The sequence below is a fragment of the Cuspidothrix issatschenkoi CHARLIE-1 genome, from assembly GCF_002934005.1.
Taxonomy (GTDB): Bacteria; Cyanobacteriota; Cyanobacteriia; order Cyanobacteriales; family Nostocaceae; genus Cuspidothrix; species Cuspidothrix issatschenkoi.
Map to the genome: position 1 here is coordinate 1 of NZ_PGEM01000004.1, position 57,671 is coordinate 57,671.

Consider the following 57,671-nt stretch of genomic DNA (forward strand, 5'->3'; position numbering starts at 1 on the left):
CATAACAAGTACGGTAGAACCGAACTAATTAGCTTTGCCTAAAGCAATAGATATTGAACCACCCACAATTAAAAAAGCACCAATAATCCCTATTAAAGAAATATTTTCTGGAGGAATAAGATGGGGAAAAATCCCTGATATAATCCACACGGCAATTAAGGTAATAATTGGTGCTAAAGCTAATACAGCACTTACCTTTGATGCTGGCCAATGTTGTAAAGATTCCGCAAAAGCACCATAAGCAATGACTGTATTGAAAGCACAAAATAGCAAACTGGTAAAATGGAAACTGTCAATAGTAAAAATTGTCTTAATTGTTGCTAAAGGTGTAAATAATAAAGCACAGCCTCCGTAAATAATCAACATGATGTTTTCGGAGGTTAAAGATTGTAATAGTTGCTTTTGGGATAAGGCATAAGTTGCCCACGATATTGAGCCTAAAACAATTAAACCACTACCTAGTAAATACTGCCCTTGTGCTATAATTAAATTATCTAATTGGGCGTGAAAAAATAATGCAAAACCCAATGTTAGTACAGCTACACCTAGCCATTGAGATAATGTATAGCGTTCGCGAAAAATGACTAATCCACCGCAGCTTAATAACACACCAGCCAGTTGAATTATAACTTGAGCATTAGCCGCAGCCGTCAATTTTAAACCCTGCATAAACAGAAAATAATTACTAGCCAAACCAAGGGTAGCAAATAGTAATAATTGCCAATTACTAGCGCGTAATTGTGCCAATGTTGGTAATTTTTGCTGAAAAAACAAATAAATTGCTAGTAAAATAAAGGAGATAAAAAAGCGAAACCAAACAACAGTATAAACATCTAATGTTTGTAGTATAATTGTCAAGGCTAGGGGTAAAATTCCCCATAAAAAAACCGTTACTGATGATAAACCTAGCCCTAACTGCCAACGCCCGGAACTTTGATGCATTTTTAATAAAAACTAAAGGGAACAAATCATTGCTGCATAACGACTTACTAGGAATACTTAATTACTTCTGACTGTTGGCTATAAGTCCGGGTAATATGAATAGGACTTACGCAACTAGCACAAGTGAACAGTCATTACCTAAATATTTAATATTTGCGGGTTAGGAATGCCTGTTGATACAACAGTTGTGGAAGGAGTGGGCGGTTCTCCTAAAATGATTATGGAACAAGTGAGTTGTCTGGCTAATTGGGTGGTAATATCATGGGTAACTAATCCTTCCGATGTGGTGCGATTACGTATATAGGGAAAAATGACTAAATCATACAGTCGAGAAGCTTGTAAAATAGCTAAGGCAGTATTTTCATGAATCATAATTTGTACTTCCGGTGGGTTGGAGAAATTTAATTGTGATAACCATTGGCAAAGATGCGATCGCCTGGTACTAATTTGATCAGCATTACTATTTGCCATTCTTCTGGCTTCATTAATACACACATTTAACAAAGTGACTTGAGCTTGATTGACATTGGCCAGCATTTGGGCAAATTTAACTACCTCTATACTGGGTTCTAGAAGGTTTTCAATGGGTACAAGAATACGTTGAATTCTTTTTGGCGATTCTAACAATCTCGCTACTACGACTGGACAATGGGCAGACCAAAGAACATTATCAATAACATTACCAAATAATCTCGCTCTTAAACCGTGGCGTTTACCCCAACCCATGATAATTAAATTGGCTTGTTGTTCCCGTGCCGCGCGACTAATGGCAGGTGCAAAAGCATCATCAATTCGTAATAATGGTTCTGCGGTTGCACCCAAGACTTGAGATTGTTTAATAGCTTTTGCAAGTAAACATTGACTATGTTGATAAGCTTTTTCTAGTCTCTCATTGTACATTTGGGTGGTAGCATGAGCGATCGCTAAAGGGATAATTTTTCCCTGAGACTGACTGACTAATAAAGCGGCCATCTCAACTAAATACTGTTGAGTTTGGGGATTATAAACAGGAACAACAATCTTAAAATCTCCCAATTTTGAATGTTTTTCTCGCTCAGATAAATCAAGATTTACACCTTGATTAACTACAATAGAAGTCAATCTTCCTGCTAAATGTCGGGTTAACCAAAGACCGAAAACAGATGTGATCAGAGTTAACATAATAATATTACTAAACATAGCAGGGGAAAATAACCCAGCCCGATATCCCGTTAAAGTAATTGGTAACGTTATTCCTCCTAATGGGATAGACAATGACCATACAGTTAGGGTTTCTGACCATTGGTACTGATATAAAAATTTCATGAGTAAGGCGACAATTAATTTAGAAGCGATCGCCTCCAAAAATATCAATCCTAATAATTCAAGATTTTCGTGTTCCAGTAACGCATATATATCCAACATTCCCCCTAAATTCACAAAGAAAATGGGAATAAATAGCACACTACCGATAAATACCAATTTTTCTTTTACAGGACTGGCTTTCACCACATCATTAACTGCTAAACCTGCTAAAAATACACCGACAATTTTTTCTATTCCCATCAATTGGGCAACTATACCAGAGACAAATACAGCCAGTAGGACAAACAAAAACTGATAATTTTCTTTTTCTCCTACCCTGTGAAAAAATTCCTTACCTAACCAATCTATACCAACTAAAATTACCATAATATAGATGATGATCCGTAGCAATATAGTCATTAGTTGAACGGAATTCATCACCTGACTAGAAAAATTAACTGTACTTAAAGATAAAATTACCAATACAGCTATATTGGTAACTAAAGTAGCTGCCATTGTCACATTGACAGATGAATTATTAATTACCCCCAAGCGGCTGATCATGGGATATGCTAAGGGACTATAAGCAGCAAGTAACGCCCCAACTAATACAGAATAATGTCCAGACCAACCGAAAATTTCGCCCCAGAATATTCCTAAACACAGAAATAAACTGATAGTTAAACCACTAAAAATCAAAGCTGGAATTTTCTGATGTTGGAAAACCGAGAAATCAAACTCCAGTCCAGCAATAAACATTAAATAAGCTAGACCAATCTCCGCACCAAGATTAATCATTGGTAACGAGGACGGTAATAAGTGCCACCCCCATGAACCAAGGATGACCCCAGCCCCAACCAAGCCCACAAATGCCGGCAATCTCAGGCTTTCAAAGAGAATCGGTACAACTAAAATCACTAATAGTAAAATAGCCAAAGTAATAATTGATTCTAGAAAGATAGTTTTGTGAACTACCCACACTGACTTGGAGTACCAAGTACAGTGTTGGCTTCTGTACTCACGGGGGAGTGCCGCAACTTAGACTTTCGCCCAAGTTTTGGTCTTATCTCCCCTCCTACAGCACCAGACGGCTGAACCTTCCGCCTTTATCCCTTCGACTTCGCTCAGGGCAAGCATTCTGATACCCTCTGTCCTAATATTTATCGCTGCATTTCCATCTCTATCATGATGAGTACCACAATGAGGACAAGTCCATTCACGGACATCCAATGGCATATCACCAATTTGATAAAAACAATTAGAACAGAGTTGAGAACTGGGAAACCATCTATCAATCTCTACCAACTTTCCACCTTTGCGTTCTAGCTTATAGGCTAAAAAATTAGTAAATGTTCCCCATCCTGCATCAGACTTGGCAAGGTGCTTAGGGTTATCGTACTTAGAAACTTTTTCACCATCAGTAACAACAGCAAAATGTTTTAATCCTAAGTCAATACCATAAATCTTCCCTTGGGAAATAGTTTGATTTTTCCTTGTGTTCGGCAGAGTTGAAACACCTTCTACTTCCGTCGGGATAGATGCAAAATATTTACCTGATGGTGTTTTACTAATAGTGACAGTCTTAATTTTCCCCTCAATTGGTCTATGTATTTTGGCTTTAACTATCCCAATATTGCCAGGAAGTTTAACATTACCATCTACAACCTTGACGTTTTGAGGATACTGAATAGACTGTTTTCCATGTTTAGATTTGAACTTAGGAAACCCCGCACGTTTATCAAAAAAGTTTTTATACGCTGTAGTTAAATTTAGTGTTGCAGCCTGTAAAACTTGGCTATAGCAATCACCTAACCAAATAGTATCTTCTGCTTTTTTGAGAAGAGGAAGAAATGCGTTGAGTGCAGCACGGCTAAGTCCTTTACCCGTCTCTTTATAAGTCTCAATTGACTTATTTAGAGCATAATTCCACCACCATCTAGCACATCCAAAAGCTTGCGCTAGTTGTGTTTCTTGCTCTTTAGATGGGTATATACGAACTTGAACAGCCTTGTGTAGCACTCAAATCACCTCCTTGATAAATTTATTTTAGCATGATATATTATTTTTGACAAGGGCGTAATACATAATATTAGAAAAACCTCAAATGTTCTTTGCTCTTACTCGGCTATGCCTCGTATTGATTGAGAACGATTTCGGTTTTTCCCGCCTTATATCCCGCCACTGATTAGGAGTACCAAATTCAGTGGGGGACTTACGGCGTAGTAGTTAAAAATAAAACTCTTGTGGGGTGGGCAGGATGCCCGCCATCATAGTACATACTATTTTACCACCAAAGCCGTCCTACAAGGACGGGTAACTTTAAACCCATGTTTCCGTAGTAGGACTTAGGCAAGATATACAACAGAACTCAGGAGTTAGAAGTAAAACTAGCTTTGTGTATAGGTTTCAATTTAGATTCTGTACCTCATGGATCTGCAATCTCCTGTAACTGAAACTCTGATGATTTCCTAAGGGTAATTCATGAATTACCCTCACTTTCGTTCTGTTTTGCGTAAGTTCTGGGTAGTTCTTAATGGTTCATTGTTTTGGTGTAGGTGTAGCTGTAGGTGTGGCTGTAGGTGTGGCTGTAGGTGTAGCTGTAGGTGTGACTGTAGGTTTAGCTGTAGGTGTAGCTGTGGGTTTAGGACTAGGCTTAGTTACTGGTTTAGTAATGATGTTTTTAACTTCTTCATTTAGTTTTTGACGAAGTTTTAAGTTAGCAATACCAGTTTCTGGCATCTGATGTTTTTTCTGATACTCCTTAACTACCTCTTCCATCCGAGAACTGTAAAATTGATCGCCGGGAAGTGCTGGCTTTGGCTTGAGTGCAGTATTCAAATTACTTTGCAGAATTTGCACAATCATAGCAGCGTGTTCTTGGGTTTGTGGGCCAGCTTTGCCATCTACTTTGAGTTTGTAACCTGTCTGAAATTCAGTAATTGCCTTTTTAGCTTCCTCATCAGTGAGAGGATCTTTTGTTACCTTGATGGTATAGCCTAAACCCCGCAATACAGAACGAAATTCCTCAGGCTGATAGTTACGCTGACGGGCAGCAAGACCTATATCAGAACTAACAACACTCACTGCCACTAAACAGCTTAAAGCGATACTGACTTTAGATTTATCGAAACTACACCACATCATAGAAACTCCTATTGATCAAAATTCAGCAACATAACAGAATCATAATAGGATTTATGCCAGTGTCACCGGGAATTTTAGATTTTAGATTAGACATCTGGTAAAAATTATCGTACGGACAATTCATGAATTGTCCCTAGAAGGGTTTGGTGGTTATGCACATTTAATTACCACCAGATATCCATTCTAGATTTTAGATTAAAAAAAGGGAACTTTTTCCCCCTGACTTATCCCAAGGACAATTTTAAACACAAATCTACTTACACTTTAGGGTGGAGTCAATCCAATGACCCCACGTTAATCTACTGTGTGCAAATTTCATGTTTATTTGTAACTGCCCAGTGAAATACAATTAATTATTCTATTGCGTAGTATTACGTAGAAAATTCCAGAAATATAAGAGAACAGAAGGCATATAAATAAAAATAATAGCATCGAAAACATTGACAATTATGAGCTATTTTAGGTTTTCCAGCACCTATAAGGAAATTTCATGGTTAATTAGTTAAATTCGGTACAATCTCGGTTTAATATTGAATCGCTAATTGTATATTTTAATTCTAGAAGCGTTGTTTAATCAAATACGAAGCGCACTTAATATAAGTTAACCAAAAAGATCATTCAAAAATAAGGTTTTGCCAATTTCTGACTCAAAATTCAGGAAACTGATCTTACCTCTGTTACAAAGCAATTACAAACCTAATCTACCTATTGAAAATTCACAATCTTATGTCTACAACTACTACCACCGAGCTAAAACACGAAATTTCAAAGTTATTGCGGGATTACCAGCTATCCCGATCTGAAAAAATTCGTAATCAACTGGTACAACTAAATTTTGGTTTGGTGAGAAAGGAAGCTCACTATTGGATTCATCAATGCCGTGAAAGCTATGAGGATCTACTTCAAATAGGCTGTATGGGTTTAATTAGGGCTATTGAGAAGTTTGAACTATCCAAAGGAAATGCTTTTAGTTCCTATGCGATGCCCTATATTCGTGGTGAGATTCAACACTATTTGCGAGATAAAGGTGTAACCATCAGAATACCAAGACGTTGGTTAGCGCTGCAACAACAAGCTGTAGGCATTTCCCGTTCCCTCCGCGAGCAATATGATCGCCAACCTACAGATAGAGAATTAGCTGCTGGATTAGAAATTTCTCTGAGTGAATGGCAAGAAATTAAATTAGCATGGATTAACCGCGCCCCTTTGAGTCTGGATGTACCTATCCAAGACGGAGAAGAAGGTGCTACTTGTTTAGCTGAATTAGTTCCAGATCAAAACTATCGTAGTTTCCAACTAGCACAAGAAGACCAAATTCGCTTGCAACAAGCTTTAGTTCAACTAGAACAAAGAACTCGTGAAGTTGTAGAGTGCGTATTTTTGCAAGATTTAACCCAAAAACAAGTCGCAGAATATTTAGGAATTAGTGTAGTGACAGTTTCCAGACGAGTAAAAAAGGGATTGGACTTGTTAAAAAATATCATGAGCGTATCCGAAGATTAGTATAGCGGTATGCACTTGAATGAAATACAGAATTTACCTAAAAAACTATACACCAAAGAACTTTCAACTCTGTTCCCAGTTAAGAGTTCCCTGTTCCCTGCTATATCAATATTTTAGGTTGCCAGTATTAAACTTCCGAAATATCAAAATTTAGGTTATAAAGAGAACAGACTAAGCCTGTGATTTCAAACATGGCACTGTCAACAACCGTACTTTTATAAACAAGCTTTCCTATAGCTTTTGAGAGCAGCTAATGGGTAAAAATCTACGTATTATAGCCGGAGCTATTTTAACAACTTTGGTAATCACTGGATGTACATCCGGCGAATCGCCAACAGCTAGTAATACTGCAACTCCTAGTTTGCAACCAACACCCCAGCAGACAGGAAAGCCACAATCTTTTAATGATCCTGTAGTATCTGCTACACTAGCACCACAACCTCCTGCGGCTGGTTTGATTCAACCAACTAACAGCCAAGAGCGTTTAATTGTGCTTCAAAAAGGGCGCACAGATCCCTTTGGACAACTTATTGAACCAATGGGACAAACAAATATTAAACAACCCTTGGACAAAATAAAAGTTCCTCAATTGCCTCCCTTACCTATTACACTTCAACCGCAGGTAAAAGATCCCCTGGGGATTAAACCATCAGCAAATCCATTACCGAAAAACACACTTCAAATAGCAAAAGTACCCAAAATACAGTCTGTAGTACCCAAGATTTTACCGCAAACTCTTTCCTCTCCCAAACTGAAAAACGTATTACCACCTCCACCCCAACCAGAAGCAGCTAAAGCTGTGATTGTCAGTGGGGTTGTTTTAATTGGTAAAGTCCCCCAGGCAATTATAAAAGTCCCAGAAGAATCAACTAGCAGATATGTACAGCCAGGACAAAGATTGGTGGATGGGGTTTTAGTCAAAAGAATTGAAATGACTCAAAGTGGTAATCCTACAGTCATTTTGGAACAATACGGAATTGAAGTCGCTAAACAAGTAGGAGAACAACCTGCTACTAAAGAAGGCCAACCATCAGCTACACTTTCGGTAAATGAAACTAATTCTATGGGAGCTTCATAGATATGGAGACTCAGGAGCAAATAGAATTTCCTAGTGTGCCTTTGGCTGTATATCGAGAGATAGCCGCACATCTACGTCAATTGTTAGGGGTAGAAGTGGGATTAATACCCCAAACATCCTCAGAATTTGATTACAACCAAAGCCAAATTGCTGGCTTGTCGATTTCTTGGCAATCTCATCCTGACGAAAAAACCAGGGAAACGTTTAACCAGATAGTTGCTTATTATCGAAACCGTTATATTCTGGGATAACAAAGCAAAATAGGGGGATTCTCCTCCCCTCTCCTAATTTGTTATTCTTTTAGGAATTTTCCTTATAAATAAAGCGAGTTCGACGAAAATAATTTAACCCCTCTGGTAAACCTCTCCCCGCAACGGGGAGAGGCTTAAAATCCTAATTTTTTATTAGTAATGAGAGGTTACAATGCCCCTCTCCGCGTCGGAGAGAGGCTGGGGTGAGGTTCATCGAACTCAGGTTAAAATATATATTTAATGTGACACTTGCGTAAGTCCTATAGCTGCTATTTGGTTTAAGCGTTACTGATAATGAAAAACTGGCAATTTCTGATACAGAGACAGGGAGATCATACTTGGCGAACTTTAGAGTCGTCAAATTTAAAACTTTTTGCGGGTAATTATCGAGTTCTGGCTCGGTCTAATCTAAGTAATACGGACGTAGAAGTACGACTTACTCATGTATCTACCCAGGAAACTCCGCCTAAACGACGTATTCTCAAACGATTACGTCGCACTAATGCGGAGGGATTGATGGCGGTAATTCCTTTTACCCATTTTAAACCAGGGATTTGGGAGTTACGATGTTCTGGAGATGTCATGTCAGATATGCTGGGTCAATCTTGGCAACATACTCTAACTATCGAAGTATTACCCCCGGAAACTACTCCACAGCCACCAAATAAAGTCAGTGAACCATCTGATCTGCCGTCACAGATTGATACTGAAGTCAATATAGTGATGAATCATGGGACTCCCATCTGGCTGAAGGGAGAAACAACAGAGCAGATTTTAGAAAACTTATTAGATTTAGCTTTATCTAAGGATGAACCCTTAATAGATATAGATGAGGAAACCATTGAGAATGCGCCCACCTTACCGCCACCTCTCCCACTGAATTTAAGTTTAGAGGAAGATACTTATGTAGCTCGGTGGGGAGAAAATTTAAGTATTCATGGCTATGTAGAAACAAATGAAATCGAAAATCTGGATCATGAAAAATTTTCTCTGGAGGCTATGAGTTACTTAGGAATAGAAATTTCTTTGCGATCGCCTTTAGAGTCAAAAATCCTTAAAAAAATCCAGCATCCCTTAAAAAAGGACAGTTTACCTTTGCCCTTTAGCAGCCTAATTGATATTCCTTCTGAGTGTGAATCTAAGTTACTTTTAGCAGATATTAACTTATACGGTAAATTAGTTGATGTTGGTCAAGTGATGCTGTTAGCTAGTCATACCTTCACAATTACAGCAGATGTCACTGAATTATTAGCCATACAAACTTCCTCATCAGATTCTCATCGCTTTGGACAGGAAACTAAGCCACCAAAGCCACCAAAACCGGTAGTTAATGTGGGATTAGAACTTTTTAATTTAGCTAAAACTCCTAAACTCGCTCAATTTCATGTTCTCAAACCATCATCAAATCAACCTTTACCGCCTCAAATTAAACCCCAGTCAACCTGGGGACGTATTTCCCCACAACTGCCAATTTTACCCAACCACCCCCCAGCTAAGATTAATTCTGATCCGGCAAAAATTGCGGCAGATAGAATCTCAGCTACTCCACCCATTGATTTGAAAAAACTCCTAATTAAACCGATTAACAAAACTTTTCCCTACTTAAAACGGTTAAAAGCAACAATAAGTCAGGAGGAAATAGTTAATCACAATTTAGATCATCAAAACTTACCAGTTTTAGCCCAATCTCCAGAGTTACCCAGCTTAGTTTCCTTATCAGCAACAACACCAGAATTACCCATAGATGATCCCCAAGAAATTTATGATTCCCCCATAGCTGAAACAACCTATGCAGAATTAATAGCAGAGATTGTGGCAAGTGTAACTCAAATTGAACCATTGGTGGTAGTTAATACTGAGGAAAATGTTCTCAATGAAGTATTAGAGACAGTTGGAACTGAAATTGACTCTCCTATTGTGCAAAAATCGACGGAAATTCAAGGATATGTGTTTAGTCCAGATGTTACTCCAACATCTCCAGATCAGGATATACAAGAAAATGATCCGTTTGGAGATGGCCAAATAGATATGGAGCAAAATTTTGCCGATGAGGATATTCCGCTAAAAGTTGATGAATTGAAAATAGTAAATTCACCCTATCCCATTGAACCTCTGTGGATATCTCAAGAAATTGTGATAGATGATTTAGTGATGGAAGTGAATACCAATGATATCAGTGATCAACCTGTAGAAAATACACCTTTATCTGAAGATGAAACTCCGGCTGATGTGGCTGGGATGATGATTAATTCTTTGCCAAGTCCCCAATTGTTTTTACCAGATGGTGAACTTGTGGCAGGTACATCTGTAGCTGTCCGTTTGGAATTACCGGAAGTTCTATCTTCTGTGGCGGTGAAATTATGGGTTGAAGATTACCAAACCCGCAGTTTACTAGATGGTCCCCATATTCTGTCTGATTTGCGTTCTAATGCCTGGGGAGCATGGGAAACGACTATTTCCTTAAAAATTCCCTTTGGCTGCTTGGAAATCCGTTTGGCAGCGATTACAATAAATCAGTCTACCCAGCAGGAAAGCAATAGAGTTGCAGTTATCAAAACAGTCATTCCCCCTGATTTACCGACTATAGAACTGGATGACATTTTGGGAATTTGATAAGCTGTGTTAAAAATCTTAAGAATTTACCCAATTGGGTAGAATTTTGCAGTAAGCTCCTAAATGAATTGTAGTAAGACTTTACAGGACTTATTTTATGTCAGGTTCATTTTTGCCTACTGTTTTCGCTTACTCTTCCTTTTTGCCTTCTATCTTTGTTCCCCTGACTGGCTTGGTTTTACCAGCCGTAATTTTCGCATTTTTGTTTTCCTACATTGAAAGCGAAGATATTGCTTAATTAGGCTATGGGTAATTAGTTAACTCTTTTTTGCACCAATTACCTATTGAGATACAAACAAAACCGCCTATCTGAATCAGGTAGGCGGTTTTACAGAAGTTTTCATGTCTTTAGACCACAGTAAGGGCGAAGCATTCGGATGATAGTCCTGGGTAAAAACCGATAATTAATTGTCCGAATGCTTCGCCCCTACATTGTTTCAGGAATCTTAAATCGAAGAACCAAGTCCCGCGTAAGCACCATAAAAGAAAATACCAACTACAGTGATTACACCCAAACCTGCAATTGTAGCTACAACCCACAAGGGAATTCTTCCACTTCCAGACACAGTTTTGTCCTCGCTTAAAAATAAATTAACACATTCGTCAGTTGTCAGTTGTTAGTTGTCAGTTGAAGATTTTTTTCTCACCTTTCAACTGTTACCTAACTAGCAACTGACCTTAAAAACACCAGTTAGTTAAAGAAGTAACTGGAAAAGAGAATGCCTAGAACGAAGATCAAGAGTAGTCCTAGGTAAAGAGAGGTACGGTTTAATTCAACCGGTTGTTGATTAGGATTAGGCGTTCTTTCCATGATTAAGTCCTAGCGTTGAATAAACTGCATTGAGGCGATCGCGCCCAAAAAGAATACAGTAGGGACAGCTAAGGTATGAACCGCGATCCATCTGACTGTAAAAATGGGATAGGTAACTGGTTGATTAATGTTATTACCGCTAGTCATGATGTCAAATTATTTTCCAATAAATGTTTTTACTTGGTTTTTTGCGTCAAAACGATTGCTAACAATTGGCACTTCTTGACGAACTTGAGTAAAATACTCATTAGGACGGGGTGTGCCAAATACATCATAAGCTAAACCAGTACTGACAAATAACCAACCTGCAACAAATAATGCGGGGATGGTGATGCTGTGAATTACCCAGTAACGAATACTGGTAACAATGTCAGAAAACGGACGTTCTCCAGTGGTACCTGCCATTTATTTGACTACCTTATCAAAAACTATGATTGAGTTTATTATCCTACAAAGTTTAGAAAGAGTTACAACTTGCAACTTTCTTCTCATAATACATCCATGATTGGGTGTAATTACGCCTCTTTTGATGGATCTGCTGCTTCTGCCTTGGGGTTATATTTTAGCAAAACGCCGCGATCGCCAATAATAAAACCTTGTTCCGGGTTCAAAAACACGATTTTATACAAATTAGCCGCAACTGATTCCACATCACGGTCTTTTTCCCAAGTTTTGCCACCATCAGTGCTGCGAAGTAAATTACCGCTACCACCACTCACCCAAATTTCATCAGGTGTGCGATAGGCTAAATCCAGTAAACCCCAACTAGTGGATAATTCTGGATATTTTACCTCTAGCCATGCTTCTGGTTGGGCGGGATCACTAAACTGAACTTGGCCACCCCGTGCTAATAACCACATTTGTCCATCGTTAGTAAAACCCATATTTTCTAAACGTCGGGAACTGTTACGGTTATGTGGTTCCCAAGCATTTTCACCAGGTTTCCAAGTGGAGTAAAAACTACCCTTAGCAGAAACAGCGATATATTTACCATCCGGCGATCGCTCCAAGTTGCGAACCACACCAACGGCTGCTTCTAAACTAGCTTTCCAGTTTTGACCACCATCACTAGTTTGATAAATTGCGCCTACATCGGTGGCCATTTCGGCTGTATTTGGACTAATGGCTGTAATGGCAATTGGATTACCAGGTAGCTTTTCGCTTAAAGCAATCCTAGACCAAGACCGTCCTTCATCAGTAGTATGAAGTAGTAAAGAAGGTTCTCCTACAATCCAACCTTCTTGACCAGAAAAACTGACCGAGTTAAAACGGTATCTGGGATCATCCAATTCTAATTTTAGCGGCTGCCAAGTCTCACCACCATCATTAGTTTCTAAGAGAGTGGCATTACTACCCACCAAATAACCATGTTGGGAATTACCAGCAAAGCCAATATCTAGCAATTTTGCGTCTGTTGGTACATTAATTACCTGCCAGGGATTGTAGCTAATAGAAGGAACACTGCTACACCCTATACAAGCTATAACTACTATTAATGCGGCAAAAAATCCTTGCCACTTTTTTACAATTGAGTGCATCAGTATTACTGAGGTTTTCCTAAAATTTGGTAGATTTTCGTCGAATTGCCGTAAATGAAAGATAGCTGTTTTTACTGTAGTCCGTAGAGACTAATAAAAAACAAGAATCCCAGGGCTAAAGCCCCAAAAATCAAAATGTTCTTTTGCGTAGGTGTGAGCGTATTAACACCTAAACCGTAACTTAAGTTTTCCTTGAAACCCGATGCTGTACCGGCTGGTCCAATATTCGCAAAAGCAGTTTTCTTAGCTATACAAACTGGACAGCGCCAATTCGTCGGTAGTTCTGCAAAAACTGTTCCTGGCAGAATATTACTCTTGTCGTCTCCTTTCTCCGGTTCATAAACATAACCACAAGAGCGACACTCATAGCGGTCTAACACTGGAGTTTCCATAGCCTCTTCAGCTTGTTCACTCATGGCTCGTAGTCTCGCAGAGGGTAATTATTAAATATACGTTACAAATTATGACATAATTATTAGACTTTTCTCTCACTCATGGCCAAGTTAGATCGGGCAGCATTCGGGAAAAATAGCCGGTCATTGGTTGCCATTAACAGACCAAATGCGGACTGAAGACAACCCCCCAGATCAACCCCGTAAAAATCCTCCTTATGTCCTAGATCCCATTGAAGTAGAAAGTAAAGTCTAGTTTTGTCTAGGTTTTATATAGCACCTGCCAGAAGTTGATGTAAATTACCTGACGTGAAGGCTGAAGAGATTGGTGAATAAGCATAACTGAAGTTAGACATAAGAAATCAGATCCACATACTACAAGTCTGTGTGACTATTTCCACGATTTCAGAACTACCTTAAAGATATAATGTAAAAAGAAGATTATCCATATACTCAGTAAACAGTAAACAGTGAATATTATCTATAGTTTAGTGAAAAGTTAGCAAGTAATTAAACTAATAAATATTCTCTGAAAATTATTTGCTGTTAACTGATAAGTGATTACCTTACACCATTAGCAGTAGAAAACTATTGTGTTTGTTCTTAGCGGTTACGAGTACCTTCTAGGCTTCTTCATCCTGTGTAGCCTAGTTCCAGCCCTAGCACTGTCAGCCTCAAAAATTCTTAGACCCAGTGGTAACAGTCTAGAGAGACGCACAACATACGAATGCGGACTAGAACCCATTGGCGGAGCCTGGATTCAATTCAACATTCGCTACTATATGTTCGCGTTGGTCTTTGTTGTTTTTGATGTAGAAACAGTATTTTTGTACCCTTGGGCAGTTGCTTTTAACCGCCTGGGTTTATTGGCATTTATCGAAGCCATCATCTTTATTTCGATTCTCATCATCGCCTTAGTTTACGCATGGCGTAAAGGAGCTTTGGAATGGTCTTAAATTCTAATATCATCACCCAGGAAACAGAACAAATCATCAACCCCATTCAACGTCCTACAGTTACCCAAGAACTGTCAGAAAACGTGATTTTAACCACTGTTGATGACCTTTACAACTGGGCCCGGCTTTCTAGTTTGTGGCCGTTGCTATTTGGTACAGCTTGCTGCTTTATTGAATTTGCGGCCTTAATTGGCTCTCGCTTTGACTTTGACCGTTTTGGGTTAATTCCTCGTTCCAGCCCCCGCCAAGCGGATTTAATCATCACTGCTGGAACAATTACCATGAAGATGGCTCCCCAATTGGTGCGTCTTTATGAACAAATGCCCGAACCCAAGTATGTGATTGCTATGGGTGCTTGTACAATTACTGGTGGGATGTTTAGCGTTGACTCCCCTACAGCAGTGCGCGGAGTTGATAAACTAATTCCCGTAGATGTATATTTGCCTGGTTGTCCTCCCCGTCCTGAAGCAATTATTGACGCAATTATTAAACTGCGGAAGAAAATCGCCAATGATTCCATGCAAGAACGGGATAATATCAAGCAAGTCCACCGTTACTACAGTACAACTCATAATATGAAGCCAGTTCCCGAAATCTTAACTGGCAAGTATATGCAGTCAGAAACTCGCTTTAATCCTCCCAAAGAATTGACAGAAGCGATTGGTATGCCTGTACCCCCAGCCTTATTAACAGCAAAGACACAGAAGGAGGAACAAGGGCGTGGCTGAAGAAGAATCTAAACCAGTTCCCGCAGCAGAAGCATCTCTAGTCAAACCCGGCAAAGTTTCCCAGTGGTTAGCGGAAAATGGCTTTGACCATGAGTTTTTGCAACTTGATGCCAATGGGGTAGAAATAATTAAAGTGCCGGCAAGTTTTCTCTTACCTATTTCTACTGCTTTGTATGCTTACGGGTTTAATTACCTCCAGTTTCAAGGGGCGATGGACTTAGGTCCAGGACAGGAATTGGTAAGTGTTTATCATTTACTCAAACTTAGTGATAATGCTGACCGTCCTGAAGAAATTAGGGTCAAAGTGTTTTTACCCAGAGAAAATCCCTCTGTGCCTTCAGTTTACTGGATTTGGAAAACAGCAGACTGGCAAGAACGGGAAAGCTATGACATGTATGGCATCATCTATGAAGGTCATCCTAATTTGAAGCGGATTTTGATGCCGGAAGATTGGGTAGGTTGGCCTTTACGCAAGGATTACATCTCACCAGATTTCTACGAGTTACAGGACGCTTATTAACTAGGCTGAATCGGTAGGGTGGGCATTGCCTACCCTAAAATGTTTTGACGAGGAATATTTTATTGAACATTTGGGAAAACAATAGACATCTGAAGTATCTGTCACCTGTCACCTGTGATATTGTCAAATCCCCGACTCCACAACGAAATCGGGGATAGGGTTAATTATCTATCCACAGAACCCATGATTACGTCAATACTACCGAGAATAACGACGATATCTGCAACTTTCATTCCTCGGAGTAAGTGAGGTAGAATTTGCAAGTTGTTGAAGTCTGCGGCGCGAATTTTCCAACGCCAGGGGAAAACATTATTATCACCTACTAAATAAATTCCCAATTCTCCTTTACCACTTTCGACGCGGGAGTAAATTTCACCTTGAGGAATTTTGAAAGTAGGAGCAACTTTTTTAGCTACGAACTGATAATCAAAAGCGTCCCATTCCGATTTTTTCCCAGCCATGATCCGTTTTGCTTCCAGGTTTTCGTAGGGGCCACCGGGTAATCCCGCGATCGCTTGCCGAATGATTTTCACAGATTCACGCATTTCTCGCATCCGTACTGTGTAACGGGCTAGACAATCACCTGTTGTTTCCCACTGTACATCCCAATCGAAATCGTCGTAGCATTCGTAATGGTCAACTTTCCGTAAATCCCATTTCACCCCAGAAGCACGTAACATTGGGCCAGAAAGTCCCCAGTTAATAGCTTCATCACGGGTAATAGTTCCTAAACCTTCAATGCGGCGGCGGAAAATGGGGTTATTGGTAACTAGGCGTTCATATTCATCAACTTTAGGGATGAAGTAGTCGCAAAAATCCAAACATTTATCTACCCAACCATAGGGTAAATCAGCAGCGACACCACCCACACGGAAATAGTTATTATTTACCATGCGGTAGCCTGTGGCGGCTTCCCATAAATCATAAATCATTTCCCGTTCCCGGAATTGATAGAAAAATGGTGTTTGCGCGCCTACGTCAGCTAGGAATGGACCGAACCATAAGAGGTGGTTAGCAATGCGGTTGAGTTCCAGCATGATCACACGGATATAGCTGGCGCGTTTGGGTACAGTGATACCTGCTAATTTCTCTGGGGCGTTGACTGTCACCGCTTCGTTAAACATCCCTGCAGCGTAGTCCCAACGGCTAACGTAGGGGACATACATGATCGTAGAACGGTTTTCGGCAATTTTTTCCATTCCCCGGTGTAGATAGCCAATGACTGGTTCACAGTCAACGACATCTTCACCATCTAGGGTCATAATTAGACGCAAAACCCCGTGCATTGATGGGTGGTGAGGTCCCATATTTAGCACCATTGGTTCAGTGCGGGTTTCTATTCTACTCATAGATTTGCTGTTCTCCCGTGATGGATGTTGTAAATTGACCCGCTAGGATGCAATCGCTCTTTTCAGCCAAAATCTAGCGGATAGGGATAATGTCTAGATTATCTCTACAGTGTGACATTGGAGAGAGGATAGCAGAGTCGGTTTTTTACTTGATGTTTTATTTTGTGCAGCTACTTCAATTATTATAGGTAAGCTTGATATATCAGCGATTGAGAATCTCACTTTTTTCCATCTATCTTTAGGGTAAGTGTGGGAGGAATATTCTATGATTGGTATTGACTAAACCCAAGTTTTATCAATGGGTGGGTAATTTTGCCAATGTTGTCTAGGTAGTACGATAAGTTTAACTTATAGTTACCCTAAATTAGCGCTTACTGAAGACTTAGGCAAAAATGAGGATTTTAATAACATTGTGTATAAGTTTCATGAAAAAATAATCTCCAGGCAAGATAAGAATTAATTGGTTATTCCCAGAAGGAAAAAACACAAATTTATGTTCCTAGTCATGTTTCAAAAGATTATTTTTAATCATTGTGGTAATTAAATGTGCATAACCACCAAACCCTTGTAGGGATAATTCATGAATTGTCCCTAGGATAATTTTCACTCCTATGTCTATTAGAAATTTAAAAAATAGTGTTGTTTTCAACAATAAAAAAATTAGTTAATGTTTGAATAACATCGGGATTGAAACCTAGTTGAGATGCACTAAACTAGAATCAAAGGACGTTATATACCACCAAAAAATGATCCTCTGCGAAATTGGTGGCAAAATGGTTACTGTTAAGGGGTTGCGGAAAACGTGGGAAAAGGTCATAAGTGAGTACACTTCTATACCCTTATTCTCTATTCTCTATACTTTGCCTACACAAATAAATTTAGGAATCAAACCAAATTGCCATAAATGTGTAGATTTAAGAGTTATGATTTTTATCAAAGATAAAATTAAAAACTTTCATAAACCTAATTAATGTGGTGTATTATCCCCAAGTTTGCATTTCTGAGTCTAGCTGTCCTCTACATTTAGTTGGCAAAACAGGACAAGCTGTAGAAATTTCCATTCATACTCCCAGTCCATATATCTGTGCCAACTGCGAACAGATATTACCAGATTGGAAACAGCAACAATTTTTGTGGGTAGTGCTTGTATTACAGCAATCACGATATCCTTTAGAAGAAATGACAGCAGAAACCGAAATAGAAAAGGAGAAACTGAGAGAAAAATTTATGCGTTTTGGTTGCGATGTCGCCTTTAATTTGCGCGATCGCGGCTATTTAACCGATCTCATAGATCCCCGCACCGGCTATCCATTACTATCTCATTCCGGTTTAGTTCCCCACGATGATACCGCAGTAGCCCAAGCCTTACTTAAATATCCTGCTATTCAAAATAAATGTCACGTCCTAGTTCATCCCCAATGGGGAACAGCCGTTTATCCTAGCGTCATGCTTTCTGAAGCACCCCCAAACATCATTGAATCAGTCACTAAAGCTATAGCACCTATGCACGGATGGATAGAGGGGTAAAGAGGCAGGGGAGCAGTGTATGGCTAAATCTGCCAAAATAAATATGTAGGCTAGAATTACTAAGCTTTTTGTCAGCAACAAGTCAGAGGAAGGAAGTATGGATAGCAACAACTGGTTACAGCAGCTAATGATGTTGGGTATTGGCACAACTTCTTTAGTTGCAGATAAACTGAAGGAAGTTAGTGAAGAACTGGTAAAAGACGGTAAACTCAATCCTGAGCAGGCTAAGGCAGTCATGGATGATCTTCTACATCAGTTGCAATCTGAACAAGGCAATTGGGATGAGCAAATGCAGCGACAAATGCGAAACATGATGCAAGATTTAGGAGTGGCTCGTCAGTCAGAAGTAGACGAATTACGGGGCAGAATTGACCGTTTAGAACGTCAAGTGCGGGATTTGGAAAACAAGCTTTGGCGCTAAAAGCACATTTGTGATTTAAACTAATTTGTGTTCTGTTGGTCATCTAATTACCAATAATTGAAACTTAAGAGGGCTAATTTTGAAAGGAATTTTCCTCAGTGTGGTGTTAATGCTGGTCTGTGTTGGTGTTTTAGTATTTGCCCAAATTGGTAGTAAACAAGATACTGCCATAGCTTCGCAACTAACCCAAACACAACCAACCACTACCATAATTCAAGAAAACAATACTCTAATAGCGAGCAATACAATGTCTGAAGCCAATGTTGTCACTACCCCCTCTGGATTAAAATATGAGGAAATACAAGAGGGAACAGGTGAAACTCCCAAATCTGGACAAACCGTCGTGGTTCACTACACCGGCACTTTAGAAGATGGTACTAAATTTGATAGTTCACGCGATCGCGGTCAACCCTTTCAGTTTAAAATCGGTGTAGGACAAGTAATTAAAGGTTGGGACGAAGGACTAAGCACCATGAAAGTAGGTGGCCGTCGTAAACTAATCATCCCCTCAGAATTAGGTTATGGTGCGCGTGGTGCTGGTGGTGTAATTCCTCCCTACTCTACTTTAATTTTTGACGTAGAATTATTAGGCGTTAAATAAGTAAGTAGCTAAGAATTCAGGATTATGGCTAACGCCACGCTATGAATTCGGCACACTAGGTGAACGCTATCAGGAGTTCAGGAGGACAGAAGAAGAAGATTATTTTCCCCCCTGCTCCCCTGTTCCCTCTCCTAGCTATAAAATCTATTTTCCACGACTACTTATGAATACTTCTTATTCTGACAACTCTTCTGCCTTTAGCTTTGACTTTCTTGCACCTCACCCTAACCAAGATGCTGATTTACTCCAACAGCTATCTTTTGTCCCAGGGTTAAAAGAAATGCTCATGTTACGTCAAGTTCACGCCTTAGAACACGCCACTGTTTGGTTATTAGGTGAAAATAAAAATTCCTCTTCATCAACAACTAATGTCCAATTAGATGATGAATTATTAGGAGGTTTATCTACAGAACAAGGATTTTTTCTCTATGGTGATGTCAATATCACCGATTTACGCCGGGCGGTAACATTAGCTAAACATCGTCTTACCAATGGAGAATGGGATTTAGCCCTACACCCTCGCTGTGGCACAAATGTATCTGTAGCGATGTTATTAACCCTGGGATTATCTGTAACTGTGCCTTTTTTACTACCATTTCGACCAGTTGAACAACTCATTGGTTTAGGTTTAGCAGCAACAGCAGCAGCAGAAATTGCCCCAGATTTAGGAATGTTCACCCAGCGCTATATTACAACATCTATTCCCTTTAATTTAGCTATTGAAAATATTAGCATTGCCCGTGATTTTTGGGGCAAAGAAAGTTATTTTGTAAAGGTATATTGGGAGGAATAGGAGTCAGGATTTAATGAACCACGAAGGGACGAAGGACACGAAGGAAGAAAAGAACAAGAGAAGAAGATTTTTACCTAGACTCTTCATTTATATAGCGGTATGCACTTGAATGAGATACAGAATTTACCTAAAAAACTATACACCAAAGAATTTTCAAATCTGTTCCCTGCTATAAAGGTTAAATTTAGATATTTAGTGTTATGAGAAAGCTTTATTTTTTAGTTCCAGGGACGGGTGGTAAATTTGCTTGTGGCGGTTTGTGGGCGGAGTTGAAAACTGTGGCTTTAGCTCAACAAATTTGTGAAGCTGAAGTAGTTACCTATCGTCAAAAAGAATCTGGTAAATTATTTTTAGATGATTTATTACAAGAGCAAAATTTAGATAATGTAATTTTTGTGATTAGTTGGGGTTTTAATGTTGGTAAATTGGCGGCTAAATTACAAAAATATCATGTAATTTATCATGCCCATAGTGCAGGTTATAAAATAAATTTACCATCTAATATTCCCATTATTACAGTTAGCAGAAATACTCTAGGTTATTGGGGACAAAAAGCACCAAATTCGCTGATTTATTATTTACCAAATCAAATTAGTGATGGCTTTACAAATTTGCATCAAAATCGAGATATTGATGTTTTAGTGCAAATACGGAAATCTTCGGAATATTTAATTAAATCATTAATTCCAGCTTTAGAAAAAAAATGTAATGTGTTAGTTGTTGATAGTTATGTAGAAGATTTACCTGCTTTATTTAATCGTGCTAAAGTTTACCTTTATGATTCTGCCGAATATTGGCAACTACAAGGAGTTAGCGAAGGATTCGGTTTACAACCAATGGAAGCTTTAGCCTGTGGTTGTCAAGTTTTTTCTAGTGTGAATGGGGGATTATCTGATTATTTAGATCCGGGTTTTAATTGTTATAAAATTTCGGGTTATGCTCTAGAATACGACGTAGATAGAATTTTAAAAGTTTTAGCATCGGCGACGCAACTAACTTTATCAGAAACTGTGTTAGCAGAATATAGAACTGAGAATATTATCCAACGATTGGGGGTAATTTTAACAGAAATTAATCAGTTCTTTGATCATAAAAATAATTATTCTGCGAAAATTCCCGATTTCACAAAAATGCGGTTATCAAAATTATTCATACAGAGAATTTTTGGTAAAATTAAAAAGAAATATTTACAGAATAAATAGAGAATTTCATGGGTAGAAGATTATTGGTGACAGGGGGTGCTGGGTTTATTGGATCTAATTTTGTTCATCATTGGTGTCAAGCTTATCCCAATGATAGATTAGTGGTATTAGATGCTCTAACTTATGCGGGAAATATTCATAATTTAGCCTCGGTGATAGGAAAAGAGAATTTCCGATTTATTCAGGGGGACATAAGCGATCGCTCTTTGGTAGATGAAATAATTTTGGCAGAAAATATAGACACCATAGCCCATTTTGCTGCCGAATCTCACGTTGATCGTTCTATTACCGGGCCTGCTGCATTTGTGCAAACTAATGTTGTAGGAACTTTTACTTTATTAGAAGCTTTTCGTCAACATTGGGAAGCAAAATCCCAACCTGATAATTATCTCTTTCTTCATGTTTCTACCGATGAAGTTTATGGTAGTCTGACAGCAGATGATCCAGCATTTTCGGAAACTACAGCCTATAGTCCTAATAGTCCCTATTCAGCATCAAAAGCTGGCAGTGATCATTTAGTTCGCGCTTATTATCATACCTATAAATTACCCACAATTATCACCAACTGTTCCAATAATTATGGAGCCTTCCAATTTCCTGAAAAACTAATTCCCCTAATGTGCATTCATATTTTAACTGGTAAAGAATTACCCGTTTATGGAGATGGGAAAAATGTCCGTGATTGGCTATATGTGGGTGATCATTGTCGTGCTTTAGATGTCGTTATTCACCATGGCAAACCAGGAGAAAATTATAATATTGGTGGCAATAACGAAGTTGAAAATATTAGTCTTGTCCAAAATTTATGTCAAATTATGAATGAGTTAGTCCCAGATTTACCAGTATATCCAGCAGAAAAATTAGTTACTTTTGTGAAGGATAGACCTGGACATGATCGAAGATATGCCATTAATGCTAATAAGCTAAAAACAGAATTGGGTTGGACTCCATCTGTAACAATCACTGAAGGTTTGCGTTTAACCGTAGAATGGTATCTCAATAATCGTGATTGGTGGAAACCTTTGTTAGAGGGTGTCTAATACCAATTCTCGATAAAGATACGCTCGATTTCGGGATTTTTTTACGAACCGGAGAGATACAGAGATCACAGAGAAAGAAAAAATGGTAAAATCCTTACATCTGATTTAGGAAAGTTAGATCCCCGACTTCTCTAAAGAAGTCGGGGATATTGTTGTTCATAACTAATTTAGGATTAATATAGCCGTAGATAATAGCGTTAAGACCTAAAAGACTTTTAAAACTGTCACTTATCACCTATTATATACAGCAGTTTGCGAAGTTATGAGGTACACATTTTGCGGGCAAGACTTGTACTGACCTTGTTGTTCGCGTAGCGTAGCGTTAGCCATAGTATGCCCGCACCACAAAAGTTTGATTATGGTTGTACCTCATTTGAATGAAATATGCTGTATATTCATCCCAAAATGTCTAATGATGGATGGGAAATTTAGATTGCAGGAGATTTTTTACAGCTAATTCTAAATCATGTTCTTTGAGTAGAGATTCTCCCATAATCACCGTTTGGACACCAGCTTCAGCCACAAAAGATAAATCTTCAGGAGTTTCTATTCCTGATTCGCTAATAACTAAAATGCCTAACTTTTGGAGTTGCGATCGCCTAGCGTCCATTAATTCCTGAGTGATGTGAATATTACTACTAAAATCACTGTAACTCTGGTTATTAATAGAAATTATCCGAGCATCTTCTAATTCTAGAACCCTATCCAAATCATGTAAATTATTGACTTGAATAATAGCATTCATCCCTAAGTAGTAAATAACTCGTAAAAAGTTTTTTAATTCCTTATCTGTAAGAATAGCAGCTATTAATAATACTGCATCTGCACCCGCCGAACGGGCTAGATAAATTTGGCAGGGATCAATAATAAAATCTTTGCAAAGTAGGGGTATTGCTACTCTATATCTAATCGCCCGAAGATGATCAAAACCTCCTTGAAAAAATTTTTTATCAGTAACTACAGATAAACAAGATGCTCCACCCCGTTTATAGGCTTGGGCAATAGTAACTGGCTCAAAATCTGGTCTAATTAAACTGTGATAAAAAGATGATTTTTTAACTTCTGCAATTAAGCTAGGTTTATAAATACTCTGCTGTAAAGCCGTGGAAAAGTCTCGCACAGTGGGAGCAGAACTTAATTGACGTTGTAAAGAAGCCCAGGTCATGTCTTGTTGCATTTTTGCAACTTCTAGCTTTTTGTGCCATATAATTTCTTGAAGTGTTACTGGCATCTGATGATTATGAATTGTACCTGGATAGATCATAAAATCCATATAATGGTGATTAATTCGGACTGTAACTTTACCTTTCCTTTTTCTTTAATCAAAAAAAGTTAAACATATCCAGTTTGAAAATTTAACCATTTTGATGGGATATTAGGAGTATGCACTTGAGTAAGTTACAATAAATCTGTTAATTTTTGCGAAAACCCTGACTAATTTTGTTGAGAATTTCCGAGTAAGCAGTTGGTTTTCAGCAATCTGATATAAGTACGATAGGGTATATAGTCTATGGGATTGTAACCAGCAAATTGTAAAACTAAAACACAAGCCCAAGAATATTTACCCGCTATAATTGCTTTGATGATTTGTTCTACTTGTTCAGTTTTAATTTTTTTGTTGATCGCCGCATTATATCCGCTAATATTTTGGTTCATAAATTGCACTCCTGTTTCTAAACAATAATCATTTGTAGCTGCAAGGATGTTTTTTAAATCTGATTATTTATTAATCCAATCGGCTGTCTTCTTTAAGACTACCTAAAATTCACATCCCAATACATGAGCTTTTTTTTGATCAACTTGATTATTTTTTTGATCTTATTTTTACATTTAATAAAATACCAGATTTTTAATTTTTTATGTGTAAACTTAGTCTAGTTGTTTTCTGCTAATTATTTGGCATAGTTAAATTAATTTACTTGAATTATCAAGCGTTTAGTCAGTTCTTTAATAATTTTAACAAGCAATGAATAATCCGTATAATTATCACCTACTCTCCAATCTTTGTTAACTATTATACATAAACTTTATTTATATTTTTTTAAAATTACTTCTAGGAATTACGCACTGTACAAATCAACTATGATGTGCATGAACGAAAATCCGTCGTTTCAGGCTTTTAGCGATTAACTTCTGTTCAATAGCTATCGCTTAAAAATCATCAAAAAATAATCTTAAAATGCCCCAAAACCATACCCCATATTTGGTTGATCCTGTCAATGCGTAAATCCTGACTTCTTACTTATGAAGGATGCTAAATAATTTATGGCAAATTAAAGCTAAAAATTTATTCCTCTAGACGGATGATTTTGTATATTGTTCCGTTGTTGAATGAAAATAAGACAAAATCTAGTAATATCGGCTAAATAACTGATAATTTAGCTATTTATTAGAAATCAGAACTAGAAGATCCCAAAAATATGGATTGACAATATCGCTACATTATGTATATACACTCAAGTGTTCACGTAACTCCATAAATCAGCAGATAAACAACAATTCTTGAGCTTATGCAACTAAGTTGAAATTCCTGAAATTTTGTTGATAAAATTCAGATGTATTCAAACTGAACTATAAAAACAGCAAAGAGAAATTATTGATATAGATAATTAACTCTTTGCTCTAGTTTTGTTAATTTTGTGTTGCCTATTGTTCAAATCATATCTATATTGATGAGTTAGTCACGTTGCGAATTTAGTAATAGTTAAAAACACGAATCTCTAGCAATTTCAATTATGTACCCAATATCAAAAAAAATAATTGTCATTGATCATGACGATATAAGTCGCAATTTTGTTTTAGATTCTCTTAAGTCTCATGGCTATTCTGTTATAGGGGCAAAAAATGGGCTGATGGGCTTGGAACTAACCAAAAAATTTCTCCCTGATTTGGTAGTTTGCGATTTAGTAATGCCAGATATGGATGGTTGTACTGTCTTAAGTAATTTACGGGCAGATCGTTTAACAGCAATTATTCCGTTTATTTTTCTGACAAATATTAATAGTAAAATATCCTGGCGAAAAGCTATGGAATGGGGAGCAGATGATTATTTAACTAAGCCTGTGCAGAGGGATGAGTTACTGCGAGCGATCGCTATTCGATTAGAAAAACAAGCTCTGTTAAGATATTGGTATGCTACAAATGCTCATCCAGCATTATTAACAGAATTACCCACTACATCCGTAAATTCTCAGTCAATTTTTCCTAATCTTCCCCATCTACAAAATATTTTTGATTATATTGAAGCTAATTATCATAAAGGAATTACTTTATCTGATGTGGCTGAAGCGGTGGGTTATTCTCAAGCCTATTTAACTAACCAAGTGGCTAAACAAACAGGCAAACCAATCAATGTTTGGATCGTTAAACGGAGAATGATTGCCGCCATATCTTTACTAGAAAATACTAATCAGACAATTGAAGAAATTGCGGCCAATCTTGGTTATCAAAATTCTTGTCATTTCTCCCGCCAGTTTCGCCAACATCATGGTTTATCGCCAGCAAATTGGCGCAAAAAAAATCAGTTAAACTCAGGTGCAAAAAATACTAAGTTGCAATTTCTCAAAAATACTTCAGAATTAGTTACACCCGTAGCTTTAGGGAGAAATTAAGGCAGGAGGCAGAGGAGAAGGATTAATCCTTTTTGTCCACAATCAAAAATATGCAAATTAAATTTTCCTCAGCTTAACAGGCTTTTACATCTTGCCCTAATTACTTTTGGAAGTAGTTAATTTTTGGATTAATAATTGTATTGATAAGGCGAATAAACCTAATGCAACTAAACCAAATATTCCCGCGCCCAAGGCTACTATACCTACTACTAAAGTTCGCACAGCAGAAGCAATATTAATCACGGTTTGGTTGTCAGAATGGGTAGGTTTATTGGCAAAAGTCGTAGCGATCGCTATCATTAAAGAATAGGCAGCAAAGGAAAATCCTCCCGATATAATAGACCCAGTTACACAACGTAAAGGAGTTATTTCTACCTGAGTTGAACTATCTGCTGCTGGTGTTTGTTGTGGTTGATTCATAACAGTGTTAGTAATAAATTAGGCGATTTTAATTCCATGTTTAATTGTTCGGGTCACAAACAATTCTAAATCCTCATCAGGAATAGCTTCTCGTATGCGCTGCTTGACTATTTCTCCTTGGGCTTGAGATTCAACAATGGCAAAAACTGAAGGGCCTGAACCTGACATCATTGTACCTAAAACCCCGGCTTGACTAGCGAATAATTCCCGTAATTGCAAAACTTGGGGATAGGCTGGTAATACAACTTTTTCTAAATCATTATGTAATTCTTGAACTATTTTTGTGGTGTTCTTATTTGAAATGGCTTTAACCATAGCTTCGGAATGAAAAGCAGTTGCACGAGCTGCTAAACCTTCTGAATCTTGAATGTAGTTAATCCCAAATAATTGGCGGTAGGTTTTGTATGCCCAAGGTGTAGAAACTTCTAAACTGCGATATTTAGCTAAGACTATATGTAAATTATCTAAACTTTGTAGGGGTGAAAGTTGTTCACCTCTACCAGTAGCGATCGCTGTTCCTCCACCAATACAAAATGGTACATCTGAACCCAGAATAGCACCTAATTCTTCCAATTCTGATTGAGTTAATCCTAAATCCCAAAGTAGATCCATTCCTACTAATACTGCTGCGGCATTTGTCGAACCTCCAGCTAAACCAGCAGCCACAGGAATATGTTTTTTAACAGTTATATCCACCCCACCAAAATTACTATAGGCATCGGGAAATTTTTCCGCCATTAATGCGGCTGCTTTATAAACTAAATTAGTTTTATCTGTGGGGACTTGGGGATGATCACAATAAACGCGGATATTTTCAGTACTGGCAGCATGGATATCAATTTGGTCAGATAAATCTATACTTTGCAGTATCATCGCTAACTCATGATACCCGTCAGGGCGACTACCAATAATTTCTAAATACAGATTGATTTTTGCAGGTGCAATTAAGCTATAGGAACGCATAACAGGAGATGATTAACGGTTGACGGTTGACGGTTGACAGTTGACAGCCAACACAAAAGATAATGACAACAGATTGCAGATCCATGAGGTACAGAATCTAAATTGAAACCTATACACAAAGTCAATTTTACTCCTGTACGGGCGAACGGCCGTTTGTCCCTCCTGACTCCTGACTCCTGCCCTCTGCCTCATTTCCGATTATATTTACCAGTGATACCCATTGTGCAACGCTAAGGTCTTCGGCGCGGACTTGGGGATTTATTTCTAATTGTTCCAGTAATTGCGTCAGGTGATCTCGTTCAATTACCGATTGCAAATTATTTCTTAACATTTTGCGCTTCGACCCAAATCCCAATTTCAACAGATTTTCTAGCTTTTTGGGGTCATTAGCCGAAATTTCTATTTGTTTCGGAGTCAACCGGACTACAGCAGAATCCACCTTTGGTGGTGGATGAAATGCCGCAGCCGGAACTGTACAAATTAAATCGCAATCTGCTAGATATTGCACCCTCACCGACAACGCCCCAAAAGTTCGAGAACCAGGTTTAGCATATAATCTTTCTGCTACTTCCTTTTGAATTAACAACACAATAGAATCAAAAGGTTGGGGGTTAGGATTGGCAATAGTTCCTAGTAACTTTTCAATAATTGGCCCCGTGATATTATAAGGAATGTTAGCAACAACTTTATTTTGCTTTTGAAAATTAGGAAAAGCTGTTAATTGGGACGGTAAATCAAGGGTGAGAAAATCACCCTGTAGAAGTAGGAAATTTTCTTTTTCACCGATTTGTTTTACCAGTAATTTACATAAATCTCTGTCAATTTCTACAGCCAGTAAAGATTGCACCAATGGTAATAACCGCCGGGTTAAAATTCCCGTACCAGGACCTATTTCCAAGACTTTATCAGTCTTTTGACAATTAGCCGCTTGGACAATTGCATTGAGAGCTTTATCACTTTTTAACCAATGTTGAGCAAACTGTTTACGAGGTTGAATCATAGTAAACAAAAATCAGTAAGTATCAATTATGTCTTTTTTATTCCCTGACTACAGGAGTAAACATGGGGAATCAAAGCGGATTTCTATAGCAACTTACCTGATGACAGAAGTTCCCCAGTCACCCAGCCCCAAAAATGCTAGTGTAGGAGGTGAAAATCAATTTGTGATTTCTTTGTGTTTTCCCGTAACTACCCTGCTGTATTCCTGAGTTTAGCTGTTTTACTATCCTTAACAGCCTGTACTAACAGTCCATCTGCCAAAAATCTAGAACAATCATTAGCTGCTGATCCTCAGTTGCAAAATAGTCCTGCTCCTTTTGGCAAACCTCAGAGTCAGCAAGTAACACCAAACCCAAACACATCAACAATTCAGTTACCTGCTGATTTTCCCCCAGATATTCCCGTTTATGCCAATGCCAAATTAGAGGAAGTTACACCAACTAATTTTGAAAATAAAATATCAATTCGCTGGCAAAGTGCAGATCCTAGTAATATAATCACTAGCTTTTATCGTCAACAATTTCAGGCTAAAAACTGGGAAATTGTCCAACAACCTCAAGACGATATCGAGGGTGCTTTTACAGCTAAACGGAATAATTTAGTTATCAACGTCACAATTAAACCACAAACCGTTACCAAAGCTGAACCCAATCAACCCCAAACAGCTACTAAATTAGTAATTGAATATTCCCCTAATTCTCAAAGTACGGCCAAAAACCCAGTTAACCCACCCAGCGATACTCAGTTTATTGGTCCAAAATTACCTCAGACTAATAATACTCAGGTAATCACCCAACCAACTACCCAACCGGAGATATCCGCAGCACAAGAATTTGTTGATATTCAAAAAGCGCCTCCAGAATGGCGAAGCCTTCGGCAAGCACAGCTAACGCATATTCAAGACTTAGCGGCATTGGGCGTTTTATCCATTGAACCCAAAACAAACGAATTTATCCCTGATAAAATTATTACCCGTCGAGAATATGCCCGCTGGTTAGTTGCCGCTAATAATGCCATGTATGCTAAGAACCCAGCCAAACAAATTCGGTTAGCATCCTCCAGCACTCAACCAGCTTTTAGGGATATCTTAGCCAAAGATCCTGATTTTCCCGTCATTCAGGGATTAGCCGAAGCAGGGTTAATTCCCAGTGCTTTGTCTGGAGATGCCACAGCAGTTTTATTTCGTCCCGATGCACCGCTAACGCGAGAACAATTGTTATTGTGGAAAGTTCCTTTAGATACCCGTCAAGCTTTACCCGCAGCCAATTTAGAAGCCGTTAAACAAACATGGGGATTTCAAGATGCAGGTAGCATTGAACCAAAAGCATTAAGAGCAGTTTTAGCTGATTTCCAAAATGGCGAACAATCGAATATTCGCCGAGTTTTTGGCTATACAACCCTATTCCAACCGAAAAAACCCGTTACTCGCGCTGAGGCTAGCGCGGCCTTATGGTATTTCGGTACTCAAGGTGAGGGAATGTCAGCTACAGAAGCTTTAAAACTCAAAGACAGGTGAAAATAAGAAGAAGGCAGGGTAGCAGAGGAGAAAATTATCTTCTTATTCCTTCCTTCTTCCTTGATCTTTCCTCCTGAACTCCTGCCTTCTCCTACATTGACTCTAAATAACGCCTTAGCTTACTACTAAACCAATCAATAACTGTCACTACTATTAATAGCACTAACATCATAGTTGTAGCTTTGGTATATTCAAACCCATCTATATAACTTTTTAACTGAAAACCTATACCTCCAGCACCAACTACTCCTAAAACCGAAGCCGCACGGATGTTATATTCAAACATCCATAGGGTATAACCTAAACCTAACGGTAATATTTGCGGTAATATCCCATACTGGGCAATTTGGATTCTAGATGCACCTATAACTTGTAAAGATTCTAAGGAACGATGGTCTACTGATTCTATAGCTTGTTGATAAAATTTTGCAAGATAGCCAATGGTATATATTGATAATGCCAATGTGCCGGCGGGTGCGCCCAAACCTGTTGCAGCAACAAAGATTAAACCTAAGATAATTGACGGTACAGAACGAACAGCATTTTGTAATAAGTTGGCTATCCATCTTAACCATAAAGGGGCGATATTACTGGCACTAGCTATGGCAATTGGTAATGATAAAATTGCCCCTATGGATGTTCCCCATATAGACATCTGTACAGTCTCAATTAATCCTTTAACCGCAATATTTAAAACTTTCCAATCGGGAGGAAATAACCGAGAAATAAAATCAATAATATAAGGACTACTATCTTTCAGTAGTTCAAAATCAACTTTTAACCCCTGTAATGCCCAAATATAAACCCCTATCATAAATAGGAGAACAAGTAGAGGAATAAACCAAGGATAACGATTTAAAAATTGCAGACAATAACTATTCTTCATGGTTATTTATTGATATAGGAAAACTTCTCTTGTAAATTGTCGCATTTACCATCATAAATAACTTTTCCACTATCTAAAATTATTGCTCTTTCGCCATATTTTGTCGCTAGGGATAAGTCATGTAAAACAGTTATGATAGTTAAACCTTGTTGATGTAATTCTGCTAAAGTTTCCATTACTTGCTGTGAAGCAATTACATCTAGTCCTGTTGTGGGTTCATCAGCTAAAAGTATTTGTGGAGATTGCATTAATGCGCGAGCTATGGCTACTTTTTGTTGTTGTCCACCACTCAATTGACCAGTTTTTTGATACATTTGTTCTTTTAAACCTAATTGTGTTAATAATTCTAATGCTAATGTGCGATCGCGTTGAGGAAATCCAAATAAAGTTTGTTGGGTTTTTCTCACTCCCAATTTGCCACATAATACATTATCAATAGCTGATAATTGGCGAATTAATCCCCCTCCTTGAAATAACATCCCCACATCTCGACGAATTTGGGTTAAATTTTCTTTTGTCAGAGAAACACCATTAACTTTAATTTGTCCTTGCACTAAAGACACTAAACCAACAAAAGATTTCAATAATGTTGATTTCCCTGCACCATTTAAACCTAATAAAACTACAAATTCTCCTTGATTAATTTGACAGTTAATATTATTCAAAATTGGCCGCTGTAGAGATGAAACATAATCTGACTCTACATGAGAACATTCAATACAATTCACGTTGCTTTTAGATAAATTGGATAAATGGAAATTGGTATTTGCTATTTGGTAAATAGTCATAACTAAACCTGCTGACAAAATATCATAAACTATAAGATCCCAGACAGCACTTTTTCCTGTGAAATGTCGAGGTTCTAAATTCTCATCAACCATAGCTATAGCGATTATAATTAGGACATTAGATAATCTTCATTTATAAGAGTTTAGCAATGCTAAACCCTTACTAATTATAATTTTTACGTCCTAATCTTAGTGGCTGTGGCTATAATTTATCGAAGGTAGAAGAGGGTGAACCCAAAGCATGATTTGTTCCTCCTGCTTCCTTTAAGGTTCTATCCCTGCATTTTTTAACGCTTCCCTCGCTGGTTTAAGATGGCGATTATGATCAACTCTCACCAATTCGGTAGAATTATATAAGCTAGTGAGCAATTGATTATTTTCTGATTTATTCAGCTTTAATAGAGCATTAATTAACTTTTCTCTCATTAAAACTGGAACATCATCATCAATAGCAATACCATGGGCAGGAACACCAGAAATCTTATGTAAAACTCTAACTTTATCTCTATTTTCTGCGGCTAAATAAGGGGGAAAAAGAGCATATTCTGATACTACAGCTACATCCGCTTGACCTCTAACTACTGCATCTAAGGCTTTGCTGTAATTACCACCATAACTAATTCTACCAAAGAAACTATCTAAACTATCTCGATTAGGAATAAAACCCTGTTTTACTAACTCACTTACTGGAAAAATAAACCCAGAACCAGAGGTAGGAGAAGTAAAAGCCATATTTTTTCCTCTGAGTTGTTCTAAAGTTGCTTTGGCAGAATTTTTACTTTTTAATGGACTATTCTTGGGAACAACAAAAACAGAATTATAAGTGTATCTACCAGAGTAATTTTTGCGAACTTCCGCCAAATATAAACGAGAATTTGCTAATTGTTCAGCTTTCAACGCGGGACGGCTGCTTAAAAATGCTACATCAGCACGATTAGCTCTTAAAGCTTCTACTGCGGCTGTATCATCACCAACTTGCGCTTTGACAGGAATTCCTATTTCTTTGGATAAAAATGCAGCTACATTATTAGCCTTATTTTGCAAGTCGGTAGAATCAGAACGACTAGGAAAAACTATAGTTAAAGTTTTCATTTTTTGAACAACTAAGCGTGGTGCTAGTTGATTTACAGGAGAGTTAGCAACGGCTATTTCCATAGAACCTAAACCACTGAAAACTGTACTAGTCAAGGCTAACAATCCTACACCCACACCCCATAACCCTTGTTTGCCCATGGTCATTTTTCTACTCCACCAAGAATAATTTTCAATATTTTTGCAAATTACTTGCAATTACTTCTAAAAAAAACTTTAGATCTTTTAAGAATAAAAGTCAATAAGGTAGAAATTTTTTATGTCAGGACTAATACAATTCTTCATATAAATGGGTTAAATTAAGTCGTGTTAAAGCGAAGAAAGTCCATAGGGATATGTCACATAAATTTTATAAAATCAATGTACTTGAACTTTGGGGTACCAGCATCTTGCCCGTAGTACCGCTTATTTATCCTTTTATTTATCCTTCTGTTTTTTCACGGCCATTTCTTTCACATTTAATACTTTCTTCTAGTGCCTCTATTTGTTCACGACGGGCTTCTAATTCCAAACTACGACGAGCTAAATCTTGATTTTGTAAAGTTAGATTTTGCTGCCAACTTTCGACTTTTTCAGCTTCTTGTTTAAGAAATTCAGGAGTAATTCCTGTAGAAAGATAGGTTTGAACTAAATTAATTACCCATGGGGTAGCATCTTCAAATCTTTGAATTTCACCTGTGGGAGATAGTTCAACTAATACTAATAAGTTATTACTGATAGCATTAGCTTTTCCCAAAAGAATTAAAGTTTCTATGGCTAACACCACGCTATCGCTGTCGGCAATTGTTAACCAAAAATTTTCTGATTCTTGACGGGCTAATAAATGTAATTGATATTGATCTAAAAAAGCATTTTTATGTACTTGAGCTAGATATAACATAATTTTTAGGGAATAGGGAATAGGGAATAGGGAATAGGTAAGAGGGAGGGAATAGGGAATAGGGAATAGGGAATAGGGAATAGGTAAGAGGGAATAGAAAATAATCACCAATTACCAATCACCCATTATACCTAATAATAAACTACACAGGCGATAGCTAAGACAACGTTTGCAGACGTATGCGTAAAATCTCTGCTTGTTTTTGGGCTTCTGCTAATGTCTCTCTGGCAGTTTGAACTACATCTGCGGGTGCTTTATCTACAAACTTAGAATTGCTTAATCTAGCACTTAAAGATTGTGCTTCCGCTTCAGCTTTTTGCAAGCTTTTCTCTAATTTTGCCCGCACAATTTCAATATCTACAACACCTTTTAAGGGGATGACTACCTGTACGGTCCCGACAACACCCGCAATGGAATTTTCTTTTTCTGGCGGTGGTGGTAATTCTGTTTCTATAGGTGTTTCTGCGACTATTGCAGTGGGTGTTTCACTGGGTGGGAAGTATTTCGCTAACAACTTCCCTCTAGCTTCAGCATTGAGTAAATAGCGAATGATAAACCAGCCGGTATAACCCAAACCAATGATTTCAAAGCTAGTACCAAATAAGGGAATATCTAAAACAGTATTACCCACAAATGTACCTACTCGCAAACTAATTAAGGCGATAATAGTAATAGCAATGATTTTAATGCCATCCAAATATTTAGGATATTCATTATATTCATTATCTACAACTGGTAGAATTTCTTCTGGAGTAATAACTGGACTAACATTAACATTGGCATCAACAATTGTTAAAGTTTCTACCTTGGCTAAATCTTGAATATAAGCCTGTCCAGCAGTGAGAATAAATATTTCACTTTCGCTTTCACTTTGTAAATTGGCAGTAATTTTTACCCCTGGTTTAATATCTGCTTCTGCCCGTAAATTGCGAATTGTGCGAATTGTGCCAATCAATAAATCAAACTGTGTTTCTAAGGCTGAATCAATCAAGTTTTCATCGGCTTCAGGATAGGTTTGTAAAGGCAAAAGTTGGGGATTTTCTGCAGGTTGTTGGGTGAGAGTTTGCCAAATTTCCTCTGTAATGTGGGGCATAAAGGGATGGAGTAATTTTAAAATCCCTTCGAGAATATAGGCAATGATTTGTTGGGCAACTTTGCGAGATGTAGGTTCTGCATCTTTCTGTAATCGGGATTTAACTAATTCAATATACCAATCACAGAAATCACCCCAAATAAATTCATAAAGTCCCTTTGCTGCTTCACCTAACCCATAATTATCAATGTCATGATTAGTTTGTTTAACAACTTGGTTGAAACGGGAAACAATCCATTTATCACTTAATTCTGTGGGAATTGGTTGACCTAATTGGGCTGGAGTTTGTCCATCCAAATTCATCATTACAAATCGGGCAGCATTCCACAACTTATTGGCAAAATTGCGAGAAGCTTCGACCGAAACAGATTCATCTTTTTTTCGGTCATATTCTAAACGAATATCTTGACCAGCGCCCGCTACTTCCTTAATTAAGGTATAGCGTAAAGCATCAGTTCCATATTTAGTAATCAACAATAAGGGGTCAATGCCATTATTTGCTGATTTGGACATTTTCTTATTATTTTCATCCCTGACTAAACCATGAATGTACACAGTTTTAAAGGGCATTTTTCCAGTAAAATGTGTACCCATCATGGTCATTCTGGCTACCCAGAAAAAGATAATATCAAAACCAGTAACTAAGGTAGTGGTGGGGTAATATGTCGCTAAATCTTGAGTTTCCTCTGGCCAACCTAACGTGGAAAATGGCCACAGTCCCGAAGAAAACCAAGTATCTAAAACATCGGGGTCTTGAACTAATTTTACATCTTCCCCAAATTGCAATTTGGCTTTTTCTAAAGCTTCCTCTTGATTACGGGCGACGAAATAAGGGGTAGAGTCGGTAATTTCTCCCTCAGTTTCGCTGACAGCATACCAGGCGGGGATTTGATGCCCCCACCACAACTGACGAGAAATACACCAATCACGCAGATTTACCAACCAATCACGATAAACTTTAGACCAGCGTTGAGGAACAATTTCGGGGGAATCTTGGGTATCAAGGAAATCTAAGGTTTTATCAGCTAGGGGGCGGATTTTCACAAACCATTGAGTAGAAAGCAAAGGTTCAACAGGGACTTTTCCGCGATCGCTATAGGGTACTGTATGCTTATATTCCTCAACCTTGACTAAAACGCCCCCAGCTTCTAAACGGGCTACCAGATTTTTCCGCGCCACAAAGCGGTCTTGACCTTGAAAATCACCAGCATTTTCATTGAGTGTGCCGTCCTTATTCATAATATTAATGAACGGCAAATCATGACGTTTCCCCATTTCAAAATCATTGGGGTCATGGGCAGGTGTCACCTTAACGCAACCTGTCCCAAAAGTCGCGTCTACTAATTCATCACCAATAATGGGGATTTCCCGGTTCATAATTGGTAAAGTTACGGTTTTCCCAATCAGGTGTTTATATCTGTCGTCATGGGGATTAACCGCCACACCTGTATCACCTAACATGGTTTCTGGGCGAGTTGTCGCCACTTCCAGAAAGCCCGAACCATCGCTGAGGGGATAACGGAAATACCACAGATTCCCATTTATTTCCTTGGGTTCTACTTCTAAATCAGACACCGCCGAACCAGAAGCGGGACACCAATTCACTAAATAATTACTACGATGAATTAATCCTTCTTCATGAAGGCGAATAAATGCTTCTAAAACAGCTTTCGATAAACCCTCATCTAAAGTAAAGCGTTCCCGCGTCCAGTCTACGGATACCCCGAAACGTTTTAACTGGTTAATAATTGTCCCACCAGATTCCGCTTTCCATTGCCAAGCCCGTTCTAGGAACTTTTCCCGCCCCAAATCATGGCGAGTTTTACCTTCGGCTTTGAGTTGCTTTTCTAAAATCGTTTGTACTGCAATGCTGGCGTGGTCAGTTCCCGGTAGCCACAGGGTGTTACGTCCCTTCATGCGGTGGTAACGGACAAGGGTATCAATAATAGCCCCCTCAAAGGCGTGACCCATGTGCAGACTGCCAGTAACGTTAGGTGGAGGGATAACGACGCAGTAGGGTTCGCCTTTGTGGTTGGGGTCAGCTTTGTAAACTTGATTGTCTTCCCAGAATTTTTGCCATTTGGCTTCTGTGGAGAAGGGTTCGTAAAGACTGGGGAGATTAGGAATAGTTACGGTCATGCTGGGAATAATAATTGGATGACAACTTTAATCAATTTTGCCATAGCCTTGGAAAACCGTAAGGATTCAGAGTTGATCACTTTGTGTGTATATGGGAATAATATTTGATTCTTGAAAAGATACGTAGGGTGCGTTATGTTATCGCTAACGCACCATTATCAAGGGTTTGGTGCGTTACTGATCTCATCCTAAAGCACCCTACAATACTACAAGGGTTTGGATATCATCAAAACTCATTTTCATACATCAAATCAGCAACGCCACAAATCATAGTTCAGACATTATTCAGATGCTAATAATTCCCGAATTATCCGAGTTATAGCCTTTTGAGTAACACGGGTGGCAATTTGTTGACCTAAAAGTTGTACTCCAGGATTAACAATGATTTGGGCTAATTGGGGAGCTAATTTTGTCGCATCAAAGCCTTTAGTTTCTCGCAAAATCCCGGCGATCCGTTTAATATATTCTAGGGTTTGTTGTTGTTCAACGGTAGCTGAGGGAATTTGGTTTACTGCTGTTATTCCTACTCTTTCTCTGAGTAGATAAGTGAAGTTATGCAGGGCATTTTTACTAACAGCATCTATACTGTAGAAAAATTCATCAACTAATCTATCCCTAATAAATGAACCGCGTTCAGAAGAGAGAAATTCTACTCCTTGATTGACAACTAAGTTGAGATCATATTCTTGGTTACTACGGGCATTTTTTAACAAGTTTTCCAAACGATTCCAACGGAATTTACCATCTTTAAACAGCAATTCTTTTAATGAAGTTCTTAACTCATCGGCGGGATCTGTTAATAGCCGTTTAGCAACATAAGGATAGGCTTCACTGAGAACTTTGAAATTGGGATCTATATAAATGGCAATCCCTTCTAAAGTCACAAGAGAACGAATAATTAAAGCGTAATAGGGTGGTACACGGAAGGGATATTCATACATTAAAGCCGATAAATCATCGGTGATGCTTTTAATATTTAGATCCGCAACACTTGCACCTTGGGCATTAGCAAATACCTTCGCAAAGGCTGGAATAATAGGGGTGAGATCGGTTTCTGGACTGAGAAATTCTAACTTTACATAGTCCTTGGCTAAACTATCAAATTCTCGGTTAACGACGTGAACAATGGCCTCAATTAAACCATAACGTTGGGGAGGTTTAACTTCGCTCATCATGCCAAAATCGAGATAAGCTAATTTACCATCCATCGTCGCTAATAAGTTACCTGGATGGGGGTCAGCATGGAAAAATCCATGTTCTAATAACTGACGCAAAGAACACTGGACACCAATTTCAATTAAATATCGGGCATTGATTCCTAATGCGGCAATTTTTTCCGGTTGAGTTAATTTGATCCCGTTAATCCACTCCATCGTTAAAACGCGACGGTTGGTGTATTCCCAGTAAATTTTTGGTACATAAATATCTTTCATGTGACCATATAATTCAAAAAAGCGTTCTGCATTTTCGCCTTCATGAATGTAATCCATTTCTTCAAAAATGCGATCGCCTAACTCATCCAAAATCCCGACTAAATCACTACGAACTCGTTTCACGTTGCGCTGTACCCAGCCAGCCAAATTCCGCAAAATATACAAATCTATAGTAATTCGTTCCCGTAAATCTGGGCGCTGTACTTTAATTGCAACTTCTTCTCCAGTTTTCAATTTTCCTTTGTATACCTGTCCTAAAGAAGCCGCCGCAATTGGTTGAGGAGACAATTCTGCATAAACTTCTGTCGGTGGCGCTCCCAATTCTTCCTCAATAAACTGATAAGCTATTTCATTAGGAAAAGCTGGTAATTGATCTTGGAGTCTTGTTAATTCTTCTAAATAAGTTGGCGGCACTAAATCTGGTCTAGTAGATAGGGCTTGACCGATTTTAATGTAAGCTGGCCCCAACTTTGTTAATAATTCTCTGAGTTGAACGGCGCGACGACGTTCATTTTTAACCACAATTTTCCATTGCTTATCCCACCATAAGCCAAAGGCAAAGGAAAGAGTTGGTTGTAAAACCGTCAAAATCCGCCGAAAAACCTGCAAAAATTGTCTACTATATTGTGCTTGTATTTCTACAGGATCATATAGCACCGTCTCCGGTTCTGACCCCATTGTCAACCGCGCCCTATGTCTTGGTTGTCGAGAAACTTCCGCCGATTTAATTACTAAAGTCTCCGTACTTTGTGCCGCTACTACTTCAATTACGGACAATTCGCCTCCGCGACTGTCCTCCTGACTTGTTCGAGAACTAGGGGGAAGTGTCTTAACCATCATGAAGAAGCCACCAAATATATCAACGTTGTTAAATATTGTAACAATATCTTGTCTTTGCGGGATATTTTCCCTTGAAATTATTATCTGTCATAGCAGAAGGCAAGGGGTAAGAGTGAAACCCTTGCTATGATTAGTTTTAGGGTGCGTCAGATATCAGAAATCTGTTTATTTACATGATTTATGCAGTCTGACATGGTTGGCGGGCTTGCCGAACCACACCCCACCAATGTTCCAGTTGCGTAAGTTCTATTGTTGATGGATGATTCCCGCTACAAACAAATATTCTGACTCGGTGACTCGGTGACTCCTGAATTCTTACTCTAAAATTTTAATTTGAATTTGGTGCAAACGTGGACCAATAATTGAGATAATCGTAAATTCCAGATTTTCATAATTGAATATTTCTCCTTTATTGGGTATTTTCTGCCATTGATAAAGTAAAAATCCGCCTAAAGTTTGATATTCTCTAGTTAAAGGTAAATTGAGCTGCAAAACTTGATTAACTTCTTCTAAATAAATTTGTGCTTGTACTAAAAATGTCTGTTTATCTAACATTTGAATCAATAATTCATCACGACTATCAGTTTCACCAGCATTACCAATAATTTCGGCAATAATATCTTGAATAGTTACCAATCCCACCGTACCACCAAACTCATTCACAACCATCACCATCGCTGGTTTCTCGTGCTGCATCATGGGCAAAAGTTCACTTAAAAGAGTCTGTTCTGGAACAAATCGCGGGGAATGCATCCAGGTTTTAATTTCTGTCTCTGGTGTGATTTTTCCTAAAGCTAAAGGTGGTGCCAAATCTTGGAAGTAAACTATACCGCGAATGTCGTCCAATGATTCCCCAATGATGGGATAACGGGAGTGACCTGTAGATATAATTTCTTTAAGTAATGTGTGAAATGTGGCGTTGATGGGTAGGGCAATGATGCTAGTTCGGGGAATCATGATATCTTCAGCAGTAATATCGCCAAATTCAAAGACATTATTTAATAGTTCCCGTTCTGCATTTTCCAAACCTGTAGATTCTCTTTCGGTAGAGATAATTAATTGTAATTCTTCTGGTGTGACTGGCGGTCGCCAACTTTGACCTGTGTATTCAATTCTAAATAATCTTAATAGCCAATAGTTTGATTGATTCAAGATCCAAATAAAAGGACTGAAAAAACGGACTATTGCTTTCACTGATGGGGCTAAAAATCTCGCTAACTTTTCTGAATACAACATTGCTACTGATTTAGGAAATAATTCTCCTAAAACAATTTGCAGATAAGCAATGGCAAAAAAGGCAATGGGGACTGATATAGAATGAGCTAATAAATAATTAAATCTCAAAAATAAAGGCCAGGACTCAAACCATTGATCTACTAAGACCGCTATTGTACCTTCTCCAATCCAACCTAGTGCCAAACTAGAAAGGGTAATACCTAATTGGGCGGTGGATAGTAGTCTATCAATACTCTTTTGTAATGTTTCTACAGCGATCGCTCCTAAATCCCCAGTTTGTACTAACTGTTGGATACGAGTTCGCCGCACTGTCACCATGGAAAACTCTGCCATCACAAAAAAGGCATTGATAGCAATCAGCACTAGCACGCTAAATAACCGCAGCCCCACATCTGTCAAACTTAAGGTAGAAAAAGCACTCACTGTCTAAGTAGTCTAGAATTTACCCGATGGAAAAAGGTGGAAATTTTGGCTTTTTAAACTGAAGTCTAAAAAACACAATTCCCAAATCGGAAATTGAAAGTTAATTTGTTTTCTCTACAGGAATATCCGACAATTGTAACTTGAGTTTTTGAGTCGGGTAATCCGTCAAAGACAGAGATATCTGTTTCACATCATCAAGTAAAGTGGTAGGAATACTAATTGTACCTTTAAATTCGCTACTTTTGCTAGGTAATTCGGCGGGTAAGCCTTCCGTAATTCCGCTTAACGTTCTGCCTTTATCGTCAATGATATCTAAAAAACTATAGAGAAACCTGACAGAATCACCACTTTTGTTCTGCATATTTACTCTTAGCAATAAATCACCACCCGAATAGCGCACAGATTTTACAGACATAATTACGCCTTCACTTTCAGCAACCACGGGAAAACCTGGTTGAATAGTTTCTTCTGCGGGTTCAGGGGTGTCCTTGGGTTGTGGCTTATTAACTTGAATATTTTCTTCATCTTCTAACTTTTCTGCTTTATTATCCTGGTTTTTATCCCTGATTCTGGCTTTAACAACTTTAAGAATATCTTCTTCTTTGAGAAAAGTTGTACTTTCTTGTTCTGGATTATTACCTTTATTGCTTTTAAATTTCGCCACAGGACGACCATCAGGCGTAGTGACCCCTTTAAGTGCCATACTTCCCAAGGTAAATCCTAAAAAACCACTAGCAGAACCTGCTCCCAACATCAGGGTTAACAAAATTAAAGTTAATAGTACAGTGGTATTATTTTTCATCTAAACCTCCAGGAGACCCCCACCAAAACTGTACTCAGTTTGGTGATGGGAGGAATGGAGGGTTAATTGTGAAACGTCCCTTGAGTAATTTTGTGCGCCAGCACAAACAATAAAAGGGACAGTTGAGCAATTAACAAATCTTTGATTTTCCATATTCGTAACTGTCTTTGTGAATTGATTTACTGGATTAATTAGGAAAGAGTGGTCTTTTTTCAGTGTCTAAAACAAATACTTTGGACAGAATATTTTGCTCCGAAGAGCCTCCCATTTCTGGGGTAATGTTAGCTTTGACAATGTTAGAGGTCGGTAACTATCTTAAAAGCACTGGTTTAACCCTTAAGCCTGTTTAACTTTTAAGTTCTAGAGCAGGGAACTAGCTACGCATTCCCTGGTAGGTCTTTAACTCTTACCTCTAACGTAGTTCCGTTAAGAACTGAGTCTGATCAACTAGGCTTTTACAAGCCCTCACTTACCCGAAGGGAAGTGATGGGTGGTTGACCCGAGTCTAGTTATTACACAGCGAAAATAGGAATTGAGATTTAGTTACTATATATGCTACTAGGGATTTTTAAATTTGGCTTTGCTAGGACTGGCAAAATCTGCCCCCAGGTGTTATTTATCTGGAAACTGAACTACGGTCAAAATCTGCAACTGTTTTTAATGATAGTTTACAGGTTGCCAAATTATGGTAGGATGGTGTAATGTGGTCATAGTCAAAGTCATAAACTAATGACTAAACAGCAAATACCAGGTTAAATTCCTAGTAAACACGCGCCTTTGGCCGATTGGGGAGGCAACGAACTCATAATTCGTCTTCAGGCTGGTTCGATTCCAGCAGGGCGCACTTTAGACCTATTCAATTGCTCCATTACCTTTACCTGGACACAATTCATCTATCCAAGCGATAAAAGAACTACCAAGAGGAGATAAGGCTGAGGGAATAGTATTAGTGATTCTTTGTGATGAGTATGCACGCTTGGGTATTTGTTCCCTTTCTACCGCCACAGGTAGTTTATTTAAAGAAGGATAATAGTTGAATGTACCCACTGCCACCACGGACACACCTGTATTCATTTTCAATAACACCTGTTGACGTTGTTTTGATCCAGATGAATCTGTCAAGGGTATCTGCATAGGAGAGGTACTAAGAATCTCATTTTTAGCCAGAGAATCCTGGGATTTTAATAAATTTAACTCCTGTTCAGGATTAAAGTGTAAACACAACGCCGTAATTATTTGATCAGGATTATTGTTTAAATCTAAAATGAAGGGCAGGATTTTTTTTAACTCCGGTTCTAAAACAGATAAAGTGGCTAAAATGTAACCGGAAGAAGGTCTACGGATACCATCATAATCTTTCCAAATTCGCATTTTTACAAGCCAAGAGCGATTTTGTTTGTAATAATTTAGCCACTTGGTTTTTAAAGATTGACGTAGACGCTGAATATCCATTTATTTCCTCACTGTATTGTGATATTCAGGAAAATTAGCCTGAAACTTTCTTTAATTTTGACTTTTGACTTGCTGTTGTGCATTTTAAATCCACAACAGCTTACCCGTGGGGATGAAACCGATAATACAGCATTTTCTTGACTCTTTGACCACCTAATAAATGTTGTTCTACCAGTCGAGGTATTTCTTGGGGTGAAACCCGACAATACCAAACCATCTCCGGTAAAACTAGCACCATTGGACCGTTACCACATTGACCTAAACAGCCACTAGCTGTAACTGTCACATTAGGTGTAGGGAAAGCCTGTAAAGCGGTTAAAACTTCATTTGCACCTTGTTTTCTACAAGTACGATGTTGACATACTTGCACACAAATAGGAAGAGATTCCTTTTGAGTTGGTAGATCCGACATTTTTATACTCTTAATTGGCTGACAATATAGCAGAAGGTAAGAGGCAAGAGTGACATTTTTACTATGATTAGGTTTTTGCAACATCGCATCCTATCAAAATTGCCCTAATATTACATCCTTCTAGGGAGAGAATAGAAAGTAGTGAAAAAATTAAACCCCCTGAAAACTTTTTCAGTATTCTCTAAGAGAATGTTTGAAAAGTCTCTCATAGTGTATCAAATATTTTTAGATCCCCCTAAATATCCCTGAAAAAGTAGGATTTTAAATCTAGTTAACCCCTTATTAACGGGGTTAGGGGGGATCTAAAAGTATTAAAAATAACCATCTCAAACTTTTAAAACAACCTCTAAGAGGGAGAAATTCTTCCATAAATTCTCCAAAAACTGCATTGATATTTGTGATCCTTGAGAAGCATTAATTATCGTCACTATAGTAATTTCTATTCAAGTTAAGTATAAGTACAAGAAGTAACCATTAAACATCTGGTGAAAATTATCGTAGGGACAATTCATGAATTGTCCCTACAAGGGTTTAGTGGTTATACATATTTAATTACCACCAGATGTCTATTAAACGAACGCGGATGAACACAAATGTTTTACCATTAAATCCTGTACTCTGTTCCCTATTCCCTGCTATCAGTCTTAATTTTAACTCTATTCAAGAATAGAATAGGAGACTGTGGAAGTCTTCAACAAATTATCAAAAAATAGCTATTTTTCAGCCTTGACATCTAATTAATAAGAGATACATTTATAGAAACTCATTTTTGCATATTTAATTTCTTGCTTTTGTTGACTATATCAAATTGAGCAAATTTATACCTGTATAGGTAAGCGTATACTAATGACACTAGATACATTAATTACCCCGGAAAAGATTGTCTTAGAGGGTAGGATTTTTACTCTCCTAGACTCCAAAGAGATTTCCGAATCGCCTTTTGTACTCAGCGAAAGACCACACACAGCAAACAATTACAGTTAAAGATGATGATTTATTCCTCGTCACGGATATTACTACTAAATATGTATAAATTTTGTCACAAATATAGTGTAACATCAAATAAGAGTTGTAAACTTTAGTGTGTTTAGGACTGATATTTCATACCATGCGTAAATGATAACCAGATTTTGTGTACTATATAAAACAAGTTACTTAAATTTTTCTTCAGGTAAATTATCATGTTGATGCTACTTTTCCAGATTAGTAATGATTTATACGCTATTGAGAGCGCCCGTGTAGTTGAGGTTATACCTAGAGTGGCTTTACGAAAAATACATCATGTCCCGGAGTATCTAGCCGGATTATTTAATTATCGAGGTAAGATGATCCCAGTCATAGACCTGTGCCATTTAATCCGACAAACACCCAGCCGATTTTGTCTCAGTACCCGTATTATTATGGTTAGTTACCCTAGTCAAAATTACGGAGAACAATATTTGGGATTAATTGCGGAAAAAATTACAGACACTTTAGATAGACCAGAAGGCAATTTTGTAGATTCTGGTATTCGTATTAAAAAAGCACCATATCTAGGGGGTATGCTCATGGATCAAAAAGGCATAATTCAGCGGATTCATTTAGAACAATTATTTGCTGATGTCCAAAATACCTACTTATTGACTGCGGGAGAAGGTTATATAAATGATTTGTCTAGAAATTGAAAATCTATTATGTAAAAAGATAGGCATTGATGCCAATATTATTGGCTCTAAAAAAATTGCCAAAGCGGTAGAAACTCGCCGTTCTATTTGCGGTGTTAATAAGTTAGAGGATTATTTACATATTTTACAAACATCACCTCTAGAATTTGATGAACTTGTGGAATTAATTGTTGTTCCAGAAACCTGGTTTTTCCGAGATATTCAACCTTATGATACTGTGAGAAATTATGTCAATTCTCAATGGTTACATGAATCTTATACTAGTAAACTGCGCTTGTTAAGTGTTCCTTGTTCTACTGGCGAAGAACCCTATTCTTTAGCGATGACATTGTTAAATTTAGGCTTACATCCCCATCAATTTCAGATTGATGCAATTGATATTAGTAAAAAAGCTTTAGTTAAAGCCAGAATAGGAATTTATGGGCGTAATTCTTTTAGAGGTAACAACCTAGAATTTCAAAACCGCTACTTTAAATTGATAGATAAGGAATATGAAATATCTGATCAAGTTAAGGCTGCTGTTAATTTTAGTCAGGGTAATTTATTAGATTCCCAGTTTTTATTGGACAGAAAACCCTATGATATTATTTTTTGTCGCAATGTTTTAATATATTTCGATCCATTATCTAGGCGAAAAACATTAAAAACATTAATTAATTCCCTAAAAACAGAAGGATTAATATTAGTAGCTGCATCAGAAACAGGAGAATTAGCTAATCTAGGAGTAGAAATAATTCGGTTAGATGGTGTGTCTGTAGGGAGAAAAAGATTGTCCAATACCAAAAATATCTTTGTAGACTTCTCTTCTATAAATCATCATCAGTCCCAAGAGCAGAAAATTCATGTTCCCAAAATAACCACTCAGATACCTCGCAACTTTACACCTATAAGTACCGACATTAATCACCAGCAAAATCTAGAGATTCACCGCCTATTAGATGATCAGCTAATCACAAAACAGACTAATGATTGTAATTTAGAGACAATCCGTAGTTTAGCTGATTCGGGTGATTTAACCGCAGCCATAGAACAATGTGAACAATATTTACAGGTAAATTCTACCGATGCAGAAGCTTATGTTTTACTGGGTGAGATATATCAAGCACAAAAACTAGAATTACAAGCGGAAGAATGTTATCAAAAAGCAATTTACCTTGATCCCAAAAACTCAGAAGCTTTACTACATCTAACTTTCTTAAAAGAACAAAGAGGAGATACTGCTAAAGCAAATATTTTAAGACAAAGGTGGCAAAGGTTACACAAAATGTGAGATAATCATACTCATTTGTAAAAAAACGATTCATTAAAATCTAAATAGGGCAATTTATGTTCAGAAATTTAAGTGTACGGACACGGTTAGTTGGCGGATTTTTATTTATAGGTTTACTTGTCTTAGTAGTGGGTTTAGTCGGCTGGAATATAAATTTACGCCTGACTCAGGCCGTGAATACTCTAAGTACAAATAGTCTGCCGAGTATTACGGGACTGTGGAAAATTAATGAAGGACAAACCCAAATAGAATCTTCAGAACGGGCTTTATTGAATACTGACCTTGATTTAGCACAAAGAGATGCTGAAGTCATGAGAATTAAACAAGCATGGCAACAAATTGATGAAGGTTTTAAACAATATGACCCCACATATAAAACAGATGAGGAACAGAAATTATATACTCAATTACAAAGTGCTTGGAGTGAATGGAAAAAGAATCATGAAAAATTTATGCAAATGAATGAAAAATTTGAAAGTTTAGGTATTCTTAACCCAGTAAATAAAGAAATAGAATTAATGAAATCAAATCCGGTAAATACTTCAGAACTAGCATTAGTCAGAAGGGCAAATACTGTGTTATCGGAATTAAAACAAAAAGTTCAAGATAATCGCTCTTCCTTTGAAATGGCAACCAAATCACTGCTTGCAGATATTGAATTAAACGAAAAATTCGGTGTTGAAACTAGTAAACAAGCTCAAAAAGATTCTGAAACAGGTACATTTTGGTTATTGCTGGTTTTAGTAATCGGCCCTGTAACTGCGATTATTTTTGGTGTTACCTTTAGTGAGTCAATTTCTTCAAGTGTCAATGAATTAGTGAAAGTTTCCCAGTCTATAGCTAATAGCAATTCTCAATTACCAGGATCATTCCAGACAAAAGACGAACTAAGTAAACTACAAACTGCTTTTTATACAGTAGCATCTAAGATTGGTGAATTGGTGAATATTGCCCAGAAAATATCTAGTGGAGACCTAACCGTTCAAATTCAGCAAGCAGATACTCAAGATGAAATTGGCAAATTACAAAATGCCTTTTTTACCATGAACAACGATTTAAACTCTTTAATTCGTCGTATTCAACATTCAGGGGTACAAATTACCACTTCTAGCACACAAATTGCGGCATCTGGTAAAGAATTAGAAGCAACCATGACTGAACAATTAGCATCTACAAACGAAGTAGCTGCTACTGCCCAAGAAATTGCTGCTACATCCAAAAATTTAGTCAAAATGATGGAAAAAGTAGCGGAGATGACTAACGTTACCGCCACTGATGCCAGTGAAAGTCATAATAAATTAATAGACATGGAAAACTCCATGCGGCAATTAGCGGAGGCGAGAACTGCTATTACTTCTAAATTAGGAATAATGAGTAAAAAAGCCGGCAATATTAATAGTGTCATTGTGACAATTACGAAAATTGCTGACCAGACTAGTATTTTATCATTAAATGCCGCCATAGAAGCAGAAAAAGCCGGAGAATATGGGGCAGGATTTGCCGTAGTAGCCCGAGAAATTCGCCGATTAGCAAATCAAACAGCGGTGGCAACTTTAGAAATTGAACAAATAGTTAAAGATATGCAATCTGCGGTTTCTACGGGTGTAATGGAAATGGATAAATTTAATAACTCTGTGACTAATAGTGTGGGACAAGTTAACCTCATAAGTAACCAAATTGGTAAAGTTATTAATCAAGTACAAAGCCTACCACCGCAATTTATCCAAGTGAGTGCAAGTATGGAAGAACAATCTCAAGGAGCAATTCAAATTAGTCAAGCTATGGAACAATTAACAGATACTTCCCAACAAACTGTTGATGCTTTGCGGGAAACTAATGGTGCATTGGAACAATTAGAAGAAGCGGCCCAGTCTTTACGGTCAGAAATTTCCCATTTTCAGGTAAAAAATTAACCATACTTACAAAACCTGAGTCCTTCAGTTCTATAGTTAGGAGTTTAGGGCTACTAAACCATTATATATTTAGGTTTTTCGGCTAATTGAAAATCAACACAGGTGTATTTATGTTCAGAAATTTAAGCTTACAGACGCGGTTAGTTAGTGGATTTTTATTTATGGCCTTAATTGTGCTAGTTGTAGGTATTATTGGCTGGAGTGGTTCTTATCGTATGAGTCAATACGTCAGTACCGCCTTCGATGATACATTGCCCAGTGCGATTAATTTATGGAAAATCAACGAAGGACAAAGCAGAGTACGATCATCTCAGAATCTGTTAGTCTCACCCCTCATAACTTCAGAACAGAGACAAACAGAAATCTCTAACTTTAAAACAGCTTTGGAGGAAATTAAAGATGGGTTGGATACCTACAACAAGTTACCTCGAGAATCGGAAGAAGAACGAATTTATAAAGGAGTTTTGAGCTTATGGGATAAATGGTCAGCCGCTAGTGAGGAATTCATGCGTTTGAATGACCAATATATGACCTATAGGATAAATAACCCCAGAAGAGTCCAGTTGTTATTATCACAACAGGGAAAAGCCAACACACCTGAATTCAAAACAGCCGAAGATGCTATTGGAGTCATGGATAAAATGCGAGACTTTTTAACTAACACATTGGATCCTGCATACACTGCGGCAGATAAGGCACAAATGGACTTACTTGACAATACTAGTAAGATAGCACAAGAACTTGACAAAAAAGCCCATACTGACATAGAACAAACCAATTCTTTGATATTGTTATGTTTAATCATCGGTCCTGTGACTGCCATTATACTTGGCTTTGCTTTTAGTAAGCCAATTTCTTCAAGTGTCAATGAATTAGTCAAAGTTTCCCAATCTATAGCTAATAGCAATTCTCAATTACCAGGATCATTCCAGACAAAGGACGAAATCGAAAAATTAAAAACTGCTTTTTATATGGTGACATCTAAAATTGGTGAGTTGGTAAATCTTGCCCAAAAAATATCTAGTGGGGATGTAACTACACAAATTCAAGGAGTAGATAGTCAAGACCAAATAAGTAAATTACAAACAGCCTTTGATAGAGTTGCCTGGAAAATTGGTGAGTTGGTAAATATCGCCCAAAAAATATCTAGTGGGGATTTAACGACATCTGTTCAACCCGCAACTACTCAAGATGAAATTGGCAAATTACAAAATGCCTTTTTTACCATGAACAAAGACCTAAACAATTTAATTTTCCGCATTCAACATTCAGGAGTACAAATTACCACTTCTAGTACACAAATTGCGGCATCTGGTAAACAGTTAGAAGCCACACTCACAGAACAATTAGCATCTACAAATGAAGTAGCTGCTACTGCCCAAGAAATTGCTGCTACATCCAAAAATTTAGTCAAAATGATGGAAAAAGTAGCGGAGATGACAAATTCAACTGCTACCGATACTCGTCAAAGCCGTGATGAATTACAAGAAATGGAAAATACCATGCGGCAACTCACAGAAGGGACTAATGCTATTAATTCCAAACTGGGAATAATGAATAAAAAAGCCAGCAATATTAATAATGTTGTTGTCACAATTACTAAGGTGGCGGATCAAACCAGTATTTTGTCATTAAATGCCGCTATAGAAGCAGAAAAAGCCGGAGAATATGGGGCAGGATTTGCCGTAGTAGCCCGAGAAATTCGCCGATTAGCAAATCAAACCGCGGTGGCAACTTTAGAAATTGAACAAATAGTTAAAGATATGCAAGCTGCTGTTTCTATGGGGGTTATGGAAATGGATAAATTCAATTACTCTGTGACTAATAGTGTGGGACAGGTAAACAGAATTAGTAACCAAATGAGTAAAGTTATTAATCAAGTACAAAGCTTACCATCCCAATTTATCCAAGTGAGTGCAAGTATGGAAGAACAATCTCAAGGAGCAATTCAAATTAGTCAAGCTATGGAACAATTAACGGATACTTCCCAACAAACTGTTGATGCTTTGCGGGAAACAAATGGTGCATTGGAACAATTAGAAGAAGCAGCCCAGTCTTTACGGTCAGAAATTTCCCATTTTCAAGTTAGAAACTAATTGAATAAAAAAGGTTATGCTGATGAAAGATAATGATGATATCAGCAATGATTATGACAGCGATAATCAGCTATTAGAGGATGTCAATACTGAACGACCAATTTTCAATGATTGCTGGAACAAAATTGGTGTAATGGGCGATCGCACTTGTGGCGAATTAAAAACCGTCATTCATTGCTATGAATGTCCAGTTTATGCAGCAGTTGGTGATAGTCTCTTGGAAAGAGAAGCACCAGTAGACTATCTGGAAAACTGGATGAATGTTATTGAAGAAACATCTACTAGTCCTGATGTTTATGACAGCAATGAGGCAATTATTCGCACGCTTGATTCTATTTCTATCATCATCTTTCAACTAGGAAATGAGAAATTAGGTTTGCCAGTACGAATGTTACAAGAAGTAACCCACCCTTGTATTATTCAACCTGTACCCCATCGCAGCAATGAATTATTTTTAGGTTTAGTAAATATTCGTGGGGAAACATTACTTTGCGCTTCCCTGCACTCTATTTTACATATCCAAGTTACCCAGGAGATGATTAAATCAAAATCAAATCAAGACAATAAGGCCGCAGCTAAACCAATTAATATCCAACGCATGATCGTCGCTGGACAAGGAGAAGATAAATGGGTATTTCCTGTAGATGAAGTCCATGGAATCTTCCGTTTTCATCTGAGCGAATTACAAGAAGCACCAGTAGTAATTACCAAATCTGAAGAAGGTTATACCAAAGGTATTGTTTATTGGGAAGGAGAGAAAATCAATTATCTTGATTCTGATTTATTGTTTTATACCCTGAATCAGAAAATTTTGTAATTACTCTCTTATGACTTATTTTTGATCTGTCAACCATCAACCGTCAACTATCACCTATCACCTATTATGAGTAAATACACTCTTTTCGACTTATTTGTAGAGGAAGTAAAAACTAGTATTGGTACTCTTAAGCGATGTTTGCCTGTATTAAAAAATCAACCATTTTCTCAGGATGAAATTGAGCAAGCCATACAAGCGACTCATTCCCTTTATGGAACTGCTTACATTATGGAAATGGAAGCAGCTTATAATTTAGTGCAATTGATGAAAGATTGCTTAATTGCTGTTCAAAAACAAAGTATTACTTTAAAAATAGAACACATTGATATCTTAATTCATGCTAGTGATTTACTTTTAAGTATGAGTCTGGTGGCTGAAGATAATTTAGATGTATGGATGAAAAATCATCTTGGAGATTGGAATAATACTCAACAAGCAATTGCTTATTTAATAACGGGAAATTTACCCAATGAATTACTCTTAAATCTTGAAAAAACAGAAGTAACACAGCCGAAAGAAATAATAGATAATACAGCATTTGTCACCGATGAAAAAGAAGAAAAAATAGCCAACATAAACCAGATTTCCCCTATTACAGACTTTGAACCTCACCCTGTTATCTCAACATCTCCAGTTATATCCGCACCTATGCCACCAACGATAGAACCGCCAGTAATGAGTGGTGATAGTGGTTCAATGATGGATTTATTCCGATTGGAAGCTGAAGCCCAGGTTAATGTCTTAAATAATGGATTATTAATCATAGAAAATAACCCCCAATCAGCCCAGGAATTAGAAGCTTTAATGCGGGCGGCTCATTCCATCAAAGGTGCAGCCAGAATTGTGGAATTAGATCAGGTAGTACAATTAGCCCACGTTATGGAAGATTGCTTTGTCGCTGCTCAAAAGAAAACCGTTTCTTTAACTCCTGATGATGTGGATATCTTATTACAAGGTGTAGATTTATTGCAAAATATTAGTCAATTAAATGATGCAGAATTACCAACTTGGTTAGGACAACATCAAGGCAATTTTATAAATCTTCGTGATGATGTAGCCGCAATTTTAAGCCCAGGCAGCAAAAAGCCGAAAACAAATACTACTCCTAATATTGAGAAGGATGTACAAATAGTTGATCATTCCCCAATTGCCAATGTTCAGCCCTTAGTTACCAAATCTGCATCACCAATTACTACTCGTGAGGAAGACAATACCAATTCCACTAAAAATCAGGATCGAGTCGTGCGAGTAAGTGCGGATAATTTGAATCGAATTATGGGTTTAGCAGGAGAATCATTAATTGAGGCGAATTGGTTACAACCATTTGCAGATTCCATGATGTTGTTAAAATCGCGGATGTTAGAAATTGCCCGCAGTTTAGAACAGTTACAGGAATCTCTTGATCAAAATTTATATGAGACAGAAGGCAAAGAATATTTATTGCAAGCACGACAACAAAAACAGGAATGTATTGATTATATAAGCGATAACCTGAATGAATTAGAGTTGTATGTGCGTCGCACTGGTAGTTTATCAGATCGTCTTTATCGGGAAGTCATTAATTCCCACATGAGACCATTTGAAGATGGTTTACATAGTTTTCCCCGCATGATTCGAGATTTGGCACGCAAATTAAATAAACAAGTTAAATTAGAAATCGTTGGTAAATCTACACCAGTTGATCGAGATATTCTTAAAAAATTAGAAGCACCTTTAACCCATATTCTCAGAAATGCCGTAGATCATGGTATGGAACTACCAGAAGAACGCATTAGCACTGGTAAACCTCCGGAAGGTATAATTCGTTTAGAAGCCTTTCATCGGGGCGGAATGTTAGCAATTACTATTAGCGACGATGGCAAAGGTGTAAATCGTGAACAATTACGTCAGAAAATAATTAATAAGAATTTAGCAACAGCAGATATGGCTACTCAACTTTCTGATGCAGAGTTAATGGAATTTCTCTTTTTACCTGGATTTTCTACAGCCAAACAGGTGACAGAAATTTCTGGGCGGGGTGTCGGTTTAGATATTGCCAAAAGTATGGCACAAGAAGTAGGCGGCACAGTCCGCGCCAATTCTCACCCAGGAAAAGGTACAAGTTTTCATTTTCAACTGCCCCTAACATTATCAGTAGTTAGAACATTATTAGTGGAAATTTCGGAAAATTCCTATGCCATTCCCTTAGCAAGAATTGACCAGATTGTTACTTTAGATAGAGCCGAAATTACTAATGTAGAAAATCGCCAATATTTCACTATGAATAACCAAAATATTGGTTTAATAGCAGCCTATCAGATTTTAGAATTACCCCTATCTAAACAGCAAAATGACTCAGTTTCTGTAGTTGTTATTAGTGATCAAAATAGTTCATACGGTTTAGTAGTAGATAAATTTTTAGGTGAGCGAGATTTAGTTGTTAGACCTCTAGATCCGCGTTTAGGCAAAGTTGCTGATATTAGTGCCACTGCATTATTAGGAGATGGTTCACCCATTTTAATTGTTGATGTTTCCGATATGGTACGTTCTATGGATGCTATTCTCAAAACTAGAAATTTATCTAAAGTCATGATGCAAGCTGAATTAGAAAGTATACATCAACAGCCCAAAATTTTAGTAGTTGATGACTCTATTACAGTGAGAGAAATGGAACGCAAACTCTTAGAAAATCGTGGTTATCTAGTAGACACGGCTGTTAATGGTGTAGAAGGTTGGAATGCAGTGCGTACTAACAATTATAATTTAGTAATTAGTGATATTGATATGCCAAAAATGAATGGTATTGAATTAGTCAAACAAATCAAAAGTAATCCGCGCTTAAATTCCTTACCCATCATTATTATTTCCTATCGTGACCGCGAAGAGGATAGACTCCAGGGCTTAGAAGCTGGTGCTGATTACTATTTAACTAAAAGTAGTTTTCATGATGATACATTAATTAATGCGGTAGTTGATTTAATTGGAAATTAGTTATTCTTAATAATTCAGGAGTCAAAATGTTTTATAAATTGATAATTTTATGAAAATTGCCATTGTCAATGATAACATAATTGCTATCAACACATTACGACGGATTATCCAATCTGTACCACACTATCAAATAATTTGGACAGCTAAAAGTAGTGATGAAGCTATTAATAAATCTCAAGAAAATATTCCTGATTTAATATTAATGGATTTGATGATGCCCCTCATGGGTGGAGTTGCTGCCACTCAACAGATTATGAAATATTCTCCTTGTGCCATTTTGATTGTCACCACTGACATGAGGGCTAATATCTCTCAAATTTATGCAGCTATGGGTTATGGTGCTTTAGATGTTATGGATACTCCAACTATAGATAGCAAAAATTTTGCCGATCTGACGGGTAAATTACTGGAGAAAATAGCTAACATCGCCAGATTAATTAAATATAGTTCTCAAGGTAGAAACACTAAGTTACCAGAGTCACAAAAACTATTCAAATCCATGCAATTAGTAGCAATTGGTGCTTCTACAGGGGGTCCGAAAGCACTGGCAACTATCTTATCACAATTACCTGCAAATTTGAATGCTGCTGTTGCTGTTGTCCAGCACGTTGATGGCAGTTTTTCTCGCGGTTTTGCCGACTGGTTAAACCAACAAACACCTTTACCCGTGAGATTAGCCCAAACAGGCGATCGCTTGCAAAAAGGTACAGTTTTAATCGCTGGCACAAATGACCATCTCCATTTAAAACCAGATTTAACTTTAGCCTATACGAAAAACCCCATTGATTATCCCTATCGTCCTTCCATAGATGTCTTTTTTCACAGTCTTGCCCAACATTGGCAAAATAAAGGAACAGCCATTTTACTCACAGGTATGGGTAAAGATGGCGCAGAAGGACTAAACGCTTTAAAAATGCAAGGTTGGCATACAATCGCCCAAAATAAAGAAAGTTGTATAGTTTACGGAATGCCCAAAGCCGCTATAGAATTAAATGCTGCTACTCAAGTATTATCTTTAGAAAATATAGCCATAAACCTGCAATTATTGTTAAATAAGAGTTGCTAAAAAATTAGCAAACATATTCCTAGCAGATTTAAAATTTATGAATGAAAATTTAGTTCAAGATCCAATTACAGTTTTACTCATAGATGATCAACCCATGATCGCTGAGGCCGTTCGTCGAATGTTAGTTTCAGAAACAGATATTAATTTTCATTACTGTAACAACCCCACCCAAGCCCTCAAAGTTGCTAGATCCTGTCAGCCAACCATTATCTTACAAGATTTAGTCATGCCAGAAATGGAGGGATTAGTGCTAGTGCGTTTTTTACGGGCAGAAAATTCCCCAACTAAAGATGTTCCTCTCATCGTTCTTTCCAGTAAAGAAGAACCAGTAATTAAAGCTAAAGCCTTTGCTTTAGGTGCTAATGATTATATCGTTAAACTGCCAGATAAATTAGAATTAATAGCCCGGATTCGCTACCATTCCCAAGCTTATGTCAACCTTCTCAAACGCAAGGAAGCAGAAGCTATTTTACAAGCAGATAATCTACGGATGCGTAAAGAATTAGAAATGTTGCGCCAAATGCAAAGAATGATTTTGCCAACCGCAGAAGAATTAAGTACCATTGAAGATTTAGAAATTGCCGGTTATATGGAACCTGCTGACGAAGTAGGAGGGGATTATTATGACATTTTGTACACAGATAATTTAGTGACTATTGCCATCGGTGATGTCACCGGACATGGACTAGAAAGCGGTATTTTAATGGTCATGACTCAAACAGCAGTTCGTACTCTTAAAGAAATTCAAGAACTCGATCCAGTCAAGTTTTTAGATGTCCTCAATCGCACTATTTATAAAAATGTGCAACGCATGAATTCTGAGAAAAATTTAACCTTAGCTATTCTCACTTATGCCGAAGGTAAAATTAGTATTAGTGGTCAACATGAGGAAACTATTGTAGTGCGGAAAGGTGGCGAAATTGAGCGTATTAATACTATTAATCTAGGATTTCCCATTGGGTTAGAAGCAGAGATTTCAGATTTTATTGATCATACCATCCTGGACTTAAATGAAGATGATGGAATTGTCCTATATTCCGATGGCATTCCCGAAGCCTATAGTATGGATAAGAAACAATATGGTTTAGAAAAATTATGCGAAGTTATTAGCCAAAATTGGCATGAATCAGCAGAAAAAATTAAACAAGTAATCATTGATGATGTTAAGAGACATATTGGTGAACAAAAAGTGTTTGATGATATTACCTTAGTTGTTCTCAAACGCAAATTTAGACAGAATCAAGAAATATTAGAAACACAAAGTGCCATATTAGAACTAGAACTAGAACCAGAACTAGAACCAGAACCAGAACCAGAACCAGAACTAGAACCAGAACCAGAACCAGAACTAGAAATTCCACACAATGGTGGTAAACGGAAAAAATTAGGCTTTTTTCGCCGTCAATCATTTCTCTAAATAATTACTCGTCTTTTTTCACTATTGGGATTATGGGAGGGTCTAGCTGGAGATATTGGTATTTCTCCTTGGTTCCATCCATTACTACTGCCATTACTGCCATTACTGCCATTTTCTACTGGCTTAATCCCATCCCAATTGAGATAGGTAATATTGAAATAGCCGAAGATTTCCTCATAAATCTGACTTCTAACGCGATCGCCTCGTTTACCATCTTCTAACTTCATTTCGTCTACAAAAAACCTAATATCTAATTCAATGAAAAATCCCGATTCATCATGAGTCATACCCATCATTCTAATGTATGGTTCTTGCCATTTTTTTTGCGGTGCTTTTAATCTGTTCTTCAACCAATCAATTAAGTCAATTACATAATCATCTAAACGAGTCTCATCACCTTGAGGATTAGATATTTTTTGAGCTAATTTTTGGAATCTACGCTGCAATAAATTAATCTTCCGCTCCCATTCATCAGAAATAAAAGATTGATCCTCATCCAAAAAATTAGGATCTTTAATCCACAGACGATACCACTCCCTAATTAACTCAATTAGTCCATCCTCATTATATTCATTAAAATCAATACCCAATCGGTTATTGCTGCTTTTTTCTGTTTCTTCAAAGCCAGTCAGCAGCAAAACTTCTTGAAATTCCTGTTGGACATTTTCTACTTCTTCTTGGGACATTCCCCCTTTTTCCGCAAATTTCATGGTAACAGCTAAAGCTTCCAAGGATTCGACAATTTCTTCTAATTTTAAATTCACATTTTGTTCAGCTAGT

Annotated in this window: 50 protein-coding genes, 1 tRNA gene and 1 pseudogene (1 of these 52 running past the window's edge); 25 read left to right on the plus strand and 27 right to left on the minus strand. The window is 37.6% G+C overall.

Annotated elements, in window-relative coordinates; genetic code table 11:
* Positions 1–24 precede the first annotated feature (24 nt).
* The 4 genes and pseudogenes from CUN59_RS00470 to CUN59_RS00485 all read right to left on the minus strand — a co-directional run bounded on the left by CUN59_RS00470 (position 25) and on the right by CUN59_RS00485 (position 5,370).
* Complete coding sequence (locus CUN59_RS00470; protein ID WP_104385994.1) at positions 25–942, minus strand: DMT family transporter; 918 nt, start codon at positions 940–942, stop codon at positions 25–27.
* Positions 943–1,080: 138 nt separating this feature from the next.
* A complete protein-coding gene (locus CUN59_RS00475; RefSeq protein ID WP_243406818.1) occupies positions 1,081–3,162 on the minus strand; it encodes a cation:proton antiporter domain-containing protein in 2,082 nt (693 codons plus the stop codon).
* Positions 3,163–3,197: 35 nt separating this feature from the next.
* Positions 3,198–4,245: pseudogene (locus CUN59_RS00480) on the minus strand (RNA-guided endonuclease InsQ/TnpB family protein).
* 519 nt (positions 4,246–4,764) lie between these two features.
* A complete protein-coding gene (locus CUN59_RS00485; RefSeq protein ID WP_306460495.1) occupies positions 4,765–5,370 on the minus strand; it encodes a peptidoglycan-binding domain-containing protein in 606 nt (201 codons plus the stop codon).
* 726 nt (positions 5,371–6,096) lie between these two features.
* On the opposite strand from CUN59_RS00485, the gene CUN59_RS00490 reads away from it, so the two are divergent.
* From CUN59_RS00490 to psaI, 5 genes are all read left to right on the plus strand, one after another.
* Entirely contained in the window at positions 6,097–6,873 is a 777-nt protein-coding gene (locus CUN59_RS00490) for an RNA polymerase sigma factor SigF (protein WP_104385997.1), read from the plus strand.
* A gap of 253 nt (positions 6,874–7,126) precedes the next feature.
* On the plus strand, positions 7,127–7,951 hold the full coding sequence (locus CUN59_RS00495; protein ID WP_104385998.1) for a hypothetical protein: 825 nt from the start codon (positions 7,127–7,129) through the stop codon (positions 7,949–7,951).
* A 2-nt stretch (positions 7,952–7,953) separates the two neighbouring features.
* Positions 7,954–8,202, plus strand: a complete 249-nt coding sequence (locus tag CUN59_RS00500) for a hypothetical protein (protein WP_104385999.1) — start codon at positions 7,954–7,956, stop codon at positions 8,200–8,202.
* 294 nt (positions 8,203–8,496) lie between these two features.
* On the plus strand, positions 8,497–10,815 hold the full coding sequence (locus CUN59_RS00505) for a hypothetical protein (RefSeq protein WP_104386000.1): 2,319 nt from the start codon (positions 8,497–8,499) through the stop codon (positions 10,813–10,815).
* 97 nt (positions 10,816–10,912) lie between these two features.
* Complete coding sequence (gene psaI, locus CUN59_RS00510) at positions 10,913–11,053, plus strand: photosystem I reaction center subunit VIII (protein ID WP_104386001.1); 141 nt, start codon at positions 10,913–10,915, stop codon at positions 11,051–11,053.
* Positions 11,054–11,261: 208 nt separating this feature from the next.
* Here psaI and CUN59_RS00515 read toward each other — a convergent pair whose 3' ends face one another.
* The 6 genes from CUN59_RS00515 to CUN59_RS00540 form a co-directional block, all read right to left on the minus strand.
* Complete coding sequence (locus tag CUN59_RS00515; RefSeq protein ID WP_015209608.1) at positions 11,262–11,381, minus strand: photosystem II reaction center protein J; 120 nt, start codon at positions 11,379–11,381, stop codon at positions 11,262–11,264.
* A 125-nt stretch (positions 11,382–11,506) separates the two neighbouring features.
* Positions 11,507–11,626 carry a photosystem II reaction center protein PsbL gene (gene psbL, locus CUN59_RS00520; RefSeq protein WP_197704893.1) on the minus strand — a complete coding sequence of 40 codons (120 nt, stop codon included), beginning with the start codon at positions 11,624–11,626 and terminating at the stop codon, positions 11,507–11,509.
* A 9-nt stretch (positions 11,627–11,635) separates the two neighbouring features.
* Positions 11,636–11,773 (minus strand): cytochrome b559 subunit beta, encoded by a 138-nt coding sequence (gene psbF / locus CUN59_RS00525; protein WP_010997987.1) that lies wholly within the window; start codon positions 11,771–11,773, stop codon positions 11,636–11,638.
* A 9-nt stretch (positions 11,774–11,782) separates the two neighbouring features.
* The gene (gene psbE / locus CUN59_RS00530; protein ID WP_104386002.1) at positions 11,783–12,031 is read right to left on the minus strand and encodes a cytochrome b559 subunit alpha; all 249 of its coding nucleotides are present in this window, start codon (positions 12,029–12,031) and stop codon (positions 11,783–11,785) included.
* Positions 12,032–12,141: 110 nt separating this feature from the next.
* Entirely contained in the window at positions 12,142–13,164 is a 1,023-nt protein-coding gene (locus tag CUN59_RS00535; RefSeq protein ID WP_104386003.1) for a photosynthesis system II assembly factor Ycf48, read from the minus strand.
* A gap of 71 nt (positions 13,165–13,235) precedes the next feature.
* Positions 13,236–13,580, minus strand: coding sequence for a rubredoxin (locus tag CUN59_RS00540; RefSeq protein ID WP_104386004.1), 345 nt, complete (start codon positions 13,578–13,580; stop codon positions 13,236–13,238).
* A 569-nt stretch (positions 13,581–14,149) separates the two neighbouring features.
* Here CUN59_RS00540 and ndhC point away from each other — a divergent pair.
* From ndhC to CUN59_RS00555, 3 genes are read left to right on the plus strand one after another with little or no spacing between them, the layout of a single operon-like run.
* Complete coding sequence (ndhC, locus tag CUN59_RS00545) at positions 14,150–14,512, plus strand: NADH-quinone oxidoreductase subunit A (RefSeq protein WP_104386005.1); 363 nt, start codon at positions 14,150–14,152, stop codon at positions 14,510–14,512.
* On the plus strand, positions 14,503–15,240 hold the full coding sequence (ndhK, locus tag CUN59_RS00550) for a photosynthetic/respiratory NAD(P)H-quinone oxidoreductase subunit K (RefSeq protein ID WP_104386006.1): 738 nt from the start codon (positions 14,503–14,505) through the stop codon (positions 15,238–15,240). Before ndhC ends, ndhK begins: the two co-directional genes overlap by 10 nt.
* Entirely contained in the window at positions 15,233–15,760 is a 528-nt protein-coding gene (locus tag CUN59_RS00555; RefSeq protein WP_104386007.1) for an NAD(P)H-quinone oxidoreductase subunit J, read from the plus strand. Before ndhK ends, CUN59_RS00555 begins: the two co-directional genes overlap by 8 nt.
* A gap of 164 nt (positions 15,761–15,924) precedes the next feature.
* Here CUN59_RS00555 and CUN59_RS00560 read toward each other — a convergent pair whose 3' ends face one another.
* Positions 15,925–17,109: an NAD(P)H-quinone oxidoreductase subunit H gene (locus CUN59_RS00560; RefSeq protein ID WP_104386008.1), complete on the minus strand. Its 1,185-nt coding sequence runs from the start codon at positions 17,107–17,109 to the stop codon at positions 15,925–15,927.
* Between the two features lie 972 nt (positions 17,110–18,081).
* Between CUN59_RS00560 and CUN59_RS00570 the strand changes: the two genes are divergently transcribed.
* The 6 genes from CUN59_RS00570 (at position 18,082) to rfbB (ending at position 22,693) form a co-directional block, all read left to right on the plus strand.
* Positions 18,082–18,636 carry a methylmalonic aciduria and homocystinuria type D protein gene (locus CUN59_RS00570; RefSeq protein ID WP_104386010.1) on the plus strand — a complete coding sequence of 185 codons (555 nt, stop codon included), beginning with the start codon at positions 18,082–18,084 and terminating at the stop codon, positions 18,634–18,636.
* Positions 18,637–18,733: 97 nt separating this feature from the next.
* Entirely contained in the window at positions 18,734–19,057 is a 324-nt protein-coding gene (locus CUN59_RS00575; RefSeq protein ID WP_104386011.1) for a phasin family protein, read from the plus strand.
* Between the two features lie 79 nt (positions 19,058–19,136).
* On the plus strand, positions 19,137–19,658 hold the full coding sequence (gene bamJ / locus CUN59_RS00580) for a BamJ family beta-barrel-assembly machinery protein (protein WP_104386012.1): 522 nt from the start codon (positions 19,137–19,139) through the stop codon (positions 19,656–19,658).
* Positions 19,659–19,821: 163 nt separating this feature from the next.
* The gene (locus CUN59_RS00585) at positions 19,822–20,451 is read left to right on the plus strand and encodes a DUF6391 domain-containing protein (protein WP_104386013.1); all 630 of its coding nucleotides are present in this window, start codon (positions 19,822–19,824) and stop codon (positions 20,449–20,451) included.
* 200 nt (positions 20,452–20,651) lie between these two features.
* Positions 20,652–21,653, plus strand: a complete 1,002-nt coding sequence (locus CUN59_RS00590; RefSeq protein WP_104386014.1) for a glycosyltransferase — start codon at positions 20,652–20,654, stop codon at positions 21,651–21,653.
* Positions 21,654–21,661: 8 nt separating this feature from the next.
* On the plus strand, positions 21,662–22,693 hold the full coding sequence (gene rfbB, locus CUN59_RS00595) for a dTDP-glucose 4,6-dehydratase (RefSeq protein WP_104386015.1): 1,032 nt from the start codon (positions 21,662–21,664) through the stop codon (positions 22,691–22,693).
* 409 nt (positions 22,694–23,102) lie between these two features.
* Here the strand turns inward: rfbB and CUN59_RS00600 are convergent, their stop codons facing one another.
* Together CUN59_RS00600 and CUN59_RS00605 are read right to left on the minus strand one after the other, a co-directional pair.
* Positions 23,103–23,957: an indole-3-glycerol phosphate synthase TrpC gene (locus tag CUN59_RS00600; RefSeq protein WP_104386044.1), complete on the minus strand. Its 855-nt coding sequence runs from the start codon at positions 23,955–23,957 to the stop codon at positions 23,103–23,105.
* A 170-nt stretch (positions 23,958–24,127) separates the two neighbouring features.
* The gene (locus CUN59_RS00605; protein ID WP_104386016.1) at positions 24,128–24,349 is read right to left on the minus strand and encodes a HetP family heterocyst commitment protein; all 222 of its coding nucleotides are present in this window, start codon (positions 24,347–24,349) and stop codon (positions 24,128–24,130) included.
* 1,079 nt (positions 24,350–25,428) lie between these two features.
* Here CUN59_RS00605 and CUN59_RS00610 point away from each other — a divergent pair.
* Positions 25,429–26,304 carry a response regulator transcription factor gene (locus CUN59_RS00610; RefSeq protein ID WP_104386017.1) on the plus strand — a complete coding sequence of 292 codons (876 nt, stop codon included), beginning with the start codon at positions 25,429–25,431 and terminating at the stop codon, positions 26,302–26,304.
* A 96-nt stretch (positions 26,305–26,400) separates the two neighbouring features.
* Here CUN59_RS00610 and CUN59_RS00615 read toward each other — a convergent pair whose 3' ends face one another.
* From CUN59_RS00615 to rsmA, 3 genes are all read right to left on the minus strand, one after another.
* Positions 26,401–26,724, minus strand: coding sequence for a DUF3082 domain-containing protein (locus CUN59_RS00615; protein WP_104386018.1), 324 nt, complete (start codon positions 26,722–26,724; stop codon positions 26,401–26,403).
* An 18-nt stretch (positions 26,725–26,742) separates the two neighbouring features.
* Positions 26,743–27,687 (minus strand): 4-(cytidine 5'-diphospho)-2-C-methyl-D-erythritol kinase, encoded by a 945-nt coding sequence (ispE, locus tag CUN59_RS00620; protein ID WP_104386019.1) that lies wholly within the window; start codon positions 27,685–27,687, stop codon positions 26,743–26,745.
* 127 nt (positions 27,688–27,814) lie between these two features.
* Complete coding sequence (rsmA, locus tag CUN59_RS00625; protein WP_104386020.1) at positions 27,815–28,687, minus strand: 16S rRNA (adenine(1518)-N(6)/adenine(1519)-N(6))-dimethyltransferase RsmA; 873 nt, start codon at positions 28,685–28,687, stop codon at positions 27,815–27,817.
* A 174-nt stretch (positions 28,688–28,861) separates the two neighbouring features.
* On the opposite strand from rsmA, the gene CUN59_RS00630 reads away from it, so the two are divergent.
* The gene (locus CUN59_RS00630; protein ID WP_104386021.1) at positions 28,862–30,202 is read left to right on the plus strand and encodes an S-layer homology domain-containing protein; all 1,341 of its coding nucleotides are present in this window, start codon (positions 28,862–28,864) and stop codon (positions 30,200–30,202) included.
* Positions 30,203–30,293: 91 nt separating this feature from the next.
* On the opposite strand, the gene phnE is transcribed toward CUN59_RS00630, so the two are convergent.
* From phnE to CUN59_RS00670, 8 genes are all read right to left on the minus strand, one after another.
* A complete protein-coding gene (gene phnE, locus CUN59_RS00635) occupies positions 30,294–31,088 on the minus strand; it encodes a phosphonate ABC transporter, permease protein PhnE (RefSeq protein ID WP_104386022.1) in 795 nt (264 codons plus the stop codon).
* Positions 31,089–31,090: 2 nt separating this feature from the next.
* On the minus strand, positions 31,091–31,876 hold the full coding sequence (locus tag CUN59_RS00640; protein ID WP_104386045.1) for a phosphonate ABC transporter ATP-binding protein: 786 nt from the start codon (positions 31,874–31,876) through the stop codon (positions 31,091–31,093).
* 264 nt (positions 31,877–32,140) lie between these two features.
* Positions 32,141–33,115: a phosphate/phosphite/phosphonate ABC transporter substrate-binding protein gene (locus CUN59_RS00645; RefSeq protein ID WP_104386023.1), complete on the minus strand. Its 975-nt coding sequence runs from the start codon at positions 33,113–33,115 to the stop codon at positions 32,141–32,143.
* Positions 33,116–33,389: 274 nt separating this feature from the next.
* On the minus strand, positions 33,390–33,848 hold the full coding sequence (locus CUN59_RS00650) for an HmpF-related protein (protein ID WP_104386046.1): 459 nt from the start codon (positions 33,846–33,848) through the stop codon (positions 33,390–33,392).
* A gap of 157 nt (positions 33,849–34,005) precedes the next feature.
* Positions 34,006–37,080, minus strand: a complete 3,075-nt coding sequence (locus CUN59_RS00655) for a valine--tRNA ligase (RefSeq protein ID WP_104386024.1) — start codon at positions 37,078–37,080, stop codon at positions 34,006–34,008.
* Positions 37,081–37,361: 281 nt separating this feature from the next.
* A complete protein-coding gene (locus CUN59_RS00660) occupies positions 37,362–39,353 on the minus strand; it encodes an ABC1 kinase family protein (protein ID WP_104386025.1) in 1,992 nt (663 codons plus the stop codon).
* A gap of 315 nt (positions 39,354–39,668) precedes the next feature.
* A complete protein-coding gene (locus CUN59_RS00665) occupies positions 39,669–41,012 on the minus strand; it encodes a hemolysin family protein (RefSeq protein ID WP_104386026.1) in 1,344 nt (447 codons plus the stop codon).
* A gap of 100 nt (positions 41,013–41,112) precedes the next feature.
* Entirely contained in the window at positions 41,113–41,814 is a 702-nt protein-coding gene (locus tag CUN59_RS00670; protein ID WP_104386027.1) for a hypothetical protein, read from the minus strand.
* 771 nt (positions 41,815–42,585) lie between these two features.
* On the opposite strand from CUN59_RS00670, the gene CUN59_RS00675 reads away from it, so the two are divergent.
* Positions 42,586–42,658, plus strand: a tRNA-Ile gene (locus CUN59_RS00675).
* Positions 42,659–42,666: 8 nt separating this feature from the next.
* On the opposite strand, the gene CUN59_RS22555 is transcribed toward CUN59_RS00675, so the two are convergent.
* Both CUN59_RS22555 and CUN59_RS00685 read right to left on the minus strand, forming a co-directional pair.
* On the minus strand, positions 42,667–43,266 hold the full coding sequence (locus CUN59_RS22555; RefSeq protein ID WP_104386028.1) for a DUF5331 domain-containing protein: 600 nt from the start codon (positions 43,264–43,266) through the stop codon (positions 42,667–42,669).
* Positions 43,267–43,366: 100 nt separating this feature from the next.
* Positions 43,367–43,678, minus strand: a complete 312-nt coding sequence (locus CUN59_RS00685; protein ID WP_104386029.1) for a (2Fe-2S) ferredoxin domain-containing protein — start codon at positions 43,676–43,678, stop codon at positions 43,367–43,369.
* 1,181 nt (positions 43,679–44,859) lie between these two features.
* Here CUN59_RS00685 and CUN59_RS00690 point away from each other — a divergent pair.
* The 8 genes from CUN59_RS00690 to CUN59_RS22255 all read left to right on the plus strand — a co-directional run bounded on the left by CUN59_RS00690 (position 44,860) and on the right by CUN59_RS22255 (position 56,891).
* Entirely contained in the window at positions 44,860–45,342 is a 483-nt protein-coding gene (locus CUN59_RS00690; RefSeq protein ID WP_104386030.1) for a chemotaxis protein CheW, read from the plus strand.
* Complete coding sequence (locus CUN59_RS00695; RefSeq protein WP_104386031.1) at positions 45,323–46,612, plus strand: CheR family methyltransferase; 1,290 nt, start codon at positions 45,323–45,325, stop codon at positions 46,610–46,612. The genes CUN59_RS00690 and CUN59_RS00695 overlap by 20 nt, the downstream gene beginning before the upstream one ends.
* 56 nt (positions 46,613–46,668) lie before the next feature.
* A complete protein-coding gene (locus CUN59_RS00700) occupies positions 46,669–48,525 on the plus strand; it encodes a HAMP domain-containing methyl-accepting chemotaxis protein (RefSeq protein ID WP_104386032.1) in 1,857 nt (618 codons plus the stop codon).
* A 110-nt stretch (positions 48,526–48,635) separates the two neighbouring features.
* Positions 48,636–50,621 carry a HAMP domain-containing methyl-accepting chemotaxis protein gene (locus CUN59_RS00705; RefSeq protein ID WP_104386033.1) on the plus strand — a complete coding sequence of 662 codons (1,986 nt, stop codon included), beginning with the start codon at positions 48,636–48,638 and terminating at the stop codon, positions 50,619–50,621.
* Positions 50,622–50,637: 16 nt separating this feature from the next.
* Entirely contained in the window at positions 50,638–51,438 is an 801-nt protein-coding gene (locus CUN59_RS00710; protein ID WP_243406819.1) for a chemotaxis protein CheW, read from the plus strand.
* A gap of 66 nt (positions 51,439–51,504) precedes the next feature.
* Positions 51,505–54,408 (plus strand): hybrid sensor histidine kinase/response regulator, encoded by a 2,904-nt coding sequence (locus CUN59_RS00715; protein ID WP_104386035.1) that lies wholly within the window; start codon positions 51,505–51,507, stop codon positions 54,406–54,408.
* A 49-nt stretch (positions 54,409–54,457) separates the two neighbouring features.
* On the plus strand, positions 54,458–55,474 hold the full coding sequence (locus CUN59_RS00720; protein ID WP_104386036.1) for a chemotaxis response regulator protein-glutamate methylesterase: 1,017 nt from the start codon (positions 54,458–54,460) through the stop codon (positions 55,472–55,474).
* Positions 55,475–55,511: 37 nt separating this feature from the next.
* Positions 55,512–56,891 (plus strand): PP2C family protein-serine/threonine phosphatase, encoded by a 1,380-nt coding sequence (locus tag CUN59_RS22255; RefSeq protein ID WP_207765341.1) that lies wholly within the window; start codon positions 55,512–55,514, stop codon positions 56,889–56,891.
* Here CUN59_RS22255 and CUN59_RS00735 read toward each other — a convergent pair.
* Positions 56,888–57,671, minus strand: partial view of a mechanosensitive ion channel family protein gene (locus tag CUN59_RS00735; protein WP_243406820.1) — the 3' portion only. It continues 1,064 nt past the right edge of the window; only the last 784 of its 1,848 coding nucleotides appear in the window; its start codon lies beyond the right edge, outside the window; it ends in the stop codon at positions 56,888–56,890. The two genes, CUN59_RS22255 and CUN59_RS00735, sit on opposite strands and share 4 nt — an antisense overlap.

What these genes read in the sequence shown, in the direction of transcription:
- CUN59_RS00660 (WP_104386025.1), bottom strand. Translation starts at nt 39,353, where the DNA reads ATGATGGTTAAGACACTTCCCCCTAGTTCTCGAACAAGTCAGGAGGAC.
- CUN59_RS00470 (WP_104385994.1), bottom strand. Translation starts at nt 942, where the DNA reads ATGCATCAAAGTTCCGGGCGTTGGCAGTTAGGGCTAGGTTTATCATCA.
- CUN59_RS00710 (WP_243406819.1), top strand. Translation starts at nt 50,638, where the DNA reads ATGCTGATGAAAGATAATGATGATATCAGCAATGATTATGACAGCGAT.
- CUN59_RS22555 (WP_104386028.1), bottom strand. Translation starts at nt 43,266, where the DNA reads ATGGATATTCAGCGTCTACGTCAATCTTTAAAAACCAAGTGGCTAAAT.
- psaI (WP_104386001.1), top strand. Translation starts at nt 10,913, where the DNA reads ATGTCAGGTTCATTTTTGCCTACTGTTTTCGCTTACTCTTCCTTTTTG.
- CUN59_RS00715 (WP_104386035.1), top strand. Translation starts at nt 51,505, where the DNA reads ATGAGTAAATACACTCTTTTCGACTTATTTGTAGAGGAAGTAAAAACT.
- CUN59_RS00705 (WP_104386033.1), top strand. Translation starts at nt 48,636, where the DNA reads ATGTTCAGAAATTTAAGCTTACAGACGCGGTTAGTTAGTGGATTTTTA.
- phnE (WP_104386022.1), bottom strand. Translation starts at nt 31,088, where the DNA reads ATGAAGAATAGTTATTGTCTGCAATTTTTAAATCGTTATCCTTGGTTT.
- CUN59_RS00655 (WP_104386024.1), bottom strand. Translation starts at nt 37,080, where the DNA reads ATGACCGTAACTATTCCTAATCTCCCCAGTCTTTACGAACCCTTCTCC.
- CUN59_RS00605 (WP_104386016.1), bottom strand. Translation starts at nt 24,349, where the DNA reads ATGAACCAAAATATTAGCGGATATAATGCGGCGATCAACAAAAAAATT.
- CUN59_RS22255 (WP_207765341.1), top strand. Translation starts at nt 55,512, where the DNA reads ATGAATGAAAATTTAGTTCAAGATCCAATTACAGTTTTACTCATAGAT.
- rsmA (WP_104386020.1), bottom strand. Translation starts at nt 28,687, where the DNA reads ATGATTCAACCTCGTAAACAGTTTGCTCAACATTGGTTAAAAAGTGAT.
- CUN59_RS00720 (WP_104386036.1), top strand. Translation starts at nt 54,458, where the DNA reads ATGAAAATTGCCATTGTCAATGATAACATAATTGCTATCAACACATTA.
- CUN59_RS00540 (WP_104386004.1), bottom strand. Translation starts at nt 13,580, where the DNA reads ATGAGTGAACAAGCTGAAGAGGCTATGGAAACTCCAGTGTTAGACCGC.
- CUN59_RS00700 (WP_104386032.1), top strand. Translation starts at nt 46,669, where the DNA reads ATGTTCAGAAATTTAAGTGTACGGACACGGTTAGTTGGCGGATTTTTA.
- CUN59_RS00600 (WP_104386044.1), bottom strand. Translation starts at nt 23,957, where the DNA reads ATGATCTATCCAGGTACAATTCATAATCATCAGATGCCAGTAACACTT.
- CUN59_RS00695 (WP_104386031.1), top strand. Translation starts at nt 45,323, where the DNA reads ATGATTTGTCTAGAAATTGAAAATCTATTATGTAAAAAGATAGGCATT.
- CUN59_RS00505 (WP_104386000.1), top strand. Translation starts at nt 8,497, where the DNA reads ATGAAAAACTGGCAATTTCTGATACAGAGACAGGGAGATCATACTTGG.
- ndhK (WP_104386006.1), top strand. Translation starts at nt 14,503, where the DNA reads ATGGTCTTAAATTCTAATATCATCACCCAGGAAACAGAACAAATCATC.
- psbF (WP_010997987.1), bottom strand. Translation starts at nt 11,773, where the DNA reads ATGACTAGCGGTAATAACATTAATCAACCAGTTACCTATCCCATTTTT.
- CUN59_RS00590 (WP_104386014.1), top strand. Translation starts at nt 20,652, where the DNA reads ATGAGAAAGCTTTATTTTTTAGTTCCAGGGACGGGTGGTAAATTTGCT.
- CUN59_RS00690 (WP_104386030.1), top strand. Translation starts at nt 44,860, where the DNA reads ATGTTGATGCTACTTTTCCAGATTAGTAATGATTTATACGCTATTGAG.
- CUN59_RS00575 (WP_104386011.1), top strand. Translation starts at nt 18,734, where the DNA reads ATGGATAGCAACAACTGGTTACAGCAGCTAATGATGTTGGGTATTGGC.
- CUN59_RS00670 (WP_104386027.1), bottom strand. Translation starts at nt 41,814, where the DNA reads ATGAAAAATAATACCACTGTACTATTAACTTTAATTTTGTTAACCCTG.
- psbL (WP_197704893.1), bottom strand. Translation starts at nt 11,626, where the DNA reads ATGGAAAGAACGCCTAATCCTAATCAACAACCGGTTGAATTAAACCGT.
- ispE (WP_104386019.1), bottom strand. Translation starts at nt 27,687, where the DNA reads ATGCGTTCCTATAGCTTAATTGCACCTGCAAAAATCAATCTGTATTTA.
- CUN59_RS00490 (WP_104385997.1), top strand. Translation starts at nt 6,097, where the DNA reads ATGTCTACAACTACTACCACCGAGCTAAAACACGAAATTTCAAAGTTA.
- CUN59_RS00585 (WP_104386013.1), top strand. Translation starts at nt 19,822, where the DNA reads ATGAATACTTCTTATTCTGACAACTCTTCTGCCTTTAGCTTTGACTTT.
- CUN59_RS00560 (WP_104386008.1), bottom strand. Translation starts at nt 17,109, where the DNA reads ATGAGTAGAATAGAAACCCGCACTGAACCAATGGTGCTAAATATGGGA.
- CUN59_RS00495 (WP_104385998.1), top strand. Translation starts at nt 7,127, where the DNA reads ATGGGTAAAAATCTACGTATTATAGCCGGAGCTATTTTAACAACTTTG.
- CUN59_RS00650 (WP_104386046.1), bottom strand. Translation starts at nt 33,848, where the DNA reads ATGTTATATCTAGCTCAAGTACATAAAAATGCTTTTTTAGATCAATAT.
- rfbB (WP_104386015.1), top strand. Translation starts at nt 21,662, where the DNA reads ATGGGTAGAAGATTATTGGTGACAGGGGGTGCTGGGTTTATTGGATCT.
- CUN59_RS00685 (WP_104386029.1), bottom strand. Translation starts at nt 43,678, where the DNA reads ATGTCGGATCTACCAACTCAAAAGGAATCTCTTCCTATTTGTGTGCAA.
- CUN59_RS00645 (WP_104386023.1), bottom strand. Translation starts at nt 33,115, where the DNA reads ATGACCATGGGCAAACAAGGGTTATGGGGTGTGGGTGTAGGATTGTTA.
- CUN59_RS00610 (WP_104386017.1), top strand. Translation starts at nt 25,429, where the DNA reads ATGTACCCAATATCAAAAAAAATAATTGTCATTGATCATGACGATATA.
- CUN59_RS00535 (WP_104386003.1), bottom strand. Translation starts at nt 13,164, where the DNA reads ATGCACTCAATTGTAAAAAAGTGGCAAGGATTTTTTGCCGCATTAATA.
- CUN59_RS00615 (WP_104386018.1), bottom strand. Translation starts at nt 26,724, where the DNA reads ATGAATCAACCACAACAAACACCAGCAGCAGATAGTTCAACTCAGGTA.
- psbE (WP_104386002.1), bottom strand. Translation starts at nt 12,031, where the DNA reads ATGGCAGGTACCACTGGAGAACGTCCGTTTTCTGACATTGTTACCAGT.
- CUN59_RS00485 (WP_306460495.1), bottom strand. Translation starts at nt 5,370, where the DNA reads ATGATGTGGTGTAGTTTCGATAAATCTAAAGTCAGTATCGCTTTAAGC.
- CUN59_RS00640 (WP_104386045.1), bottom strand. Translation starts at nt 31,876, where the DNA reads ATGACTATTTACCAAATAGCAAATACCAATTTCCATTTATCCAATTTA.
- CUN59_RS00500 (WP_104385999.1), top strand. Translation starts at nt 7,954, where the DNA reads ATGGAGACTCAGGAGCAAATAGAATTTCCTAGTGTGCCTTTGGCTGTA.